This is a genomic window from Enterobacter cloacae complex sp. XAL002 (assembly GCF_049236805.1).
Lineage (GTDB): Bacteria > Pseudomonadota > Gammaproteobacteria > Enterobacterales > Enterobacteriaceae > Enterobacter > Enterobacter intestinihominis.
The window spans coordinates 1-57671 of the sequence record NZ_JBMKJN010000009.1 but is presented as its reverse complement, the minus strand read 5'-3'; the positions used below and the strand labels follow the sequence as shown (position 1 = coordinate 57671).

The window sequence follows — 57671 nt, the reverse complement described above, 5'->3', positions numbered from 1 at the left end:
TTAGCTTTTGGCGTGGGACCAACCGCATAAATGATACCTCCGTCGGCATTGAGCTGGAAAACCGCGGCTGGCGGAAAACCGATGGCGTGAAAACCTTTACCCCCTTCGAACCGGGGCAAATTGCGGCGCTGATCCCGCTTGCCAGAGACATCATCGCCCGCTACGACATTAAACCGCAGAACGTTGTGGCCCATTCGGATATCGCCCCGCAGCGTAAAGACGACCCTGGCCCGCAGTTTCCGTGGCGCGAGCTGGCGCAGCAGGGCATCGGAGCCTGGCCCGAACCGGCACGGGTAAATTTTTATATCAACGGGCGACCGCATTATCAGCAGGTTGATACCGCAGCACTGCTCGATCTGCTGGCGCGCTACGGTTACGAGGTGCCAGAAAACAGCACGCCTGCACAGCAAAAACGCATCATCATGGTGTTCCAGATGCATTTCCGTCCGCAGTTATGGAATGGCGTAGCGGATGTTGAAACCATGGCGATTGCCGAAGCACTTTTAGAGAAATACGGGCAGGGGTAAACCTTTGGCTTACCCCCAAATGAGTATATTTCCGCAAGTTTCTATTAGATTAATCCTAAGTACAATCTCATTTCATTTTTAGTTAATTGACTTAAAATTATTCGGATTTAAGATGGACACATAGCACGCTAAGCAATTTAGCGAATAAAAAACTTTACTCTTTTTTTTATTCTTGAGTTTTTCATCAGGAAAATATTTATGGTTCGGTATGAATGCCGTTGCCATGTTTTTTTAAAATCACATCTTAAAACGGGTATAACAATGTTAAGCATCTATGGAAAAAAATTACGTCCGCAACATGAAATGGAAAAGATTATTTCTGCAACCTCATGCGTTGAAGAAAGAACGTTAAAAAAATGGCAGAAGATTTCCACTGCTGATTCCGGTTTAATTCATATTATTGTCAGCGGCGAAGTCGAATTTCGACGTGACTCTGACGAACTGTGCTTGTTCACCGTTACCGGGCAATGCATTTTCGGCCTGTCGTCGATGTATTACAACGCCACCCATATGTACGGCCTTGTTCGGTCGAATACAGTTGTTCGCTCGATCAAGAAAGAGGTCTTCGCCCAGCTGATGACCGAGAAAAACCTGTGGCCTGAACTGACAAAAGTGCTTTCCTGGTACATATGCCTGATGAGCAAGCGCGATGATATTCTGGTCGCTCGCAGCGCATATTCTGTTGTTCGTGAATTTTTATATGAGATCAACGACCTGATTGTACAGCATCAGCGTGATATTAACGTTTATGATTACATTCAGGAATACACTAACCTGGCACGTAGCACCATTATTAAAATCCTCTCCGATCTGAAAAAAGGTCAATATATTGTGGTGGAAAAAGGTCGACTGCTTAACCTCACCGCACTGCCTGAAAAATATTAATGCCTACTCCCGCCGGTCTCCTTTATCACTGAAAGGGGAACGGCTGTTTTCACTGTTTTTAACACTTGCTTGTGAATTATCCTGCGTTTCGTCAACCGGCGGTGCGGGAATTTTTCCTTGAGAATAATCCTGCTCCTGCTCTTTTAATGCCTGTTTAAATAATTCCGTTAATGATGACTCTTCACTGCTCGTGCTGGCGGGGGCGGTATCGTGCTCATGCGCCTCAGTTCCGGGTAGGGTATCCCGCGAGGGGCCTTGCGGCACCGCGCCGTCGGGCGCCTGCTGCCAGTCGGCATCATCACTGATGATCGGCAGATCCTGCATCGGTGGAACATCAACAGGCACTGGCGCAGCTTTAGGCTGCGGATGCGGGAACGGTTTACTCACATACACGTAGTGCATCTCCGAAAGCTGGGTTTCCGGTTTGGCAACGCTGGCGTTGACCGGTTCAGGCGCCGGGTGGCGCATGTTCCAGTAGACATGCATATACAGGCCGACAACCAGCATGGCGCAAAGGCCGACCATCCATAATGCTGTTTTGCCGAATACGTTTTTCAGGCTGGGGAGGCGGTACGAAAACCAGACCGCTTCCCCGGTTGTATAGCTGCGCTGGGCCGCAAGGCAGATGGTCGACATTAGGCTTTCTTCTCCTGCATTTTTGCGTCCGGGGTAGTGCGGGTGGCCTGAATCAGTACGCTCGGCGTGCTGTTGGTTACGCGCATCAGCTGCATCAGCGTTTCTTCGCCGGGGATGCCATCCACGTGCAGATGCATTTTTTGCTGAAACTCACGGGTGCGTTTCATCATCTCAGCGGTCCAGATCCGGGCATGCGTTTCGGGCTGGTTCAGCGCCAGGCTTAACTGCTGATCGAGCCAGGCCATGTCTTTGCTGTCGCTGGCCGCGCCGATCGCGTCTTTTCCTTCCGGTGTCAGGCGGTGCAACTGGGTGAAGTTGCCGGTCGCATGCCGGTTAAACCAGCTGCGGCTCACCTGCCAGGTCCGGTTATTCATTAACAGGTCAATTGATGTATCTCCGACCCTGGCGACCACCGCATAGTTAAGGTGACCGCTGGTTTTCAGTTCACTGACCCACGGATACCCTTCCTGCGCCAGCGTCTCCGGCGACGCGTTCCCCTGTTTACACATCAGGTTCACTTTAGCGGCGTTCTGGCACAGCGCATCTTCGGCCGAGGCGTCATATCCCCACATCAGATAGAGCTGGTGCATCGCATCCGGCTGATTAACCATTTCATTGTCGATAACCGGCACCACGGGCGCCTCCGTTTTTCGCGTCGGCTGTTTCCAGCTGACGGGGACCGGCAGCTGGATGGGAAGATGCCCGCTGATGGATGAGGTTAAATACCAGCCGCAGGCGGCAAACAGCACCGATGCGAACAGCCCCACGGTTGCCAGACGCTTACCGTGTTTTTTCGCGGGCAGGATCTCTCCCGCCGCCAGGCGTAAATGACGCGGGCTGACCTGCGACGCGCGTTCCGTCCAGGCGGCGAGCATTGACAGGTGCGCCAGTTCGTTAAGTTTGCTGATGTTGCCTTTGGTCAACGTGTGCATTTTGCGCACGCGGGCCGGCGTTAACGGCGAATTTTCACAGCCGTGTTCTTCGCATTGCGCCTGCACATAGCCCAGGAATTCGCGGCAGGTCAGGGGGCGCAGGACATGACGAGTGTGTGTATATTCGCGCAGTTCAGGTTGCTTAAGCAGGATTTCCTGATCCGCAGTGCCCGTCAGCACCACGGAGAGCCGGAAGTTCAGCTCCTGGGCTCGCGTGAGCAGTGTACCCAGGACTTCACGGCAGCTCTCTTTCATGGCTTCGGCGTGTGAAATCACCAGCACTCTGGTTTTCGCTTTTCCCTCGTGCCACTGGCGCAGGATGGCATCCACCGCCTGCAGGCGATTCTTGCTCTCTTTCGTTACCGGATTGAGCTTGTACAGCAGGCTACTGGCACTCAGTTTGGGAAACGCATTGATAACAAGGACGTTACTGTGGCGGGTTTTTAGCGCATCGCTGAAGTGACCCAGAAGCGGGGCGTCGTCGCAAAAGAGCCCGATAATTCCCGCCTGCTGGGTTTTCTCTTTCAACAGGTTGAACACATCCTGATGATAAGGCACCAGAAAATCCCCGGATAAACGGGCGATCGATCTGAATGGCGGATTTTTAAAATTAAAGTGGCTCTGATACATAACGACTTACCGTCTCTGATTAGGAATAGCAACAGCATCAGAAAGTAAGGTAACGCCCCTGAACGGTCAATTTGCAAACAGGGTAAAAATATCCTGCTGGCAGCGTCTAACATTTGGATTTTATACGGTCAATATTTTTCTTTATGAAAGTTAGCGGCGAAGTCAGTGGTCGCATTTGCACCAGCTTATTACTATTTTCATCCATATTGGCGCAGTATGACGCTGCTTATTTTTGCTTTGCTATAGGCCGGATAAAAAATGAGGTTCTCATTTCTTTCACGGTGGATAACGCCTTGTATTATGTTTGTGCTGCTGATCTTTTGCGGCCAGCAAGGGTATCTCACCTTTAAAGATTATAAAAAAGTTATGAATAAGTTGGCTAATGCCGATCAACAGCCGCTGAAAAAAACGCGCGAAGAGAAATCCTTTTCGCTTTTTACGGCAGCCGTGCGTCAGGAAATCTTACCGGGTGCGGTGAAAGCCCCGCTGGCAGCTGAAATCGAAGGTATTGTGAACAGCGATGACGCCTGGCTCTCCTTTGCTGTCATCAAAACGCCAGGCGGTCAGAGAAGCTACCGTGAGGGTGAACCTCTCTCTGGATTTAACGACGCATTTATTCAGGAAATAAACAAAGATAATGTGGTGGTTAATTATGAAGGTACTACGCAGGTTCTGGCATTAAATAAACCGGACTATTTTAAGGGTGGCGTGGATAGCGGCCCGGTAACGAAATCGACAAAAGATGTTGGCGCAGAGAGTGTGCATCTTGATGATTATCTGGTGTTAAAACCCATAATTGAAAAGGGCCGACTGGAAGGCTACAGGATAAACCCAAGGAATGCCTCCGCCTTTTACAGCCAGTCAGGTCTGGTAAAAGGCGATGTGGCGGTTCAGGTTAACTCTGTCGATATGACCGATGAAGCAAAAGCGAAAAGCATTATTGCCAACTGGTCAAAAATGAAAGAAGCGGAGGTCATCGTACGACGTCACGCTCACCTTGAAAATATTCGGATTAATGTTCTAAACAATTAAAAAGTGTGCAGACATGAAAAAAATTCCCTGGGCGTGCGTGGCGCTGACCGCATTGTCGTTATATTCCAGTTCGCTGCTTGCAGCTAACTTTAGCGCGAGTTTTAAAAATACTGATATTCGCGAGTTTATCGATACGGTAGGCCGCAATCTCAATAAAACCATTCTGGTCGATCCGTCCGTCCAGGGAACCGTCTCGGTCCGAACCTACAACGTGCTGACGGAAGATGAGTACTATCAATTCTTTCTGAGCGTGCTGGATCTCTACGGCCTGTCGGTGATCCCGATGGACAACGGCATGGTCAAAGTGGTGCGCTCAAGCGTAGCGCGTACCGCCGGTGCGCCGCTGGCAGACAGCAAAAATCCGGGCAAAGGTGACGAGATCATCACCCGCGTGGTGCGCATGGAAAACGTGCCTGTTCGTGAGCTGGCCCCGCTGCTGCGTCAGCTCAACGATGCCACCGGTATCGGGAACGTGGTCCACTTTGAGCCGTCCAACGTCCTGCTGTTAACCGGTAAAGCCTCGGTGGTGAACCGGCTGGTGGATCTGGTGCAGCGCGTCGATAAAGACGGCATCCAGCGTCGCGAAATCATCCCGCTGCGCTTTGCGTCCGCCAAAGAACTCTCGGAGATGTTGAATAACCTCAACAATGAAGAACAGAAAGGGCAGAACGCGCCGCAGCTGGCGACTAAAGTCGTCGCGGATGACGAAACCAACAGCCTGGTGATCAGCGGCGCGGAAGATGCGCGGGCGCGCACCCGTTCCCTTATTCATCAGCTGGATCGTGAGCAGAATAACGAGGGCAATACCCGCGTCTTCTACCTCAAGTATGCCAGCGCCACCAAAGTGGTGCCGGTTCTCACCGGGATTGGTGAGCAGCTGAAAGACAAGCCGGGTGCGGCCAAAGCGAAATCCGCGAGCGCCTCAACCGATCTGAATATTACCGCCGACGAGTCAACCAACTCCCTGGTGATCACCGCACAGCCTAACGTGATGAACTCCCTCGAGAAAGTGATCGACAAGCTGGATATTCGCCGTCCGCAGGTGCTGGTGGAAGCGATCATTGCCGAAGTGCAGGACGGTAACGGCCTGGATCTTGGCGTGCAGTGGACCAGCAAGCACGGCGGGGTGCAGTTTGGCTCCACCGGCCTGCCAATCAGCCAGATTAAAAATGGCACCATGAAAGGGGCAAGTTTCACTGGCCTTGCGACCGGCTTCTTTAACGGTGACTTCGGTGCGCTGGTGACCGCGCTTTCCACTGACGGCAAAAATGACATCCTCTCCACGCCAAGCGTGGTCACGCTGGATAACAAAGAAGCGTCGTTCAACGTCGGTCAGGATGTGCCGGTGCTTTCCGGTTCGCAAACCACCAGCGGCGACAACGTCTTTAACTCGGTTGAGCGTAAAACCGTAGGGACCAAGCTGAAGATTGTGCCGCAGATAAACGATGGCGACATGATCCATCTGAAGATTGAGCAGGAAGTGTCGAGTGTCGACAACAGCGCGACGGAAGACTCCAGCCTCGGCCCAACCTTCAACACGCGCACGATTAATAACGAAGTGATGGTCCACAGTGGTCAGACGGTGGTGCTCGGCGGTCTGATGGAAAATGTGACCAAACAGTCCGTGTCCAAAGTGCCCCTGCTCGGCGATATCCCGCTGGTCGGTCAGCTGTTCCGCTACACCTCGCAGGATACTTCCAAACGCAACCTGATGGTGTTTATTCATACCACCGTCCTGCGTGACGACGACAACTACAGCGCGGCCTCGAAAGAGAAATATGACCAGATCCGGGTGCGCCAGATGCAGCGAGTGGAGGAGAAAAAGCTCGGTATTGTTGAGCCGACTGACAACGCCGTCCTGCCCGCGTTTCCCTCTGCAAGCACTGGCGCCGCACCGGTGAAAACCAGCGCCACGCGCAATCCGTTTAAAGAATAGCGCGGAGGGGTAACGTGGACGAACTGAGTAAAACACTGTGTAGCAGCAACTACGCAAAAGATAACGGCGTTCTGTTTTACAACAATGATGTCTATATCCGGGACGACACTCCTGCGCATGCTCTGCTGGAGGTGCGCCGGGTGCTGGGCCGTGCTTTCATCCCCGTCACTGTGACGCCGGAAGCGTTTGACGAGATGCTGGCCAAAATCTGGCAGCAGAGCAGCGGCGTGTCGCAGCAACTGGTGGACGACATGGACGCGGATATCGATCTGATGGCCTTAACCGAGGAGATCCCGGATAACGAAGATCTGCTCGATAACGACGAAAACTCACCGGTGATCCGCCTGATCAACGCCATTCTCGGCGAGGCGGTGAAGGACGGCGCGTCGGATATTCATATCGAAACCTTCGAGCGCACGCTGAGCATCCGCTTCCGCGTTGACGGCGTGCTGCGCCCGGTGTTGCAACCGGCGCGTAAGCTCGCGCCGCTGCTGGTGTCGCGTATTAAGGTGATGTCGAAACTCGACATCGCCGAGAAACGTCTCCCCCAGGATGGACGTATCTCCCTGCGCATCGGCCGCAAGGCCATCGATGTGCGTGTGTCGACCATTCCGTCCCAGTACGGCGAGCGCGTGGTCATGCGCCTGCTCGATAAAAGCAATCTCAAGCCCGACATCAACAAGCTTGGGCTGATTGATGAAGAGCTGGAGAAGCTGAAAGGGCTGATTGACCGCCCGCACGGGATCATCCTCGTTACCGGCCCGACGGGTTCCGGTAAAAGTACCACGCTGTACGCCATTCTTTCGGCGCTGAACGGTCACGAGCGCAACATTCTGACCGTGGAAGACCCGATCGAATACGAGCTGGAAGGCGTGGGGCAGACGCAGGTTAACCCGCGCGTGGACATGACCTTTGCCCGCGGGCTGCGCGCGATTCTGCGTCAGGACCCGGACGTGGTGATGATCGGGGAAATTCGCGACGGTGAGACCGCCCAGATCGCGGTGCAGGCGTCGCTGACCGGTCACCTGGTGATGTCGACGCTGCACACCAACAGTGCCGCAGGGGCGATAACCCGTCTGCGGGATATGGGGCTGGAGTCGTTTTTAATCGGTTCATCGCTGCTCGGTGTCATTGCCCAGCGTCTGGTGCGTCGGCTGTGTACGCACTGCCGGACCACCAGTCCGCTGGATGCCAATGAAAAAGCGTTGTTCAGCTTTATGGACGCGCCGCCAAAAGCGATTTATCGCGCGGTGGGGTGTGAACACTGCCGTCAGAGCGGCTATCAGGGCCGCGCCGGTATTCATGAGTTTCTGGTGGTGGACAGTACCATGCGCCGCGCCATCCATGAAGATAAGGACGAAATGTCCATAGAAACGCAGCTCTTTAAGCAGGCCTACAGCCTGCGTGAAAACGGGCTGCTGAAGGTGATTAGCGGCGTGACGTCTCTGGAAGAAGTCATGCGCGTCACCGCCGAGCGTGGGGGGGATGCGTAATGGCTTTCTACGCCTGGACGGCGACGAGTGCCGCGGGAAAAACCCAGCGCGGGACGTTACAGGCCGAGGGACAGAAGCAGGTTCGCCAGTGGCTTCGCGAGCAAAAGCTGATGCCCGTGAGTATCACCGAAACCCGCGAAACGGCGACAGGCGGGAAAGCGAAAACCGGGGCGAAGCTCTCTACCCCGGTGCTGTCGATGTTTACCCGTCAGCTTTCGACGCTGGTGAACGCCGCGCTGCCGCTGGAAAGTGCGCTGAAGGCGATCTCTAAGCAGACGGAAGATAAAAAGCTGGCGGCGATGGTGATGGAGATCCGCGAGAAGGTGGTCGAGGGGCATACGCTGTTCGACGCCTTTAGCCAGTTTCCACGCACCTTCGACAAACTCTACTGCACGCTGGTGATGGCCGGTGAGAAGACCGGCCATCTGGGCGACGTGCTGGAGAAGCTGGCGGAGTACAACGAACAGCGCCAGAAGATGAAAAGCAAGCTGACGCAGGCGATGGTCTACCCGATTACCCTCACCGTGGTCGCTATCGCGGTGATCGGCATTCTGCTGGTGGCGGTGGTGCCGCAGGTGATTGAGCAGTTTACCCACATGAAACAGCAACTGCCGATCACCACCCGGACGCTGATTGCGGTAAGTGATTTCCTGCAAGCCTGGGGTATCTATATTGTCGGCAGCCTGGCGGGGGCGTTCGTCGGCTTCAAAACCTGGGTGCGAAACGTGAAAAACCGTTTTCGCTGGCACAGCTGGCTGGTGAACGGCTCGCCGATTAAAAAGCTGGTGTGCGCCATCAACAGCGCCCGCTATATCCGTACCCTGAGCATTTTGCAGGCCAGCAGCGTGCCGCTGCTGGAGGGAATGTATATCGCGATGGACGGTATTGAAAATCTCTATGCCCGTCAGGTGCTTGAGCAGGCCGCCGATACCGTACGTCAGGGGGCGTCGCTGTATGCGGCGCTGGAACAGGCGAAATTATTCCCGCCAACCATGCTGTATATGATTGCCTCCGGTGAAGAGAGCGGAGAATTAGGTAATTTAATGGATCGCGCTGCAGAAAATCAGGAATCGGCATTACAGCATCGAATTACATTAACGCTGTCGGTATTTGAACCGGCGCTGGTGGTATCCATGGCGACGATTGTTTTATTCATCGTTCTTTCAATATTACAACCGCTTCTGCAACTTAATAATATGGTAGGTTAAATCATGGCTCTAAAACGTAAAAACCTGGCTCGCCAGGCGGGCTTCACATTGCTCGAATTAATGGTGGTGATTGTTATTCTCGGCGTTCTGGCGAGTATGGTAGTGCCAAACTTAATGGGTAATAAAGAAAAAGCGGATACGCAAAAGGCGACCAGCGATATTGTCGCGCTCGAAGGCTCGCTGGATATGTATAAGCTGGACAACCACCGCTACCCGACCACAGAGCAGGGTTTGCAGGCGCTTGTGACGAAGCCGGAAATCGCACCAATCCCGAACGGCTATCGCGCGGATGGCTATATTCGCCGCCTGCCGCAGGATCCATGGGGCAGCGATTATATTCTGGTCAGCCCAGGTGAACACGGTGCGGTGGACATTTTCTCTGCGGGTCCGGACGGCGAAGCGAATACTGCCGATGACATTACCAACTGGTCTCTGGATAAGAACGAGAAGTAATGAAAAATCAACGCGGCTTTACGTTGCTGGAAATTATTCTGGCGCTGGTGATATTTGCCAGCTGCGCCATGATGGTGGTGTCCACCATTCCTTCGCGCAGCGGCGCGGATATATTTGGCCAGCAATTAAAAGCGCTCGTTGATTATGGTTCAGACCGTGCGGTGATGGACGGAAATATTGTCGGGCTGGTGATCGCCACCGATAAATATCAGCTGGTGACGATCGCGGATAAAAATGGCGAGCGTCACTGGGTGCCATTATCTGCCGGACGTATTACCACCAAAGGTGATTTTCCGGAAGAGATGCACGTGTCGCTCTCGCCGCAGCGCCTGGCCGCGACGGTGGCGTCCGAGCCACAGGTGATCTTTTTACCGGACGGTGAAATCAGCCGCTTTACGCTGACGCTGCAAAGTTACGACAAACAGCACCATTTCCGCGTGGTGTCGCAGGGTGCGGCGCCGGTATCGGTAGAAAACGATGGCTAACGACAACACAAAGCAAAAGGGGATGACGCTGCTGGAGGTGATGGTCGCGCTGGTGATTTTCTCCACCGCCGCGCTGGCGCTAATGAACTCGGTCTCCCTGAACGTGCGTTTTACCCATGGCTTGGCCGATACCTTGCAGGCCAGTTGGGTGGCGGAAAATCAGCTGGCGGAAGCGCAACTCACCAAAACCGACTTCCCGGATGCTGAGCAGCAGGGGACGGAAATCATGGGCGGGCGCAGCTGGAACTGGCGTAAGCAGCGGGTGAAAACCGCCGACAACGGCTGGGCGAACTCCATTCGCGTCTATGCGGAAGGCGATGAGAGCCAGCCGGTTATTTCCCTGCACATCATTCCGCCGGGAGAGAGCAAGTGAAGAAAACGCGACGCCAGCGCGGATTTACCCTGCTGGAGATCATGATTGCGCTGACTATTTTCGCGGTAATCAGCACCCTGGCCTGGCAAATTCTGGACGGCGCGATGCGTACCAGCTCGGCCACCGATGCCAGCGCCGCTAAGCTCAACCAGCTTCAGCGCGGCTGGAGTCTGATGGAGCGCGACTTTTTCCAGCTACAGGCGCGAGCGCCGCGTAATGAGCCAGATCTGTTCCGTCAGGAGGGCGATGCCCTTGAACTGACCACCCTGAATGGCGTGAGCGGAACGGTCCAGCTGGAGCGCGTGCGCTGGCGGCTGGAAGAGGGGCGTTTGTACCGCGACGTCTGGCCGGTCATTGACGGCCCGGTGGACGTTAAGCCTGACGAAGTGCCGATTGTCAGCGGCGTAAAAACATTGCAGTGGCGGTTTTATCGTCAGGGCTGGCAGACAGCCTGGCACGACGCCGCCCATCTGCCGGACGGCGTGGAGGTCACGTTGACGATGGAAAACGGGGATACCTGGCGCTGGGTGTTCACCACGCCGGGGGATATGCCGGAGGTGGCCGCTGCCGCTGCCCCAGAGAAAGCCGCCGACGCGCCTGCGACGACTCCGGACGCAGCCCCTGCGCCTTCGCCGGAGACCAGACCATGAACCGAATCCGTCAACAAAAGGGCGTCGCCCTGCTGGTGGTGCTGATTTTGCTGGTGATGATGTCGGCGCTGGCCGCCAAAATCAGCCAGCAGTTCTGCCGTAATTTGCAGAAAACGCATTATCAGATAAGCCAGCAGCAGCTGCGCTGGGCGATGCAGGCCCAGGAAAAAGTGGTGAAGGACAGGTTACAGACCGATGCCAGCGGCGAGAGCAAGCCGCTGGCGCTGGACGGCGACTGGCATCAGCCGCTGGAGACGCAGGGAGAAGACTACACGGTCGTGAGCCAGGTGGAAGACGCTCAGGACTGCTTTAACGTCAATAACCTGTTGACCGCCGACGTCGCGCCCCAGGGGCAAAGCGCTCCCGCGGTGGCGGAAAAACCGCGTAAAGAGCGGATTGTTGAACAACTCCTGACGGAAAGCGGGCTCAGTCCGGGCACGGCGGAGGCGGTCTATTTCCAGCTGGTGGATTATCTCGATGGTGACAGCACCACGGCGAAAGAGGGTGCCGAAAGCGATGCGTGGGCTGGCGTCGTGCCCGCCCGGCAACCGGCAAACCAGATGATGCGCAGCATCGCGGAGATCAAACTGCTGCCAGCGTTCCCGGTTACGGCATATCCGAAGGTGAGCAAGCTGTTATGCGCGCTGCCGGACGCCGCCAGCAAGGTGGACGTTAACACCCTGCAACCGGAACAGGCCGTGGTGCTGGCGGCCATGTTTCCGGGAAAAATCACGCAGGATGACGCCGTTCGTCTGCTGGATACACGTCCGGAATCGGGCTGGGAAAATATGGGCGCGTTCAGCAAAGCGCTGGAGCAGACCTTCCCGCAGTTAAAAGACGATCTCCCGCAGGTGGCAGATCAATTTTCTATAAACAGCCGGTACTTCCGCGTGAATTACAGCGGCAATACCGATGAATTAACGCTTCGCGTGGTCAGCCAGCTTCAGATGAATAACGAAGCCGGTGAGATCGTGACGTGGCAGCGTCGTTACCGAATGATTGAATAAGAAAAGTAAAACGTTATGAAACAGGTACTTTTTGTTCGCCCCGACAGCCGCGAGGTCGGGAAAATAATGTGCTGTGAGTCCGGCAGCGAGCGCGTCGAGGTGCTCGACAGCCTGGAGATGCTGGCCGAACACCCGCTGGCTACACGCGTTTGTCTCCTGCTGCCCGCCAGCGACATGATTTTCCGCCATTTCACGCTGCCGAAAAAGGTGGCTTCTCAGGCGATGGCCTTCTCGTGGATGGCGGAAGAGACGCTGATTGGCGACGTGGACAACCTCCACTGGACAGTGCTCTACAAAAAAGGCGCTGACGTCGACGCCGTTGCCATTGACGCCGACCGCCTGCGTGCGGCATTGACCCGCTGTCACGAGGCCGGATTAAACGTGATTCAGGCCCTGCCTGATGCCTGGCTGCTGCCCGTGGCGGCAGGGGGCAGCACGCTGGTCGCACAGGATAAAGGCTACTTGCTGCGTTTATCTCCCCACGTGGCGGGTGAAATGGAGGGAACCCTGCTGCCGCTGTTGATGCAGAAAGCCGGAGACCGGGAAGTGTGTTGCTACGGCGACGCGCCCGCGGACGTTCACGTTGACGTACAGCATGCCTGGCAGCACCCGCTGGTGCTGATCCAGCCGCAGTGGAAAACCTGTCGTGTGAATCTGCTTCACGGTGAATTCAGCCTTAAGGCCGGTCATGGCCAGGCCGCAAAAAGCATGAAAGCAGCGATGATAGCGGCGGGCCTGCTGTCCGTTGGTCTGCTGCTGGGGCCGCGCATTGCGATGGCCTGGATGCTGGTGCAGCAGGAAAATCGGGTTCAGCAGGAGATCGTTCAGGTTTATCAGCACCATTTCCCCAGCATGCGCCAGCAGACCAATATCAAATATCACTTTGGCCAAAGCCTGAAAAAACAGAGCAAGGGGTTCTTTCTTCAGCTTGAGGAGCTGGAGAAAGCCCGGCAGTCAGTCCCTGCGATGGAGATCGATCTGCTGGAATACGATGCGCAGCAAAACACCCTGACGCTGAGCGTTAGCGCGCAAAGCCAGCCCGCGTTGCAGGCGTTTGTGAACCAGACCAGTGAGAATTTTGATTTTACCTTACAACCTGTTTCAACAACCGAACCGTATACCGCCATGATCGCAGGGAAACATAAATGAAAGAGCGAATCGCGCAGCTGAAATCACGCTATCAGAATTACAGCGCCCGGGAAAAAATCATTTTAAAAATATGTGCTGTTGCCATTGTGGGGGCTGCGGTGTATTACACAGGAGTATTTCCCCTGGATAATATGATCCAAAATAGTAAATCGACGCTTAAAAGACAAAAAGAGACGCTTAACTGGATGCGCAGTGAAATTGATAAAAATCATCTTCAGGTCCAGTTAGTTAAAACGAATAATCCGCGTACGGTGGTCGAGAACAGCGCTCATGAAATTAATCTTTCACTGACGGATGTGCGCCAGGAGGGGCAAACTTTATCGTTCGTGGTGAATCGGGTAAATGTATATGAATTAAAAAGCTGGCTGCGTGAAATTAATCAGACCTCCGGCGTGACATTGCAAAAAATAAACCTCACGCCGGTTGACCACCTCAGCGATGTGAAAGCACAGGTGCAGCTTACCTGGTCAAAAAGCGCATGAATACCTTCACGCTGATGCGGGAGACCTATCCGCTCGGTTTCCCGATGATGAGTGCTATCCTGGGCGGGATTATGGGCAGTTTTCTCGGCGTTGTTGCCGAGCGCGTACCGGGAATGGTGATGGATGAGGAGGGGAGCGGCAATCTGCTCTTTCCTGCCTCGCACTGCCCGGTGTGTCAGCACACGCTTGCTGCATGGGAAAATATCCCGCTGCTCAGTTGGCTGTTATTACGGGGGCGCTGCCACCAGTGCGGCAGCGCGATCCCGCTGCGACTCTTTATGGTGGAACTGTTCTCCGCGCTGTTTTTTGGCATCACGGCCTGGTGCATGCCGGACGTTCAGGCGCTGTTCTCTTTGTGGTTACTGGCGGCTTTTTTGCTGCCGCTGGCCATGATCGACTGGCAGCATCAGTTGTTGCCGGACTGCCTGACCCAGCCGCTGCTGTGGGCGGGGTTAGTGCTCCATGCTATTGACCACACATTGCCGCTACGCGATGCGCTGTTTGGCGCGGTGGCGGGCTATCTGTCGCTCTGGCTGCTCTACTGGGCTTTTCGTCTGATCGCCGGACGAGAAGGGCTGGGTTACGGGGATTTTAAGCTACTGGCGGCGCTGGGCGCCTGGTGCGGCTGGCAGGCATTACCCTCCATTGAACTGGCGGCAGCGTTAAGCGGTATTGTCGGTTATTTCGCCGTCAATAATTTAAATAAAAATAACCTCACTATTTCTTTTGGTCCTTACCTCGCCTTTTCTGGAATCGTGGTGTTTATTAGTCAGCAGTTTGCTTTCACATTTTAAATATACTGGTCAAGGTTTTTTATAAATCTTTTTGATGCTGCGAGAGAAGGACGACTCTTTACGCTCGGTGTATCGTAGGAGATATAAGCTACACGGGATTTGGCTTGTATCTTTTTATGGAGGAATACAGCGCAGCAACAATTTTTTGTTCACGGCACTCACGTTGGTTAAATACGCATTACGCGAAACGCATCCATGATCTCACGGAAGGCATGGGTTATTACGTTATAAATAAATTTATCAGGAAATAAAAATGAAATTTATGAAACCAAAATATCTGGCGCTCTTTATTGCGGCGGCCACCAGCTCCGCATTTGCAGCTGCGCCGGGTACGCCTTCTATTACATCGGGCAATGATAAATTTGCGCTGGTAGAAGTGGATCAGGCGGCACAGGATTACAACAACCTCATCAAAGTGCATAAAGAGGGTGTTGATGTAAAAGTGGAATGGAACGTCTGGAGCGGTGACGCCCCAACGTCTGCAAAAGTGCTGCTGGACGGCAAGACCGTCTGGACCGGCGCGGGCAGCGCGGCGGGTTCTGCGACCTTCAAAGTCAAAAAAGGGGGCCGCTATCAGGAACAGGTCGAACTGTGTAACGACAGCGGCTGTACCAAAAGCGCAAGCAAACTGATTATCGTGGCGGATACCGACGGAAGCCATTTGCTGCCGCTGAATACGCCGCTGCTGGAAAATAACAAAGCTTTCGCTCAGCATACCGATAAAGTCGTCGGTGCCTATTTCCCTGAGTGGGGCGTTTACGATCGAAACTTCTCTGCGGATAAGATCCCGGTCGCGAACATTAACCACCTGCTGTACGGCTTTATTCCAATTTGCGGCGGCGACGGTATTAACGACAGCGCCAAATCTTCAGGTGCACTGGAATCCCTGAAACGCGCCTGTGCTGGCCGTCAGGACTACACCGTGGCCATTCACGATCCATGGGCTGCATTGCAGAAACCGCAGAAAGGCGTAAGCAACTGGGACGATCCCTACAAAGGTAACTATGGGCAGCTGATGGCGATGAAAAAAGCCCATCCTGACCTGAAAATTCTGCCATCCATTGGTGGCTGGACCCTGTCCGATCCGTTCTATCAGATGGATAACAAAGTACTGCGTGACCGTTTCGTGGCGTCGGTAAAAGACTTCCTGACCACCTGGAAAGTGTTTGACGGCGTGGATATTGACTGGGAATTCCCGGGCGGCGGCGGTGAAAACGCCAAACTCGGCAATCCTCAGACCGATAAAGCCACCTACACCGCGCTGATGCACGACCTGCGTCAGATGCTGAATGAACTGTCTGCGGAAACCGGTCGTACCTACGAGCTGACTACTGCAATCGGTGCCGGTAAAGATAAGATCGAAGATGTGGACTATAACACCACGCAGCAGTACCTCGACCATATCTTCCTGATGAGCTACGACTTCTACGGTGCCTGGAGCAATACCGATCTGGGCCACCAGACCGCCCTGTACGGTGCTTCCTGGAAACCAGACACTAACTACACCACCGATAACGCGGTAAAAGCGATGCTGGAGCAGGGCGTTAAGCCAGGCAAGATCGTGGTAGGCGCAGGTATGTATGGCCGCGGCTGGACCGGCGTTCATGGTTATACCGGCGATAATCCATTTACCGGCACCGCAACCGGACCAATTAAAGGGACATGGGAAAACGGTATCGTTGACTATCGTCAAATCGTCAACCAGATGCTGGGCAAACCGGGCTGGGAATACAAATATGACGAAGCGGCTGAAGCGCCGTACGTGTTCAACAAGTCCACCGGTGAGCTGGTGACGTACGATAACGCCCGTTCCGTTATGGCGAAAGGCAAATACGTACTGAACAAAAACCTGGGCGGACTGTTCGCATGGTCTATCGAGTCTGATAACGGCGATATCCTGAACGCCATGAACGAAAGCCTGCTGGGCGGAAGTTCCATCCCGGATCTGCCTGTTGAGACTAACCATGCGCCAGTGGCTTCAGCTGCCGATCAAAATGTCACCGGTCCTGCAACCGTGACCCTGGATGGCTCTGCTTCCAGCGACCAGGACGACGATGCGCTGACCTATAAATGGACGCAGGTTTCAGGCCCTTCTGTGACCATCGCCAATAGCACCAAAGCGAAAGCCAGCTTTAGCGTTCCGGCTGTGACAAGCGACCAGAACCTGGTCTTCCGTTTGACCGTAACCGACGCTAAAGGGCTGAGCAATGCTGTTGACGTCCAGGTTGTGAATAAAGCGCCTAAAGCCAACCAGGCGCCGGTAATCAATGCTATGGAAGCCGTTACCGTTCAGTCCGGTGAAGCAATTTCTCTGCACGCACAGGCATCCGATCCTGATGGTGACGCGCTGACCTACAGCTGGAGCGTACCGGCTGATATGAACGCGACCGGCACTGATTCGGCCAACGTTCGCATCACTGCGCCAGAAGTGCACAATACTTCTTCCTACACCCTGAGCGTTATTGTGACGGACGGTAAAACCAGCGTGCAGTCTGACGTGCAGGTGACGGTGGAGCCTAAGCCAGCTGACGAGGTAACGCCTCCTGCCGATGACGTCACACCACCGGCTGACGACGTAACCCCTCCAGCTGACGACGTAACCCCGCCAGCTGATGATACCACCGGCAGCTGCGACGCACCTGTCGATGCCAACGCCAGCAAATACGCTGCGTGGGACGCGAGCAAAATCTATAACAACGGCGATACCGTAAGCTTCGACCACCTCGTGTGGAAAGCGAAATACTGGACTCAGGGCAATCAGCCTGGCTTCGGTATGGACGCGTGGGAGCTGGTAAGCAACGTGAAGATGAACTGGCGTTCTGACCTGGTCTACAACGGCGGCGACACCACCACCTATGAAGGTAACGTTTACCGTGCGAAATGGTGGACCCGTGGTGATAACCCAGCAAATAGCGACGTATGGGTGAAAGAAGGCGCATCAACAGATTGCAAATAATCTAACCCATTAATTACTCCCCCCTTCTGAGGGGGAGTAATTAGAAATTCATTTACAGGATGTTTCTAAGGAGAAATAACCAATAAAGTCAGCAGGTAAAAATGAAAAAACTCATTTTGTTGTTATTAATAATAAGCCAGGGCGCTCTGGCAAACTGTTGGGATAAAGCGGCGCGTTATTATCATGTCGACCCTTATTTACTCTACGCGATAGCGAATGTGGAATCCGGTATGAATCCGTACGCGGTTGGGAAAAACCGCGATGGCACGCGGGATGTCGGGCTGATGCAAATCAACAGCTCGCATTTTACCGCGCTGGAAAGCAGAGGCATCGATGAGTATCGCTTAATGACCGAGCCGTGTACCTCCATCATGGTGGGTGCCTCCATTCTCTCCGGAATGATAAGAGTATATGGCTATAACTGGGAAGCGGTAGGCGCTTATAACGCCGGGTTGAAGAAAGAGAATTATCCGCAGCGGATGAAATATGCCCATAAGGTCTGGGCTAAATATCAGCAATTAAAATTAGCAGCACGTGATTAACGTTTTTTATTTTTGAAGAATTCCTGAAGGTGTTCTTCGAAAAGTGAAAACAGCTGAATGTGGTTTATGTATTAACGGAATAATACCTAAGCCGGGATATTAACATTTAATTTGAAACGAACAGGAAAACTGAAATGAACAAAAGGACGTTACTGAGTGTACTTGTTGCTGGTGCTTGCGTTGCACCTTTTATGGCGCAGGCCGCCTCTTTGCAGGCGACCACCGGCGAGCCGTACACCATGAAAGCCAGCGATCTGGCGAAGAAAGAGCATGAGCTCACTAACTTCCCGCTGATGGCCTCCGTTAAAGAGACTATTCAGACCCTGGACAACGCGCAGGTCGAACTGATTGAGCCAGGCCGCGCGGCGAACCCAGACAACGTCAAACGCGTTGAAGGGATTGTGAAAGCCAGCGACTGGGAATATCTCTTCCCGCTGCGTGCACAGGCTTATACCTACAGCAACTTCCTGAAAGCCGTGGGTAAATTCCCGGCGCTGTGTAAGACCTACAACGACGGTCGTGACAGCGACGCTATCTGCCGCAAAGAGCTGGCGACCATGTTTGCCCACTTTGCCCAGGAAACCGGCGGCCACGAAAGCTGGCGTCCGGAAGCCGAATGGCGTCAGGCGCTGGTCCACGTGCGTGAAATGGGCTGGAGCGAAGGGCAGAAGGGCGGCTATAACGGCGAATGTAACCCGGACGTCTGGCAGGGACAGACCTGGCCTTGCGGCAAAGACAAAGACGGCGATTTCCTGAGCTATTTCGGACGCGGTGCGAAACAGTTGTCCTACAACTACAACTACGGTCCATTCTCTGAAGCGATGTACGGCGACGTGCGTACCCTGCTCGATAAACCTGAGCTGGTGGCGGACACCTGGCTGAACCTGGCCAGTGCTATCTTCTTCTTCGCCTATCCACAGCCGCCAAAACCAAGCATGTTGCAGGTGATCGACGGTACATGGCAGCCGAACGATCACGATAAAGCCAACGGCCTGGTCCCGGGCTTCGGTGTAACAACCCAGATCATCAACGGCGGCGTTGAGTGCGGCGGCCCGACTGAAATTGCGCAGTCTCAGAACCGTATCAAGTATTACAAAGAATTTGCGAACTACCTGAAAGTCCCTGTTCCGGCGAACGAAGTGTTGGGTTGCGCCAACATGAAGCAGTTTGACGAAGGTGGCGCAGGCGCCCTGAAGATTTACTGGGAACAGGACTGGGGATGGAGCGCGGATACCCCTGACGGCAAGACTTACTCTTGCCAGCTGGTGGGCTATCAGACTCCGTTCAGCGCGTTCAAAGAGGGCGACTACAGCAAGTGCGTGCAGAAGTTCTATAACGTGAATATCGTGAATGACGACGGTTCCTCGGTGACGCCGGACCAAACCCCGGTCACGCCAACGCCAACACCTTCTGAAGATGTTACGCCGGCCCCAACGCCAGCGCCAGTTCCGGATGAAACTCCGGTTGAACCTGTCGCGGTGAACCACGCGCCGGTTGCGCAGATTGCGGGCCCAATCGGTGCCGTTGAAGCGGGCGCGCAGGTTTCTCTGAGCGCGGAAGGCTCTACCGACGCAGACGGCAACAAGCTGACCTACACCTGGCGTTCTCAGGATGGCCAGACCGTCACCGGCGAAGATAAAGCGGTGGTGACCTTTAAGGCGCCTGAGTCTGCAACGGCGCAGCAGTATGAAGTGAGCCTGACCGTCAGCGATGGCGAGCTGAGCAGCACCACGTCTTACCTGCTGAACGTGAAAGCGAAAGCGGCAACGCCATCCGGAGAAGATACGTCTTACCCGGCATGGAGCGCGAACAGCAAGTACAACGCCGGTGATATCGTGAATAACCACGGTAAATTGTTCCAGTGCAAACCGTTCCCGTACAGCGGCTGGTGTAACAGTGCGCCGACGTACTATGAGCCGGGTGCAGGCCTGGCATGGGCTGAAGCCTGGACGGCTCTGTAAAAGCAAACGGCAACCCTCGGGTTGCCGTTTCAATGTTTGCACCCTCTACCTGTGGGAGAGGGCCGGGGTGAGGGCATCAGTCCGCACTCTCTGTTTTTTGCCGGGCGGCGCTGCGCTTACCCGGCCTACATGAGGCTGGAACGCTTACCGGTGTAACTTCCCGTGATCCCGCAACCACGCCGCCGTACGCACTATCCCTTCATCGAGCGAGATAATCGGTTTATACCCCAGCTCGTTCTCCGCCCGAGAAATATCCAGCGTAAAATCAAAATTGAGCTTCGACACACCGTAATGCGTCAGCGCAGGCTCTTTCGCCGATTTACTGCCAAAGCGCTCCATGCTGCGGGCAATCATGTCCAGCATCGGGTAGGGAACAGAACGGATCCGGCAGTCGATTTTTAACTCATCAATCAGCCTTTGCACAATGCTGCGCAGGGTACAGGGTTCGCCGTTGGTAATGTTATAGGCGCGGCCCGACACCAGCTTATCGCACTCCGGCTGGCTCGCCAGCCACATGGCGTGAACGGCATTTTCGTAATAGGTCATGTCTACCAGCGCATCGCCGCCGCGCGGTAACAGCACGCTGCCGTAATGGTGCATCATCTGGGCCAGTCGCGGGATAAAGACTTTGTCGTGCGGCCCAAACAGGCTCTGTGGTCGCAGCACGGTAAAGCGGGTGTGCGGATTTGACTGGGCCAGCAGGTCGATCACCTCTTCGCCAGCCGCTTTACTGCGGGCAAATTCACAGGCAAAGCGCGCAGGGCGGAAATCTTCCTGAATATCACGATGATGGTGATAATCAAAATAGAGCGACGGGGAAGAGATATGAATAAAGTTACGCACGCCCCAGGCGACGGCCCATTCGCCCAGACGGCGCGTGGCGCGCACGTTGGCGAGATCGAAGGCTTCCTGGGTACCCCACGGGGAGGTAAAACTGGAGCAGTGCCACAGCGTATCGATACCGGCAAGCATCACCTTGGCCTGAGAGGAGACCAGCTCCGTCAGGTCGGCATGGACAAACTCAGCGCCCATTTTTTGCAAGAGCTTGCCCATCGCCTCGTTGCGACCGGTGGCCCTCACGCTGATGCCTTTGTTGCGCAGAAATTCGACCGCATTTCGGCCTAAGCCGCTGGTCGCCCCGGTAACCAGTACCTTCATAACAATCCACTGTGTTGAAAAGAATTTCGTGCGCATTCTTTCGTGAATTACGATGTGTTGCAATGGGAAAGGTGAAAGAAAAAGGGTTTTATTTAATTACTTTCCCGCTTTTCTTCTGCCAGTTGCGCAATCCTTTTCGCCATTCCGCGGAAGATAAACAGGTGTGCCGGGATCATCAGCAGCCAGTAGAACAGCCCGGGCATTCCGTGCGGGTGCCACCACGCCCGAACGTCCAGCTCGCGGTGATCGCCTTTGTCTTTAAGGGTGAAGCAGAGCCGCCCCAGCCCCGGTGCCTTCATGCCAAACAGCAGCGCCAGCTGTTTTTCCGGCTCAACGATGATCACCTTCCAGCTGTCGACCGTATCGCCCACGTTCAGATACGGGGCGGCAGGACGGCCTTTTGCCAGCCGGTGACCCACCAGCAGATCCAGCGCGCCGCGCGTTTTCCAGAGGATATTGCCGAAGAAATAGCGCTCTTTGCCGCCGATCTGGTTCACAACGTCCCACAGCGCTGAGAGGCTGGCAGTGGTTTTTACCGTACAGCCCGCCTGTTTTGGGTAATAGCCGTACTCGGGCCGCCAGCGGGCAAACGCCTGCGCATCGTAGCCCCAGTCGCTGGAGTTCACCAGCTTCTCTTCTTCTTTCAGCGTATTGCGTACGGCATCGTCGAAGGGGATCAATTCCTGAGGGATCAAGGCACGCAGTTCACGATCGTCCGCCAGCAGATCGTGCTTCAGTCCCTGTATAAGCGCTTTGGCAGTCGTCGGCGGCACGGAGGTGATCACATTCAAAAACCACACCGAAATCCAGCGGGTCGGGAAGGGGACGGGCACCAGCCAGCGGCGGCGGCCACTCACCCGCATAAAATGTTCGAACTGCGCCTGATAACTCAACACTTCCGGGCCAGCCGCCTCCAGCACACGATGCGCCGCCGCCGGATGATCCAGCAATGCCACCAGATAGTGGAGTAAATTCTCCAGCGCAATGGGCGTGGTGCGCGAGCGTACCCAGCGCGGCGGTGTCAGCACAGGCAGGTTGTAGACCATATCGCGCATCACTTCGAACGCGGCGGAACCCGCGCCGACGATGATCCCTGCCCGCAGTTCGGTGACGGGGATACGGGCGCTTCGCAATGTCTCTGCCGTCAGTTGCCGGGCGCGCAGATGGTCTGACTGCTCGTTCTCAGGCGCCTGAAGCGAGCTTAGAAAGATCACCTGCTTTACCGGCGTTTGCAGCAGCGTATCACGTACGTTCATCGCCACCTGACGCTCGTGGGCGATAAAATCGCCGCCTTCGCCCATGCTGTGAACAAGGTAGTACAGCGTATCGACCCCTTCCAGCAGCGCAGGAAGCGCTTTCGGCCAGTTAAGGTCAACGTTGTGACACGTCACGCCAGGCAAATGTAGCTTTTGCAGGCGTTCCGTGTTGCGTGCCACTGCCAGCACCTGGTGCCCCTGCTGGCTTAACGCAGTGGTCAGATGCTGACCGATATACCCGCTGGCACCGAGCACCAGAATACGTTGCGGCACGGTATGCTCCTTAACGCTGTAAAAACGCCTGCCAGTGTTTCACCACCTCGGTCAACTGCTCGCGGTTAACGTCAAGATGCATCACCAGTCGCACGATCGGGGAGGCGTTGATCAGCACGCCTCGGGCTTTCATAAATTCGCCCAGCGCGGCAGCATGCTCATTGCCGACGCGGACAAACAGCATGTTGGTGTCATGACGCATGACATCAGCGCCGATTTCACGCAGCTGCGCTGCCATCCACGCCGCATTGTCGTGATCGTCTTTCAGGCGTGACACGTTATTTTTCAGAGCGTACAGTCCGGCAGCCGCCAGAATACCCGCCTGACGCATCCCGCCGCCGGTCATTTTGCGCCAGCGGTTGGCGCGTCTGATGTAGTCTGCATTGCCAACCAGCAGGGAACCTACCGGCGTGCCCAGCCCTTTTGAGAGGCAAATGGTGAACGAGTCGCAATATTGGGTGATCTCTTTCAGCTCGCAGCCGTACTCCACCACGGCGTTGAAGATACGTGCGCCGTCAACGTGCAGGCCGAGCTTGCGCTCGCGGGTAAAATCCCATGCTGCTTTCAGGTATTCGCGCGGCAGAACTTTACCGTTATGGGTGTTTTCAAGGCTCAGCAGTTTAGTGCGGGCGAAGTGAATATCGTCGGCTTTGATTTTTGCCGCGACTTTGTCCAGCGGCAGCGTACCGTCCGGCGCAGCATCGATCGGCTGCGGCTGAATGCTGCCAAGCACCGCCGCGCCGCCAGCTTCGTACAGGTAGTTATGCGCCCCCTGGCCGACGATATACTCTTCGCCGCGCTCGCAGTGGCTCAGCAGCGCCACCAGGTTAGCCTGCGTGCCGGTGGGCAGGAACAGGGCAGCCTCTTTACCGCTCAGCTCGGCCGCATAGCGCTGGAGTTCGTTGACCGTCGGGTCATCGCCGTAGACGTCGTCCCCGACCGGGGCGGCCATCATCTCTTCGAGCATGGCGCGGCCCGGACGGGTAACGGTATCACTACGTAAATCAATCATTTCACATCCCTTTCATTTAAGAGGTCTTGTGAAATGTTTTACCTGAGCCAGTTGGTTTTTGCCAGTTCGATCACTTCGTCACCGCGCCCGCTGATGATGGCGCGCAGCATGTAGAGGCTAAAACCTTTAGCCTGTTCCAGCTTGATTTGAGGCGGGATTGCCAGCTCTTCTTTGGCGACCACCACATCCACCAGCACCGGGCCGTCGATGGCGAAGGCACGTTGCAGGGCTTCGTCCACCTCTGAGGCTTTCTCCACCCGAATACCGGTGATACCGCAGGCTTCGGCGATGCGGGCGAAGTTGGTGTCGTGCAGCTCGGTGCCGTCCGTGAGGTAGCCTCCGGCCTTCATCTCCATCGCCACAAAGCCCAGCACGCTGTTGTTAAAGACCACGATTTTCAGCGGAAGCTTCATCTGCGCCACCGACAGGAAATCCCCCATCAGCATACTGAACCCGCCGTCGCCGCACATCGCCACCACCTGCCGTTCCGGTGCCGTCGCTTTTGCGCCCAGCGCCTGCGGCATGGCGTTGGCCATTGAGCCATGGTTGAACGAGCCAAGCAGGCGTCGTTTGCCGTTCATTTTCAGATAGCGCGCGGCCCAGACGGTGGGCGTACCCACGTCGCAGGTGAAGATGGCATCGTCGTCGGCGAAGTGGCTGATCTGCTGCGCCAGATACTGCGGGTGGATCGCTTTTTCGCTCGGTTTGGCGAGATCGTCCAGCCCCTTACGCGCATCGCGATAGTCGCTCAGGGCTTTATCGAGGAATTTGCGGTCCGTTTTTTCTTCCAGCAGCGGCAGGAGGGCGGCGAGGGTGGATTTAATATCGCCGATAAGCGCCATATCCACCTTGCTGTGCGCGCCGATGCTACCGGGATTAATGTCGATCTGGATAATTTTCGCATCCGTCGGGTAGAACGCGCGGTACGGGAACTGGGTGCCGAGCAGGATCAGCGTATCGGCGTTCATCATGGTATGGAAGCCGCTGGAAAAACCGATCAGCCCGGTCATGCCCACATCGTACGGGTTATCGTATTCAACGTGCTCTTTCCCGCGCAGGGCGTGCACAACTGGCGCCTTCAGCTTAGCGGCAAATTCCACCAGCTCTTTATGCGCGCCAGCACAGCCGCTGCCGCACATCAGGGCGATATTGCTGGAGTATCGCAGCAGTTGCGCCAGCTTTTTAAGCTCTTCATCCGCAGGGGTAATGGTTGGCTGTGGCGCAGAGTACCAGTGGGTGGTGGCGGTTTCAGGTGCAGCCTTCAGCGCCACGTCCCCCGGCAGCACAACCACCGAAACCCCGCGATTCAGGATCGCCTTACGCATGGCTATCGCCAGCACCTGTGGGATCTGCTCCGGCGACGAGACCAGCTCGCAGTAGTGGCTGCATTCGCGGAACAGCTCCTGAGGATGCGTCTCCTGAAAATAGCCGCTGCCGATTTCGGATGACGGAATATGTGCGGCAATCGCCAGCACCGGAACATGGTTGCGGTGACAGTCGAAAAGACCGTTGATAAGGTGCAGGTTTCCCGGTCCGCAGGAACCTGCACAGACGGCGAGTTCGCCCGTGAGCTGCGCTTCGGCACCCGCGGCAAAGGCGGCGACCTCTTCATGGCGGGTGGGCATCCATTCAATGGTCTTCATCTTGTTAAGGCTGTCGCTGAGTCCGTTCAGCGAATCGCCGGTGACGCCCCAGATACGCTTTACGCCAGCCTGCTCCAGGGTTTTCGCTATGTATGCAGCCACGGTTTGTTTCATGGTGGTCCTTCTCCTTTATGTGATATCGCTTACAAGCTTAGAAGAAAGTCACTGTATTGGCTGCCTGGTATTCCATACGCACAGGCAGTAGGCACAACGTAAGCCGGGTAAACGCAGTGTCACCCGGCAAAAAGCCCGGTGGCGCTAACGCTTACCGGGCCTACGAAGAGCCAACATGTACAAAGTAGGCCGGGTAAACGCAGTGCCACCCGGCAACAAATGGGGGCACTGCGCCAGATTATGCCAGCACCAGGTCCCCCTGCGGATGGCATGAACACGCCAACACGTAACCCTCTGCAATTTCCGCATCGGTCAGCGTCATGGTGCTGGTGACGGTGTATTCACCGGAAACCACCTTCGTCTTACAGCAGCCGCACACACCCGCGCGACAGGCTGCCGCTACCGGCACGTTATTGCTTTCGAGCGCTTCAAGCAGCGTGGTGCCCACGCGACCAAAGAAGGTCTGCGCCGGTTGCAGCTTCGTGAACTTCATCCCGCTGGTCGCCGCTGCCGCTACAGGCGTGAAGAACTGCTCTTTAAAGAAGCGGGTCACGCCGAGCGCTTTCACTTCTTTCTCCACGATCTCCATGTACGGCGCCGGGCCGCAGGTCATCACGGTACGATCCGCAATGTCCGGCACGCTTTGCAACATTTCGCGGCTCAGACGCCCCGCGACAAAACCGTGTGTCGCGTTGTGCTCAGCCACCAGGGTCACCGGATAATTTCGCCATTCCTCGGCAAAAATCACATCTTCCGGGGAACGCACGCTAAAGATCACCTGCACGTCGGCCTGAGGACGGTATTTCGCCAGCCAGCGGCGCATCGACATAATCGGCGTTACGCCACAGCCTGCCGCCAGAAGCAGGAATTTGTCTTCCTTCTTGTCGTCACAGGTGAACTCGCCCTGCGCGTCAGACAGCCAGATGTAATCCCCGCGCTTCACGTCACGGGTCAGCCACCGGGAGCCTGCGCCGTCATCAATACGACGGACGGTGAGCGTTATGTATTCGCTCACGCCCGGCGTGGAGGAGATCGTGTAGGCGCGCAGGGTATCCGCCGAATTACGCACACTCACTAGCGCATACTGACCTGCGCGGTACGGGTAGTAGTCATGGCACAGCAGCGACAGTGTCCACACATCCGGCGTCTCCTGTTGGATGTGATGAACCTGCATCCGCCACGGACATTGTGAGGTTGGCATGGTCATGAGTTACTCCTTACGCGCTCAGCAGTTGCTTCATATCATCTTCAACGTTGGTCACGGAACGCAGACCAAATTTCTCGTTCAGGATGGCCAGCAGGTCCGGCGTCAGGAAGCCTGGCGCGGTCGGCCCGGTGACGATGTTGGTCACGCCGAGAGAGAGCAGGGTCAACAGAATAACGATCGCTTTCTGCTCGAACCAGGAGAGCACCAGCGACAGCGGCAGATCGTTCACGCCGCAGCCCAGTTTCTCTGCCAGCGTGACCGCCAGAATGATGGCTGAATACGCATCGTTACACTGACCAGCATCCACCAGGCGTGGCAGACCTTCGATGTTGCCGAAGTCCAGCTTGTTGAAACGGTATTTACCGCAGGCCAGGGTCAGGATCAGACAGTCTTCCGGAACGCGGGTGGCGAAATCGGTGAAATAGTTACGTTCCCCGCGCGCGCCGTCACAGCCGCCGATCAGGAAGATGTGACGCAGTTTTTCACGGCTGACGAGGTCAATCAGGGAATCCGCCGCACCCAGCAGGGTTTCACGGCCAAAACCGACGGTGATGAGGTGCGGAATTTCGCTGTACGGGAAGCCTGCCATCTGCTGCGCCTGTGCGATAACCGGACCGAAATCATCGCCTTCAAGGTGGCTCACGCCCGGCCAGCCGACGATGCTGCGGGTCCAGATTCGGTCCTCATACGCGCCCACGGTAGGGTCGATGATGCAGTTAGAGGTCATGACGATTGGGCCAGGGAAGCGGGCGAACTCCACCTGCTGGTTCTGCCAGCCGCTGCCGTAGTTACCGATCAGATGCTTAAATTTACGCAGTTCCGGGTAGCCGTGCGCGGGCAACATTTCGCCGTGGGTATAGACGTTAACGCCGGTGCCTTCGGTCTGCTTCAGCAGGTTGTAGAGATCTTTCAGGTCGTGGCCGGAGATCAGGATGCATTTACCTTCGGTCGCTTTGACGTTGACCTGCGTCGGCGTTGGGTGACCGTAGGTGCTGGTTTCACCGGCATCCAGAATGCTCATCACTTTGAAGTTCATCTGGCCGATTTCCATCGAGCATTCCAGCAGGGCGTTCATGTCGGAAGGCCAGGTGCCCAGCCATGCCATGATTTTGTGGTACTGGGCATAAATGTCGTTGTCGTACTGGCCGAGTACGTGCGCGTGCTCCATATACGCCGCAGCACCTTTCAGACCGTACAGGCACAGCAGGCGCAGGCCGAGGATGTTCTCGCCAATCGCCGCTTTGTCTTTATTGGGAGTAAATTCGGCGGCCTGACGCTGTAGCTCGCCCAGGTCGTCGCTCACCAGCTGTAGTTCCGCCATCGGGTTGTCCACGCGGGCGCTGGCGTCGGCATTCAGGCATTGCGCTTTCAGGGCTTCACGCAGGGCAATCGCTTCGCGGGCATAGCCCACAATGCGTGGTGAATCGAAGTTAACGTTAGTCAGCGTGGAGAAAAATGCGCGCGGCGCAAAGCTGTCGACATAGTGATCGATAAGGCCATATTCACGGGCCTTGAAGGCCCAGGCGGATAAGCCTTGCAGCGCCGCAATCAGCAGGTCCTGGAGATCGGACGTTTCTGCGGTTTTGCCGCACATACCCTGCGCGTAAGAGCAGCCGTTGCCTGCCGGGGTACGGATGGTTTGTTCACATTGCACACAAAACATAATCACACCTGTTAAAGTTATATTTGAGATACATGTTTAAGGTTATGCCTGTGCCACAACGGAGAAAAGTGCTTTCTTATACTAAGTGGAGGGTTATTGATTTAGCGCAATTTTGGCGGCAGGTTCACTACCGCCAAAGCAGTATCAGGCTGAGAAGAACGCCATCAGAATGGGGACCAGCAGGCTCAGAATAAAGCCGTGTACAATAGCGGCAGGAACCATCTCCAGACCTCCCGAGCGCTGTAACACCGGCAGGGTAAAGTCCATTGAGGTGGCCCCGCACAGGCCCAGCGCGGTAGAGCGGCTGCGGCGTACCAGGCCGGGGATCAGCATGATGGCTATCAGCTCGCGCGCCAGATCGTTAAAGAAGGCGGCGCTGCCGATCACCGGACCAAACGATTCGGTCAGCAGAATACCGGAGAGCGAATACCAGCCAAAACCGGATGCCATCGCCAGGCTGGTTTTCAGCGGCAGATCGAGAATAAAGGCGTTAATCACTCCCCCCGCCATTGAGCTGGCCACAACGATAACGGCAACCATCATGCCCCGGCGGTTCAGGACAATCTGTTTCAGCGTCATGCCATTATTTCGCAACTGAATACCGATCAGGAAGAGCAGGAAAATCAGCGTATATTCGCTGGCTTCCGTAGCGTGCTGTAAAAAAGCCCATCCGGTTAGCCCCAGTAAAAAACCGAGCACCACCACGCCGCACAGCTTTAATGATTCCAGCGCCATCGCAATTCGGGAGGGAAGCTTTTCCTGATGGTGGTGATTTTTCCAGGGAATAGTGCGTTCCAGCCAGAACAGCGCGGCAATATTGCACAGCAGAATAACCACTACCGTAACCGCAGAATAATGCAGGATGGAAAGCAAGTTCGTCGCCAGATTATCCAGGAAGGCCAGGCTGATCCCCATAAAGAACAGAATGACGTAAACAATCCAGCTGAGAAAACGATTAATAAGCTTTAAGGCCGATTCATGACGCAGCGGAATAAGATAGCCCACAATCAGGGGCAGAAGAATGATGAGGAGTCCTGAGAACATGAACAGCCGGTCCTTTTGAGTATCATTTAAGCGCCAGAGACACTACCCAATAAAGGCTGTGAGGTAAAGCTACAAAAAAAGCCGGGTGGCGGCTACGCCTTACCCGGCCTACAAAGTGCACACTCACGTAGGTCGGGTAAGCTTTAGCGCCACCCGACATTACAGGCCGCACTTAATTAATCGCGTTTTTCCAGCAGGGTGCGATACAGCACGCCGCCCAGAATACCGCCAATAATTGGCATCACCCAGAACAGCCACAACTGTTCAAGCGCCCAGCCGCCCTGGAAAATAGCCACCGCGGTGCTACGTGCCGGGTTAACGGAGGTATTGGTCACCGGGATGGAGATCAGGTGGATAAGCGTCAGCGCCAGACCAATAGCAATGGGGGCAAAGCCCGCAGGCGCGTATTTGTCCGTTGCGCCGTGGATCACCAACAGGAAACCTGCGGTGAGCACAATTTCAATCACGATAGCAGACAGCATTGAGTAGCCGCCTGGAGAGTGTTCGCCGAAGCCGTTTGACGCAAATCCGCTGGCCGCGGCGTCAAACCCGGCTTTTCCGCTGGCAATGACGTACAACACCGCCGCGGCAATAATACCGCCAATAACCTGGGCAATAATATAGCCAATAATATCTTTCGCCGGGAAACGTCCGCCCGCCCATAAACCTAACGTGACGGCCGGGTTGAAATGACCGCCGGAAATATGCCCCACGGCGAATGCCATGGTTAATACGGTTAAACCGAATGCCAGCGCGACGCCGACAAATCCAATACCTAATTCCGGAAATGCGGCTGCCAGTACTGCGCTACCGCAGCCACCAAACACCAGCCAGAATGTACCAAAGCATTCTGCCGCTAATTTTCTGAACATAACCACCTCAATAATAAACGTCCGCGCCCATTCCTGCGCGCGGGTTATATCGCCATAAAGGGATGACGACTCAAAGAGCCAGTATTTTGAAACCATCAACATCCCTTCGCCACTCAAATAAATTCACTAAATTTGATTTAAGGCAATGTGATGTCAATCCTTGTTCAGAACGGAGGTAATTAGAGCATAGCCCAATAATTAAGGGGGCGTATATTCTGCTGTCGTGACCTACAGCCTGCCGCTATACTGCTGATAACTTGAAGGAAAAAGTGGCCGAAATGCGGGGGATGTATGCTACTCGAACGTGTGGAGATTGTCGGGTTTCGCGGGATTAACCGCCTGTCGCTGCAACTGGAACAGAACAACGTCCTGATAGGCGAAAACGCCTGGGGTAAATCCAGCCTGCTGGATGCCCTGACGCTGCTGCTTTCGCCCGAAGAGAACTTGTACCACTTCGTCCATGATGACTTCTGGTTTCCGCCGGGGGATGTCAACGGGCGCGAGAAACACCTGCATATCATTCTGACCTTCCGCGAATCCGAGCCCGGTCGCCATCGCGTGCGTCGTTTTCGCCCTATGTCGCCCTGCTGGGTGCCCTGTGAAGATGGGTTCCAGCGTATTTTCTATCGCCTTGAGGGCGAAATGGCGCAAAACGACGGGGTATTAACCCTGCGTGAATTTCTTGATGAGAAGGGGAATCCGATCCCGCTCGATAATATTGACGAGCTTGCCCGCCATCTGATCCGCCTCTCCCCCGTGTTGCGCTTACGAGACGCGCGCTTTATGCGGCGGATCCGTAACGGCACCGTGCCGAATATGCCTGAGGTGGAGGTGACCGCCCGCGAGCTGGATTTCCTCGCCCGTGAACTGGTCTCACGGCCGCAGAACCTCACCGACGGCCAGATCCGTCAGGGACTGTCTGCCATGGTCCAACTGCTGGAGCACTACTTCTCCGAGCAGGGAACGGGGCAGGCGCGCCACCGCCTGATGCGCCGCCGCTCGCACGACGAGCAACGAAGCTGGCGCTATCTCGATATTATCAACCGCATGATCGACCGCCCCAACGGGCGCACGCATCGGGTGATCCTGCTGGGATTATTCTCCACGCTTTTACAGGCGAAAGGGACGGTGCGCCTGGATCGGGACGCGCGCCCTCTGCTGCTGGTGGAAGATCCGGAAACGCGGCTGCACCCGATTATGCTTTCCGTGGCGTGGCATCTTCTTAATCTGCTGCCGTTGCAGCGTGTCACCACCACGAATTCCGGCGAGCTGCTCTCCCTGACGCCGGTGGAGTATGTCTGCCGCCTGGTGCGTGAATCCTCGCGGGTCACCGCCTACCGGCTCGGGCCTGGCGGGTTAAATGCCGAAGATGGCCGACGCATTGCGTTTCATATCCGTTTTAACCGTGCCTCTTCCCTGTTTGCCCGCTGCTGGTTGCTGGTGGAAGGGGAAACCGAAACCTGGGTGATAAACGAGCTGGCGCGCCAGTGCGGACACCACTTTGATGCCGAAGGCATCAAAGTGATCGAATTTGCTCAGTCTGGCTTAAAGCCGCTGATCAAATTTGCGCGCCGGATGGGGATAGAGTGGCACGTGCTGGTGGATGGCGATGAGGCGGGTAAAAAATATGCGGCGACCGTGCGTAGCCTGCTCAATAACGATCGGGAAGAGGAGCGGGAACATCTGACCACGCTGCCCGCGATGGACATGGAGCACTTTATGTACCGCCAGGGATTTGACGACGTCTTTCACCGCGTGGCGATGATCCCGGTGGATGTGCCCATGAATATGCGTCGGGTGATTGCCAAAGCTATCCATCGGTCGTCAAAACCGGATTTGGCCATTGAAGTCGCGACGGAAGCGGGCAGGCGGGGCGTGGAGTCGGTGCCCACGCTGCTGCGTAAAATGTTCTCCCGCGTCCTCTGGCTGGCACGCGGGAGAGCCGATTAACGGGCAGTCGCCTGCGATACCTGTTGGAGCAGGCTATCAAGCAGGATATAGCGGCGGCGGTACTCGGATCGTTTTTTACTCGCAATCTCTTCCATCGGTTTGCGTGGCATGGTCAGTGGCAGGGCAAAGTTGCCGTTCTCCTGCTGCTGTCCGCCAAGGGAGCGCCAGAAGCTGTCATAGTCAGCCAGCAATTTTCCCTCTTTTTTCTTGCGATAGCGCCAGCTGCGGTAGATGTGGGTGGCGTTACTCACCGCGAGGATCTGCTCGACGGGGAAGGCGCCTGCCAGCGTCATGACCGCTTCAACCAGCAGACGTTTTGGGAACAGTCCGTGACAGGCTTTGGTCGCCAGCTGAATGTGCTCGTGCGGGACATGCGCTTTCGCCCCCTGCATTCCGCCGATGAAGAGCGTTGACTTGCCCTGGTATTTGCACAGCGTAAAGGTCAGCTCGGCCAGCACCGTGTTCTGGTGGTCGCAAAAAGTGAGGGTCGCTTCCCCTTCTTTGTCCAGAAACGCATCCGCGCTCAGGCGAACGCTAAACTGCTGCTCCTCTTTGCCCGTTAACGTCACCAGCGTGATGCCCTGGCTGGAAAGGTAGCCGTTCAGCAGTGACGCCGGAAGATGGCGGCTCATCATCTGATAGTGATTGTCCAATGCGTCCAGCGTATTCTGACGGCCCATATTGACGGTCAGCCACGGTCGGTGCAGGCGGCACGGCAGGCCGGGCTGCACGCGCAGGATCTGCATCAGACGGGGCTGTTTTGCAAGGTTTCCGAGCAGGCGCGCAGTGGTGAACGGCGTTGCCAGCGAGCGCAGCATAAACTTACGTCGATAGGCCGGATTTTGCCACGCCAGCCCCGGCGTGAGGGAACCCGATGCCAGGCTTTTAAACAGTTGCCAGCCCGATTTAGGCTGGGACAGCGTTGAATAAGGTGTATCGACGATGGAAGACATGTTAGATCCTGCTTCTGGTGGAATTTCGCTATTTCAGCAGGCGCTTTATCAACATCGGGTAAACAATTCCCGACGATTACGGGGATCGGGGGTTTCGTTGAGGAGTGGTTTAGATAAAATCAACGGTGATGATAGCCAGAACAATTATTTGGAATATTTATGAACCTGAAGGGAAAACGCAGAAAGCTGTTTCTGCTGCTGGCGGTAGTGGTGTTAGCAGGCGGATTCTGGTTATGGAAGGTACTGAACGCGCCGGTACCACAGTATCAAACGCTGATTGTTCGTCCGGGCGAGCTGCAACAAAACGTGCTGGCGACGGGGAAGCTGGATGCCCTGCGTAAGGTTGACGTGGGCGCGCAGGTCAGCGGTCAGCTTAAAACCCTGTCGGTTGAGATTGGCGATAAGGTTAAAAAAGGCCAGTTGCTGGGCGTGATCGATCCTGAGCAGGCGCAAAACCAGATCCGCGAGGTGGAAGCGACGCTGATGGAGTTGCGCGCGCAGCGCGCTCAGGCTCAGGCGGAGCGTAATCTCGCTCAGGTCACCCTGTCGCGCCAGCAGGCGCTGGCGAAAACGCAGGCCATCTCGAAACAGGATCTGGACACAGCCGCCACGGAGCTGGCGGTGAAGCAGGCGCAGATTGGCACCATCGATGCGCAAATCAAGCGGAATCAGGCCTCGCTGGATACGGCGAAAACCAACCTCGATTACACGCAAATCGTTGCGCCAATGGCCGGGGAAGTGACGCAGATAACCACCCTGCAAGGCCAGACGGTCATCGCCGCGCAGCAGGCGCCGAACATCCTGACCCTGGCGGATATGAGCACCATGCTGGTGAAAGCCCAGGTATCTGAAGCGGACGTCATTCACCTTAAGCCGGGGCAGAAAGCCTGGTTTACGGTGCTGGGCGATCCGCAAACCCGCTATGAAGGGGTGCTGAAAGATATCCTGCCGACGCCGGAGAAGGTCAACGACGCCATCTTCTACTATGCGCGTTTTGAGGTGCCTAACCCGCAGGGCGTGCTGCGTCTGGACATGACCGCTCAGGTGCATATCCAGCTGACCGGCGTGAAAAACGTGCTGACGGTTCCGCTCTCCGCGCTGGGCGAATCCGCCGGGGACAATCGCTACAAGGTGAAAGTGCTGCGCAACGGTGAAACCCGCGAGCGGGAAGTGGTGATTGGCGCACGTAACGACACCGACGTGGTGGTGGTAAAAGGGCTGGAAGAGGGTGAGGAAGTGGTCACCAGCGAAAGCCTGCCTGGAGCCGCGCAATGACGGCGCTGCTTGAGCTGAATGACATTCGTCGCAGCTATCCGTCCGGCGACGGGCCGGTGGAGGTGCTGAAAGGCATCTCCCTGCGCGTTGAAGCCGGTGAAATGGTGGCGATTGTCGGGGCATCAGGCTCGGGTAAATCAACGCTGATGAACATTCTCGGCTGTCTGGATAAGCCTACCAGCGGCACCTATCGCGTGGCCGGGACGGATGTTTCCACCCTGGACGGCGACGCGCTGGCGAAGCTGCGTCGCGAGCATTTTGGCTTTATCTTCCAGCGTTACCATCTGCTTTCACACCTGAGCGCGGCGCAGAATGTGGAAGTGCCAGCGGTGTATGCGGGCGTCGAGCGCAAAAAACGCCTCGAACGCGCGAAGGCGCTGTTAACGCGTCTTGGGCTGGCGGAGCGTGTTGATTATCAGCCTTCGCAGCTTTCCGGCGGTCAGCAGCAACGCGTGAGTATTGCCCGCGCGCTGATGAACGGTGGGCAGGTGATCCTCGCCGATGAGCCAACCGGTGCGCTCGACAGCCATTCCGGTGAAGAGGTGATGGCGATCCTGCATCAGCTTCGCGATCAGGGGCATACGGTGATTATCGTCACCCACGATCCGCAGGTGGCAGCGCAGGCGGAACGCATTATCGAGATCCACGACGGCGAGCTGGTCAGCAACCCGCCGCCACGTCAGTCCAGAGCGGCGGCGCCGAAAGAGCCGCTGCCGGCCGCAACCGGCTGGGGCCAGTTTTCCAGCGGTTTCCGCGAGGCGCTGACCATGGCCTGGCTGGCGATGGCGGCCAACAAAATGCGCACTCTGCTGACCATGCTTGGCATCATTATTGGTATTGCCTCAGTGGTGTCGATTGTGGTGGTGGGCGATGCGGCGAAACAGCTGGTGCTGGCAGATATTCGCGCCATCGGGACTAACACCATCGACGTTTACCCCGGCAAAGATTTTGGCGACGACGAGCCGCAGTATCAGCAGGCGCTGAAGTATGACGATCTGGCGGCTATTCAGAAGCAGCCGTGGGTGAACTCCGCCACGCCTGCCGTCTCGCAAAACCTGCGTCTGCGCTACGGCAACATCGACGTGGCGGCCAGCGCTAACGGCGTCAGCGGAGATTACTTCAACGTCTACGGCATGACCTTCAGCGAAGGGGCGACCTTCAACGCTGAACAGCTGGCGGGCAGGGCGCAGGTGGTGGTGTTAGACGCTAACTCCCGCAGGCAGCTGTTCCCGAATAAGACCAATGTGGTGGGGGAAGTGATCCTCGTAGGCAACATGCCAGCGACAGTGATCGGCGTGGCGGAAGAGAAGCAGTCGATGTTCGGCAGCAGCAAAATCCTGCGCGTCTGGCTGCCGTACACCACCATTTCCGGGCGCATCATGGGGCAGTCCTGGCTTAACTCTATTACCGTTCGAGTGAAGGAGGGCTACGACAGCGGGCTGGCGGAACAGCAGCTGGAGCGGCTGTTAACCCTGCGCCACGGGAAAAAGGATTTCTTCACCTGGAATATGGATGGCCTCTTGAAAACGGCGGAAAAGACCACACGTACTCTTCAGCTGTTCCTGACGCTGGTGGCGGTGATTTCGCTGGTCGTCGGCGGGATAGGGGTGATGAACATTATGCTGGTGTCGGTGACCGAACGTACGCGGGAGATCGGCATCCGCATGGCGGTCGGAGCCAGAGCCAGCGACGTGCTGCAGCAATTTTTGATTGAAGCGGTGCTGGTGTGTCTGGTGGGCGGTGCGATGGGGATTGCGCTCTCGATGATGATCGCCTTTGCGCTCCAGCTCTTCTTACCGGGCTGGGAGATTGGCTTCTCGCCGATGGCGATCCTGACGGCGTTTTTATGTTCCACCTTCACCGGTATTCTGTTCGGCTGGCTACCGGCGCGAAACGCGGCGCGGCTGGATCCGGTGGATGCGCTGGCGCGCGAATAACCCGAAAATAAAAATGCCAGCCGATCGGGCTGGCATTTTGCCTGCAGGGTGTACACAATGAATCAGAGAGCTATGCAACCGCTTCTGCTTCAACGGGGACGATCAGACTGGCATGATTGCCTTTTGGCCCCTGGTGTACATCGAACCGGACGGACTGCCCGGCTTTGAGCGTCCTGTAACCATCCATCTGAATGGTGGAATAGTGAGCGAAGATATCCTCGCCGCCGCCTTCGGGGCAAATGAAGCCAAACCCCTTGGCGTTGTTGAACCACTTAACAGTACCCATTTCCATGCTTCGACATCCTTCGTAAATCTTATAAATTAAGATGGAATGAACCGGTGGTGGAGTGGGGGCTGTTCAAAACCTCGCCAACTCACGCTTGTACAATTTAGAGAAACGGAAGAAGCCGTCAAGCGTTTGGCGCTGGAGTTGGGACAATAATCAACCAAAATTTGAGGCAGTTAACGCTATTGCAACAGTTTGTGACAGACATCGCGGATGACAGTAATAGATGATTGTTATCTAACATCTGAGGTAGATTCAAAGTGGTTATGCATAATGGGTAAGACCAACGATTGGCTGGATTTTGACCAGCTGGCGGAAGATAAAGTGCGCGACGCGCTAAAACCGCCATCTATGTATAAAGTTATGTTAATGAACGATGATTACACGCCGATGGAATTTGTTATTGACGTGCTACAAAAGTTCTTTTCTTATGATGTTGAACGTGCAACGCAACTGATGCTTACCGTTCATTATCGTGGCAAAGCGATCTGCGGCATCTTTACTGCCGAAGTAGCGGAAACCAAAGTAGCGATGGTGAACGACTATGCAAGGGAGAACGAGCATCCGTTGCTGTGTACGCTGGAAAAGGCCTGATAAGGCATAAAATTGGGGGAGGTGCCTATGCTCAATCAAGAACTGGAACTCAGTTTAAACATGGCTTTCGCCAGAGCGCGTGAGCACCGACATGAGTTTATGACCGTCGAGCATTTGCTGCTCGCACTGCTTAGCAACCCATCTGCCCGCGAAGCGCTGGAAGCCTGCTCCGTGGATCTGGTGGCGCTACGTCAGGAACTCGAAGCCTTCATCGAACAAACCACACCGGTGCTGCCAGCCAGTGAAGAAGAGCGCGACACACAGCCGACGCTCAGCTTCCAGCGCGTGCTGCAGCGCGCGGTTTTCCACGTCCAGTCTTCCGGACGTAGCGAAGTGACGGGCGCCAATGTGCTGGTCGCCATCTTCAGTGAGCAGGAGTCCCAGGCGGCCTACCTGCTGCGTAAACACGAAGTCAGCCGGCTCGACGTGGTCAACTTCATCTCTCACGGAACGCGAAAAGACGAGCCTAACCAGGCATCGGATCCCAGCGGACAGATCAACAGCAATGAAGAGCAAGCAGGCGGGGAGGATCGTATGGAAAACTTCACCACCAACCTTAACCAGCTTGCTCGCGTTGGCGGTATCGACCCGCTGATTGGCCGCGACAAAGAGCTGGAGCGTGCCATCCAGGTGCTGTGCCGTCGCCGCAAGAATAACCCGCTGCTGGTGGGGGAATCTGGCGTGGGTAAAACCGCGATTGCCGAAGGTCTGGCCTGGCGCATTGTGCAGGGCGACGTGCCGGAAGTGATTGCCGACTGCACCATCTACTCGCTGGATATCGGCTCGCTGCTGGCGGGCACCAAATACCGCGGTGATTTTGAAAAACGTTTCAAAGCGCTGTTAAAACAGCTGGAGCAGGACACCAACAGCATCCTGTTTATCGATGAGATCCACACCATCATCGGCGCAGGCGCGGCTTCCGGTGGTCAGGTAGATGCCGCCAACCTGATCAAACCGCTGCTCTCCAGCGGCAAGATCCGCGTGATGGGCTCTACGACGTACCAGGAGTTCAGCAACATCTTTGAGAAGGATCGTGCGCTGGCGCGTCGTTTCCAGAAAATCGACGTAACCGAGCCGTCGGTTGACGAAACGGTGCAGATCATCAACGGCCTGAAAACCAAGTACGAAGCGCACCATGACGTGCGTTACACCGCGAAAGCGGTGCGTGCGGCGGTGGAGCTGGCGGTGAAATACATCAACGATCGTCATCTGCCGGATAAAGCGATCGACGTGATTGATGAAGCGGGTGCGCGTGCGCGCCTGATGCCAGCGAGCAAGCGTAAGAAAACCGTGAACGTAGCGGATATCGAGTCCGTGGTGGCCCGTATCGCACGTATCCCTGAGAAGAGCGTCTCTCAGAGCGACCGTGATACGCTGCGCACCCTCGGCAATCGCCTGAAAATGCTGGTCTTTGGTCAGGATAAAGCCATTGAGGCCTTAACCGAAGCGATCAAGATGGCCCGTGCTGGCCTGGGGCATGACCACAAGCCTGTCGGTTCCTTCCTGTTCGCCGGCCCGACCGGTGTGGGTAAAACAGAGGTAACGGTGCAGCTCTCCAAAGCGCTGGGCATTGAGCTGTTGCGCTTTGATATGTCCGAGTATATGGAGCGTCACACCGTCAGCCGTTTGATTGGTGCGCCTCCGGGCTACGTGGGCTTTGACCAGGGCGGCCTGCTCACCGACGCGGTGATCAAGCATCCGCACGCGGTCCTGCTGCTCGATGAAATCGAGAAAGCGCACCCGGACGTGTTCAACATCCTGTTGCAGGTGATGGACAACGGGACGCTGACCGATAACAACGGGCGCAAGGCCGATTTCCGCAACGTGGTGCTGGTGATGACCACCAACGCCGGGGTACGTGAAACCGAGCGCAAATCCATCGGCCTGATCCATCAGGATAACAGCACCGATGCGATGGAGGAGATCAAGAAGATCTTCACGCCGGAGTTCCGTAACCGTCTGGACAACATTATCTGGTTCGATCACCTGTCTACCGAGGTGATCCATCAGGTGGTGGATAAGTTCATCGTCGAGCTGCAGGTTCAGCTGGATCAGAAAGGCGTGTCGCTGGAAGTGAGCCAGGAGGCCCGCAACTGGCTGGCTGAGAAAGGCTACGACCGTGCGATGGGTGCCCGTCCGATGGCGCGCGTGATTCAGGACAACCTGAAGAAACCGCTGGCGAACGAGCTGCTGTTTGGATCGCTGGTTGACGGCGGCCAGGTGACCGTGGCGCTGGATCAGGCGAAGAACGAACTGACGTACGATTTCCAGAGTGCGGCGAAGCACAAGCCGGAAGCGGCTCACTGAGTTGAAAGGTAAAAGCAAAACGGCAACTTCGGTTGCCGTTTTTTTTGTTTGCTCCCTCTCCCAGTGGGAGAGGGCTGGGGTGAGGGCATCAGGCCGCAGAGGAATTTTGCGAGGCGCTTTCCAGTTTCTTTCGAAGTCAGTTGCTGGATAAATCTACAGTAATAAAATGGCGTCGCACCTGCAAAATCGGGTGCCGGGATTGGCGTCCTGAAAGTGTGTGCACAGACAATCTTGCGTGCATAAAGGATTACATATGACTAATATTAATAGCTTCGCCCAGCTCTACACCGAACTCTCCCTCAACCCCGATCTCCCAACCCTGGCCGAGCGCTGCAAGCTGCTCACCGAAATCCTTCTCGACTGCAAATCTCTCCCACAAACGCAGCCCGTTTGCCGCTGTCTCGGAGCTTATCTGGAAGAGGTAAAATCCGGCCTCACAGAATCCATGCGTGATTTTCAGGTGGTGGAATTTGAGGACGAAGCGGAACAGCCGCGACAAACGGAGTGGTTGCTGGAAGATACAGAAACGAAATGTGACTACTGCCGGGCGTTAAACCACGTGCTGCTGGTTTCGCATTTTGACCGCGATATGTTGCCGCACCTGACGGGACTGTTGCATGACATTACCCACGCGATAGCTGAAGATTTAATCGTACCCATGAACCCGTGCATGACAATACATCTGCCGACACAGCCACACTAAGGCCATAAATAAAAAAGGCCGGGATTGTCCCGACCTTTTAAATATTCATCTGCCATTACAGGCGAAAACAATTAGCGACTACGGAAGACAATGCGGCCTTTGCTCAGGTCGTACGGGGTCAGTTCAACAGTCACTTTGTCGCCCGTCAAAATGCGGATATAGTTTTTGCGCATTTTACCGGAGATGTGCGCAGTTACCACGTGACCGTTTTCCAGTTCTACGCGAAACATGGTATTAGGCAACGTATCAAGTACGGTACCCTGCATTTCAATATTGTCTTCTTTGGCCATCTAATCCTCTGGGGTATCACTACCAAGTTTTGAACCGGCAAGATAATGCCGAAATTCATCAATTAAGTAAAGAATTGCGCGTTTAAAACGCAGCAAAACAATTTCAGCGTATTGCCCAAGCGTCACGGTACAACCGAACGGAAAGCGCATTCGTAAAGGGGATACGACAGGATAAACGTCAGGACGTTATCTGAAGCGAGGGTCCCAAACGGCGGCGGGGCAACAGGCAGAAGCTACTCTGCGGCGTAATTATAACACCCTCATAAAAAATATGCGGAAAACATTTAGGCATTGGGCATAAAGAGCATTCTGGGAACCCAAAAATCGCGCGGAAGAGTCTCCAGTCGGCACTGTTCAAGGTGTTCGATATAGCGTCGGCGGGAAATTTCAACCGCGCCGAGCGAGGCGGTGTGCTCATTCAGCACCTGACAATCCATCAGTTGTCCGCCGCGTTGGGCAAATTCCTGGCTAAAAACCAGCAGCGCGGTTTTCGACGCATTCGTGGCGCGGGAGAACATCGACTCGCCGCAGAACAGCGTGCCCTGCGCCACCCCGTACATCCCCCCAACGAGGTCATCATCTTTCCATACTTCGATGGAGTGCGCGTAGCCCAGCTCATGAAGCTGGTGGTAGGCGATAATGATATCGCGGGTTATCCAGGTGCCTTCATGACGATCTTCAGCGCAGCCTTCGATTACCTGCCCGAAGGCGTGATTGAGCGTGACGCGATAGGGCGAATTTGCGTGAAAACGTTTCATGCTGCGGCTCAGGTGAAACTGCCCGGGCCACAGCACGGCTCGCGGGTCCGGAGACCACCATAAAATCGGGTCGCCGGGAGAAAACCACGGGAAGATGCCGCGCTGGTAAGCCATTAAGAGACGCGCCGGGCTGAGATCGCCGCCCAAAGCCAGCAATCCGTTAGGTTCACGCAGCGCCCCCTCCGGAGAAGGGAACGCAATATTATGGCGAGAAAGCTGCACCAGGCGCATGACAACAGAACTCCAGTACGCGAGAGAGGACGCTACAAATATAGTCTACAGGCGCTGTTTAAACTGGTAGTAGCGACCCTGTTTTGCCAGCAGCTCTGCGTGATTACCTTGCTCAATTATGTGTCCGTTGTCCATCACAATTATTCGATCGAAACTCACCAGCCCGCGCAGGCGGTGAGTGACCATCAGCACGGTTTTGCCTTTCATCACCTTTGTCAGTAAATCAAGAATTTGACTCTCGGTTGTCGCATCCAGACCTTCTGTCGGTTCATCCAGCAACATCAGCGGCGCATCGTGCAGCAAGGCGCGCGCGATGGCCAGACGACGCAGTTCGCCGCCGGAAAGCTGTCGGCCCCCTTCACCCAGCCAGCTGTTCAACCCGTCGTCCTCAAGCAGCTTGTACAGCCCAACCTGTTCCAGCATCGCCCGCAGCGTATCGTCAGAGGCGTCCGGTGCCGCCAGAAGAAGATTATCGCGCAGCGTAGCGCTGAACAGGTGCACACGCTGGGGCACGACGCTGACCGTTTTACGCAAGGCCGCTTCGCTAAAATCAGACAGCGGAAGGTCGTTAAACCGAATCTCGCCCTGCTGCGGGTCCCAGGCGCGCGTGAGGAGTTGCAGAAGCGTCGATTTGCCACATCCCGTACGGCCAAGGATCGCAATGCGCTGCCCGGCATCAACAGAAAGGCTGATATCTTCCAGCGCGTTTTGCGCCTGCTTGTCGTAGGCGAAGGTGACGTTGCTGAGCGTCAGCGCGACCTGCTCCGGCACAGCGGTTTGACCCGCGCTGAACTTCACTTCCGGCTCCTGCTCTGCAATATCCGTAATACGCAGCGCAGAGGCAATCACCTGGCCGAGATGCTGAAAGGCGCCGGTGACCGGGGCTAAGGCTTCGAAGGCTGCCAGGGCACAGAAAACAAACAGCGCAATCAGCGGGCCAGGCTGCGGGTTACCGCCCACGCCACCGGAGGCCATCCAGAGCATGGCGATAACGGCAAACCCACCGATTAACATCATCAGCGCCTGAGAAAACGCGGTCAGTTCAGACTGGCGACGCTGGGCTTCATGCCAGTTCAGTTCCGTATTTTCCATACGGGTGCGGTAGCGCTTGCTGGCACCAAAAATGGTGAGCTCGGCCTGACCCTGCAACCAGGAGGTGAGCTGCTGGCGGTATTCCCCGCGCAAACGCGTCAGGTTTTCCCCGGTGGTTTTACCTGCACGATAAAACAGGGGCGGCAGAATAATCAGCGTCATCAGCATGATGCCGCCGAGCGTCAGTGCGATGGGAACATCCAGGAAACTCAACCCCAGCGTGACCACGACAATCACCACAAACGCGCCCACCATGGGCGAGATGACGCGCAGATAGAGGTGATCCAGCGTATCCACATCCGCAACTACGCGGTTAAGTAATTCGCCCTGCCGAAAACGTGCCAGCCCGGCAGGGGAGAGGGGCAGCAATTTGCTGAACGTATAAATACGCAGGTGTTGCAGCACGCGGAAGGTCGCGTCGTGGCTGACCAGGCGTTCGAAGTAGCGCCCGGCAGTTCGCGTAATCGCCGTGCCGCGCACCCCGGCGGCAGGCAGCATGTAGTTAAAGCTGTATAGCCCGGCAAAGCCTGCGGCCGCAGACGCGGAGAGGAACCAGCCAGAAAGCGTAAGCAGGCCGATGCTGGCGAGCAGAGTGATAATCGCCAGTACGATCCCGAGCGTCAGCATCCATTTGTGGCGTTTATACAAAGCAAGATAGGGAAGCAGGGCGCGCATCAGATATCCTCCTGACGGTTCGCCAGCAGGGTCGCAAAGGGCCCCTGCGCGGCAACAAGCGCGGCGTAATCGCCTTGCTCAACAATGTGTCCGTTTTCCATCACCCAGATCTGATCCCAGTCGGCAATACCTTCCAGCTGGTGGGTCACCATCAGGGTAGTTTGCTGGCGTGAGGCTGCGTTAAGCGCATCCATCACGCGCTGCTCGCTGTGTGCATCCAGGCTGGCCGCGGGTTCGTCCAGCAGCATTAGCGAACAGGGGTTCAGCAGCGCACGGGCAACCGCGACGCGCTGTGCCTGGCCCACCGACAGCCCGGCAGACTGATCGCCAATGACCGTATCGACGCCCTGCGCAAGCAGCGGCAGAAACTCGCTGACCCAGGCGCGGTCGAGGACCGATTGCAGCTCATCGTCACGCGCATCCGGACGTGCCAGCAGCACATTCTCGCGCAGCGTCGGGGCAGGCAGCTGCGGGTTTTGACCCACCCAGCTCAACTGCTTACGCCAGGCATCAGGATCAAGCTCGCGCAGCTCCGTTTTGTTGATACGCAGCGATCCGGTGTAGGCCATAAAGCCTGATAGCGCATTCAGCAATGAGCTTTTACCTGAACCGCTGGTGCCCACCAGCACCACACGTTGCCCGGCGGGCAGGGTAAAGTTCAGCGGACCTGCCAGCACTTTGCCTTCAGGCGACAGAACAGAAAAATCCTGTGCTTCAATGGTCACCGGATCGTTCGTATTCAGCGTCACTTCACCACGCTCAGGATGCGCCAGCGGCGTTTCCATGAAGGTTTTCAGGCTGTCGGCAGCGCCAACCGCCTGCGCTTTAGCATGGTAAAAGGTGCCGAGATCGCGAAGCGGCTGGAAAAATTCCGGGGCCAGGATCAGCGCCAGGAACCCGGCGGAAAGCGTGACCGCCGTACCGTAGTGGCCAAAGTCCAGCGCGCCGAGGTAGGAGAAGCCAAAGTAAACCGCCACCAGCGCGATCGACAGGGAGGTAAAGAACTCGAGCACGCCGGAAGAAAGGAAGGCCATGCGCAACACTTCCATGGTGCGCTGACGAAAATCCTGCGACGCCAGGCGAATATTTTCGGTTTCCGCTTCACCACGACCAAAGATCCGCAGGGTTTCCATTCCGCGCAGACGGTCCAGGAAATGACCGCTCAACCGACCCAGCGCAAGGAAGTTGCGACGGTTGGCATCTGCCGCGCCCATGCCGACCATCGCCATAAACAGCGGGATGAGCGGGGCGGTTCCCATCAGGATCAGAGCCGCTACCCAGTTAACAGGGAAGATGGCGATAACAATCATCAGAGGCACAAACACTGCCAGCGCCATCTGTGGAAGATAACGCGCATAGTAATCGTGCATATCGTCGATTTGCTCAAGGATCAGCGTCGCCCAGCTACCGGCCGGTTTGCCCTGGATCCACGCAGGCCCGGCTTCCGAAAGCCGGTCGAGCACTTTGCGGCGGATCTCATAGCGGATGTGCTGGCCGGCATGGAACCCAACCCGTTCGCGCAGCCAGACCACCCACGCACGCAGGACGAAAACCAGCACCAGAACGATAAACGGCAGCAGCAGCGCTTCGCGCGGGATGCTCTCCATGATCATATGATTGAGAATGCGGGCCAGCAGCCATGCCTGGGCAACAATCAACAGACCGCTGATAAATCCCAGAACGCGGGAAATCATAAGCCAGCGGCGGGACAGAACGCTTTGCTGTTTCAGCCAGCGCGTTAACTCTTGTTGACGGGTTTTTTCCATTGCGTACTTTGCAGGTGACGTTATAAGAAATTAGACATCTGCATGTTACACGTGAGCAAAAATAAAGGCGACCAGTGGCCGCCTTTATTTACGTTTGTTACTGACTTGTAAAGATTATTTACCTTGTTCTGCCAGTCCGTCCAGATAGCGTTCTGCGTCCAGCGCGGCCATACAGCCGGTGCCCGCAGAGGTGATCGCCTGACGATAAATATGGTCCATCACGTCGCCAGCCGCGAAGACGCCTGGGATGCTGGTCTGCGTGGCATTGCCGTGAATGCCAGACTGCACTTTGATGTAGCCGTTCTCCAGCTCAAGTTGGCCTTCGAAAATGGCCGTGTTCGGGCTGTGACCGATTGCCACAAACAGGCCTGCCACCTCCAGCGTTTCGACGGTGTCGGTGTTCTGCGTATCACGAATTCGCAGACCCGCCACACCCATCTGATCGCCGGTCACTTCTTCCAGCGTACGGTTGGTATGCAGCACAATGTTGCCGCTCGCCACTTTATCCATCAGGCGTTTGATCAGGATCTTCTCGGCGCGGAAGGTGTCGCGACGGTGGATCAGGTGTACTTCTGAGGCGATGTTCGCCAGATACAACGCTTCTTCCACAGCGGTGTTGCCGCCGCCGATCACCGCAACTTTCTGGTTGCGATAGAAGAAACCGTCGCAGGTCGCGCAGGCTGATACGCCGCGCCCTTTGAATGCTTCTTCAGACGGCAGACCGAGATAACGGGCAGAGGCACCGGTAGCGATGATCAGCGCATCGCAGGTGTATTCACCGCTGTCGCCGGTCAGACGGAACGGACGGTTCTGCAAATCCACTTTATTAATGTGGTCGAACAGGATTTCGGTTTCGAATTTAGCAGCATGCTCGTGCATGCGCTCCATCAGCAGCGGCCCGGTCAGGTCGTTCGGGTCGCCCGGCCAGTTTTCCACTTCCGTGGTGGTGGTCAGCTGACCGCCTTTTTCCATCCCGGTAATCAGTACCGGTTGCAGGTTAGCGCGTGCAGCATAGACCGCTGCGGTATATCCCGCAGGTCCAGAACCAAGGATTAGCAGCTTACTGTGTTTGGTCGTGCCCATGAGATCCCCATTGTTGTTGGCAGGCAATGGGCTGGATTGTAGGGAATTTGTTGCCGTAAAAAAAGAGCACGACAGTTTTGCTTCCGATATATGCAATAGTCACGCCCTATGGATCAGACACGGTCATATCACGTCTGCTACTGAAAATCGCGCGTTTATAAGGCAATAAAATGATGATTAATACCCCCCCGTAATGAATATCCGGCATCTTGTACTAAAAATCGATGTTTTGCTTTGACAATCCCCTGCGCTTTTGCGAAAACATTCAAGGAAGAAAAAAAGACGCATGAACTGCATGCCGAATAGACATGCACGTAAATGCCATTTTTACCGGGTCAGTGAAATCTACGCATGGTGTGGACAGACGCCATACGTGATGTCTGTGACTGCTTTCGGGCAACGGTCTTCTTACCGCAGACCCCGAATCCACATCGCGTCTAATACATAACCAGGCGATGTGATGAATAACGGGTGCAGGCTCTGAACAGTGATGTGCACAGGGTCCAGGCAGGAGTAGGGAAGGAATACAGAGAGACAATAATAATGGTAGATAGCAAGAAGCGCCCTGGCAAAGATCTCGACCGTATCGATCGTAACATTCTTAATGAATTGCAAAAGGATGGGCGTATTTCCAACGTCGAGCTTTCAAAACGTGTGGGACTTTCCCCGACGCCGTGCCTTGAGCGTGTGCGTCGACTGGAAAGACAGGGTTTTATCCAGGGCTATACGGCTCTGCTAAACCCGCATTATCTGGATGCCTCACTTCTGGTATTTGTTGAGATTACTCTGAATCGTGGTGCGCCGGATGTGTTTGAGCAATTTAACGCCGCTGTACAAAAACTTGAAGAAATTCAAGAGTGTCATCTGGTTTCCGGTGATTTTGACTACCTGTTAAAAACCCGTGTGCCTGATATGTCCGCCTACCGTAAGCTGCTGGGTGAAACCCTGCTGCGTCTGCCAGGCGTGAACGACACCCGTACTTATGTGGTGATGGAAGAGGTCAAACAGAGCAATCGTCTGGTTATTAAGACGCGCTAACACGGAACAGGTGCAAAATCAGTGTAGTTTGATTACACTCCTGTTAATCCATACAGCAACAGTGCCGGGGATACCCGGCGCTGTTGTCCGTTTTAGCACACAGGCAGGACATGCCTGATACCTGGAGAGCCTTTCTTGAGCCAGGAATACACTGAAGACAAAGAAGTCACATTATCTAAGCTAAGCAGCGGACGTCGTCTCCTCGAGGCGTTACTGATTGTTATTGCCCTTTTTGCCGTCTGGCTGATGGCCGCCTTACTCAGTTTCAACCCCTCAGATCCCAGCTGGTCGCAAACCGCATGGCATGAGCCTATTCATAACTTAGGTGGCGTTCCCGGTGCCTGGCTTGCGGACACGCTCTTTTTCATTTTCGGAGTGATGGCTTATACCCTTCCCGTCATCATTATTGGCGGATGCTGGTTTGCCTGGCGTCATCGACAGAACGACGACTACATCGATTATTTTGCCGTTTCGCTGCGCCTGATTGGCGCCCTGGCGCTGATCCTCACCTCCTGTGGGCTGGCGGCGATCAACGCTGATGATATCTGGTACTTCGCCTCCGGCGGGGTGATCGGCAGTCTGTTGAGCTCCGCGCTGCAACCGATGCTTCATAGCAGCGGCGGCACGCTGGCGCTGCTCTGTATCTGGGCGGCGGGCCTGACGCTGTTTACCGGCTGGTCCTGGGTGAGCATTGCTGAGAAGATCGGCAGCTTTATTCTGACGCTGCTGACGTTCGCCAGCAACCGTACCCGTCGTGACGATACGTGGGTCGATGAAGACGAGTATGAAGATGAGTATGAAGAGGAAGACGAGGCGCCTGTACAGCGGCGTGAATCTCGCCGCGCGCGTATTCTGCGCGGTGCTCTGGCGCGCCGCCAGCGCGTCGCTGAAAAATTTGCTAACCCGTTAGGCCGTAAAACGGATGCCGCGCTGTTCTCCGGCAAACGTATGGATGAAGACGAGCAGATTGAGTATCGCGGTGCGGCCGTCGACCCTGATGACGTACTGTTCTCTGGCCATCGAGCCACGCCGGGAGAGTATGACGAATACGATCCGCTGCTGAATGGCCACTCCGTGACTGAACCGGTAGCCGCTGCTGCTGCCGCAACGACGGCTGCGCAGGCCCATGTTGCGCCTGTTGAAGCCGTGATGCCGTCCTCGCCTGTTCCGGCACCGGAGTCCGCGATCCAGCAACCGCAGGTAGACTGGCAGACTGCGCCAGGCGTCCATACGCCTGAACCGACCATTGCGCCTGAGCCTGAAAGTTATATTCCTGTGCAGCAGGAACAGTGGCAGCAACCGTATCAGCCGCCTGAGCCTGCCAGCGTGCCGCAACAACCGTATCAGGCTTATACGCCCGAACCCGCTGTACCTGAACAGCCATACGTTGCATCGGTGTCTGAACCCGAAGTGGTGGAGGAAGCGAAGCCATCCCGTCCGCCATTATACTATTTTGAAGAAGTGGAAGAGCGCCGCGCCCGTGAGCGCGAGCAGCTTGCCGCCTGGTATCAGCCCGTGCCCGAGCCGGTGCAGGAGCCTGTTGCAAAAGCGCCTTCGGTCAGCGTTCCACCTGTAGAACCTACGCCAGCCGTTGCGTCGGGTGCTGAAGCCGTGAAGCAGGCAACGGCAGCCGCTGCCGCGTCCGCTCCGCTATTCAGCCCGGCAGCCGACAGTGCCCCGCGTCCTCAGGTGAAAGAGGGCATTGGTCCACAGCTGCCGCGCCCTAACCGCGTGCGCGTACCGACTCGCCGGGAGCTGGCCTCTTATGGCATTAAACTGCCTTCCCAGCGTATGGCGGAAGAAAAAGCCCGTGAGTCCGACTACGAAGATGATGCCGACGAACTGCATCAGGATGAGCTGGCGCGTCAGTTTGCTGCCCAGCAGAATCAGCGTTACGGCGAAGAGTATCAGCATGACGTGCCTTCACAGCATCACGTGCCTTCACAGCAGGACGACGATGATGCGGCCGAAGCGGAGCTGGCGCGCCAGTTTGCAGCAACGCAGCAGCAGCGTTATTCCGGTGAGCAACCTTCGGGGGCAAACCCGTTCTCGCTGTCGGATTTCGAATTCTCACCAATGAAAGATCTGGTGGATGATGGCCCAAGCGAACCGCTGTTCACGCCGAGCGTAATGCCGGAAGCGGAGCCGGTGCGTCAGCCGCCTGCACCACAGGCTTATGTGCAGCCGCAACAGCCGGCGCCGCAGGCGTATGCGCAGCCGCAGACACCTTCTCAACCGCCTCAGCCACAGTTCCAGCAGCCAGCACCACAGCCGCAGGAGAGCCTGATTCACCCGCTGCTGATGCGTAACGGAGACAGCCGACCGCTGCAACGACCAAGTACGCCGCTGCCGTCGCTGGATCTGTTAACGCCACCGCCAGCGGAAGTCGAGCCGGTGGATACCTTTGCCCTTGAGCAGATGGCCCGTCTGGTGGAAGCGCGTCTGGCTGACTTCCGCATTAAAGCGGACGTGGTGAACTACTCACCGGGCCCGGTGATCACCCGTTTCGAACTGAACCTGGCACCGGGCGTAAAAGCGGCGCGTATTTCTAACCTCTCCCGCGACCTGGCGCGTTCTCTGTCCACCGTGGCGGTACGCGTGGTGGAAGTGATCCCAGGCAAGCCTTACGTTGGCCTTGAGCTGCCAAACAAGAAACGCCAGACCGTTTATCTGCGTGAAGTTCTGGATAACACCAAATTCCGCGACAACCCGTCCCCGCTGACCGTGGTGCTGGGTAAAGATATCGCCGGCGATCCGGTGGTTGTCGATCTCGCGAAGATGCCGCACCTGCTGGTTGCGGGTACTACCGGCTCCGGTAAATCGGTCGGGGTGAACGCCATGATCCTCAGTATGCTCTACAAAGCGCAGCCTGAAGACGTGCGTTTCATCATGATCGACCCAAAAATGCTCGAACTGTCCGTCTACGAAGGCATTCCGCATCTGTTAACGGAAGTGGTTACCGATATGAAGGACGCTGCCAACGCATTACGCTGGAGCGTCAATGAAATGGAGCGTCGCTACAAGCTGATGTCGGCGCTGGGCGTGCGTAACCTGGCCGGTTATAACGAGAAAATCGCCGAGGCGGCGCGTATGGGCCGTCCGATTCCGGACCCATACTGGAAGCCGGGTGACAGCATGGATGCCCAGCATCCGGTGCTGGAAAAACTGCCTTACATCGTGGTGCTGGTGGATGAATTTGCCGACCTGATGATGACCGTTGGCAAGAAAGTGGAAGAGCTGATTGCGCGTCTGGCACAGAAAGCGCGTGCGGCGGGCATCCACCTGGTACTGGCAACGCAGCGTCCGTCCGTGGATGTAATCACCGGTCTTATTAAGGCAAACATCCCGACCCGTATCGCGTTTACCGTGTCGAGTAAAATTGACTCCCGTACTATCCTTGACCAGGGCGGAGCAGAGTCGCTGCTGGGGATGGGTGATATGCTCTATTCCGGGCCGAACTCCACCTCGCCGGTGCGTGTTCACGGTGCGTTTGTTCGCGACCAGGAAGTGCACGCGGTTGTGCAGGACTGGAAAGCGCGCGGGCGACCGCAATATGTTGACGGCATCACCTCTGACAGCGAAAACGAAGGTGGCGGCGGTGGTTTTGACGGCGGCGAAGAGCTGGATCCGTTATTCGACCAGGCGGTTAATTTCGTCACCGAAAAACGCAAAGCGTCCATCTCCGGCGTGCAGCGCCAGTTCCGTATCGGTTACAACCGCGCGGCGCGTATCATTGAGCAGATGGAAGCCCAGGGCATCGTGAGCGAACAGGGGCACAACGGTAACCGTGAGGTGCTGGCGCCACCGCCTTTTGAGTAATCTTCAGCGATTGCAAAGAAGGGTAAATCAGCAAAAATTAAGCATATTCTTCTGTCGCCTGCCTTCGGGCAGGTACAGAATAGAAACGGAACCCCCATATCGGGAAGACGTATTTTAAGGAATAACAATGAAAAAAATCGCCATCGCCTGTGCATTACTCTCCAGTTTTGTTGCCAGCAGCGTCTGGGCTGATGCAGCCAGCGACCTTAAAAGCCGACTGGATAAAGTGAGCAGTTTCCACGCCAGCTTCACGCAAAAAGTGACTGACGGCAGCGGCAACGCGGTGCAGGAAGGCCAGGGAGATTTGTGGGTGAAACGCCCAAATCTGTTCAACTGGCACATGACCCAGCCGGATGAAAGCGTTCTGGTGTCTGACGGTAAAACCCTGTGGTTCTACAATCCGTTTGTTGAGCAGGCGACCGCCACCTGGCTCAAAGACGCGACCAGCAATACGCCGTTTATGCTCATTGCCCGTAACCAGTCCAGCGACTGGCAGCAGTACAACATCAAACAAAACGGTGATGAGTTCGTCCTTACGCCAAAAGGCAGCAACGGTAATCTGAAGCAGTTCACCATTAACGTGAGCAGCAACGGTACCATCAATCAGTTCGGCGCGGTTGAGCAGGACGATCAGCGCAGCAGCTATCAGTTGAAGTCTCAGCAAAACGGCGCCATTGATGCATCGAAATTCACCTTTACCCCGCCGCAGGGCGTAACGGTGGACGACCAACGCAATAAGTAAGAGGCATGAGTGAGCAACCTGTCGCTCGATTTTTCAGATAATGCGTTTCAACCTCTGGCCGCCCGTATGCGGCCAGAAAATTTAGCGCAGTACATCGGTCAGCAACATCTGCTGGCTGCGGGGAAACCCTTGCCGCGCGCTATTGAAGCGGGGCATCTGCACTCCATGATCCTCTGGGGGCCACCCGGCACCGGAAAAACCACGCTCGCTGAAGTGATCGCCCGCTATGCCAACGCGGACGTTGAGCGCATCTCGGCGGTCACGTCGGGGGTGAAAGAGATCCGCGAGGCGATCGAGCGGGCGCGACAAAACCGCAATGCCGGACGTCGCACCATTCTGTTTGTCGACGAAGTTCACCGCTTCAACAAGAGCCAGCAGGACGCCTTTCTGCCGCACATTGAAGACGGTACGATTTTCTTTATCGGCGCCACCACGGAAAACCCGTCGTTTGAACTGAACTCTGCGCTGCTCTCCCGGGCGCGCGTGTATCTGCTTAAATCGCTGACCACGGAAGATATCGAAAAAGTTCTGACGCAGGCGATGGAGGACAACGCGCGTGGTTACGGCGGACAGGATATCGTTCTGCCGGACGAGACGCGTCTTGCTATCGCCGAACTGGTTAACGGTGATGCCCGTCGTGCGTTGAACACGCTCGAAATGATGGCCGATATGGCCGAAGTGGACGATGCGGGCAAGCGCGTATTAAAGCCTGAACTGCTCACCGAAATTGCCGGTGAGCGCAGCGCGCGCTTCGATAATAAAGGCGATCGTTTTTACGACCTCATCTCTGCATTACACAAGTCCGTGCGCGGCAGCGCTCCGGATGCGGCGCTCTACTGGTATGCGCGTATCATCACCGCCGGTGGCGATCCGTTATATGTCGCGCGTCGCTGCCTGGCGATTGCGTCAGAAGATGTCGGTAATGCCGATCCACGCGCCATGCAGGTCGCTATTTCCGCCTGGGACTGCTTTACCCGCATCGGGCCTGCGGAGGGCGAGCGTGCCATTGCGCAGGCGATTGTGTATCTGGCTTGCGCACCGAAAAGTAACGCGGTGTATACCGCCTTCAAAGCGGCGATGTCGGATGCACGTGAACGTCCGGACTACGATGTGCCGGTTCATCTGCGCAATGCGCCTACCAAATTGATGAAAGAGATGGGTTACGGGCAGGAGTATCGCTACGCCCATGACGAACCCAACGCCTACGCCGCCGGCGAGGAGTATTTCCCGCAGGAGATGGCACTAACCCGCTATTATCACCCCACAAACAGAGGTCTTGAGGGTAAGATTGGCGAAAAGCTCGCCTGGCTTGCCGGACAGGATCAAAATAGCCCTATAAAACGCTACCGTTAGTTCAATCGTTGCGGTAATGTTGGCAATATATCTCTGTGGCCGCAGGCTGTGGTCACTTTTTCCTCTTTTAATTCGATAAGCACAGGATAAGCATGCTCGATCCCAATCTGCTGCGTAATGAGCCAGACGCAGTCGCTGAAAAACTGGCACGCCGGGGCTTTAAGCTGGATGTAGATAAGCTGCGCGCTCTTGAAGAGCGTCGTAAAGTTTTGCAGGTACAAACAGAAAATCTGCAGGCAGAGCGTAATTCTCGATCGAAATCCATTGGCCAGGCGAAAGCGCGCGGGGAAGATATTGAGCCATTACGCCTGGAAGTGAACAAACTGGGTGAAGAGCTGGATCAGGCGAAAGCTGAACTGGACGTTCTTCAGGCTGAAATTCGTGATATCGCTCTGGCGATCCCGAACATTCCTGACGACAGCGTCCCTGTCGGCAAAGACGAAAACGACAACGTTGAAGTGAAACGCTGGGGTACGCCTCGCGAGTTTGACTTCGAGGTGCGCGATCACGTGACGCTGGGCGAAATGCACGCGGGCCTGGACTTTGCGGCTGCGGTTAAGCTGACCGGTTCTCGCTTCGTGGTAATGAAAGGTCAGATTGCTCACCTGCACCGCGCGCTGGCGCAGTTTATGCTGGATCTGCACACCGAGCAGCATGGCTACAGCGAAACCTACGTTCCGTATCTGGTTAACCACGATACGCTGTACGGTACAGGCCAGCTGCCGAAATTTGCCGGCGATCTGTTCCATACCCGTCCGCTGGACGAAGAAGCTGACAGCAGCAACTACGCGCTGATCCCAACCGCGGAAGTGCCGCTGACCAACCTCGTGCGTGATGAGATCATCGACGAAGACGATCTGCCAATCAAACTGACTGCGCACTCTCCATGTTTCCGTTCTGAAGCCGGTTCTTACGGTCGTGATACGCGCGGTCTGATCCGTATGCACCAGTTCGATAAAGTTGAGATGGTGCAGATCGTTCGTCCGGAAGAGTCTATGGACGCGCTGGAAGAGATGACAGGTCACGCAGAGAAAGTGCTGGAGCTGCTGGGGCTGCCATACCGCCGTATGGCGCTGTGCACCGGTGACATGGGCTTCGGCGCCTGCAAAACCTTCGACCTCGAAGTCTGGGTGCCTGCGCAAAACACCTACCGTGAAATCTCCTCTTGCTCTAACGTCTGGGATTTCCAGGCGCGTCGTATGCAGGCGCGTTGCCGCAGCAAGTCCGACAAGAAGACCCGTCTGGTTCATACCCTGAACGGTTCTGGTCTGGCGGTTGGCCGTACGCTGGTTGCCGTGCTGGAGAACTACCAGCAGGCAGATGGTCGTATTGAGATCCCTGAGGTGCTGCGTCCTTACATGAAAGGCCAGCAGTTCATCGGCTAATATTTTGCTGCAAAACAAAAAAGCGCCTCAGGGCGCTTTTTTTATATCTTTGATTTGATACGACGCAATATTCCCTCCCTCTAAAGTAGTAATACTCCTCCGAACGAAAGTTAGCATAAAACACCTGTAACGAAGGAATTCGTTATATATAAAACTACATAGCGGTATGCGCCGCCTCTCTTTTCTTTGTGAGCAACCAAAGTGAGTCTTTATGAAAATCAAAGCGCCTGAAGCGTTAATGGCTGCCGAGGTCACTCGCCGTGGGTTGATGAAAACCACGGCAATAGGTGGTCTGGCGGTTGCCAGCAGCGCCTTTACGCTTCCTTTTACCCGTCTGGCGTCGGCGGCGGAGGCTCTGTCTCCCGCTTCAGCCCCGGAAAAAGTGGTGTGGAGTGCCTGTACCGTTAACTGTGGTAGCCGTTGTCCCCTGCGTATGCATGTTGTGGACGGTGAAATCAAATACGTTGAAACCGACAATACCGGCGATGATAACTACGAAGGGTTACACCAGGTTCGTGCCTGTCTGCGTGGCCGCTCAATGCGCCGTCGCGTTTATAACCCGGATCGTCTGAAATATCCGATGAAGCGTGTCGGTAAGCGTGGGGAAGGGAAGTTCGAGCGCATTAGCTGGGACGAAGCCTACGATATTATCGCGACCAACATGCAGCGCCTGATCAAAGAATACGGCAACGAATCCATCTACCTGAACTATGGCACCGGGACGCTGGGCGGCACCATGACCCGCTCCTGGCCGCCGGGTAAAACGCTGGTAGCGCGCCTGATGAACTGCTGCGGCGGCTATCTCAACCATTATGGCGACTACTCTTCCGCACAGATTGCCGCGGGCCTGAACTATACCTATGGCGGCTGGGCAGACGGTAACAGCCCGTCGGATATAGAAAACAGCAAGCTGGTGGTGTTGTTCGGCAACAACCCGGGCGAAACGCGTATGAGCGGCGGTGGGGTAACCTATTATCTTGAGCAGGCGCGCGCCAAATCCAACGCACGAATGATCATCGTCGATCCGCGCTACACCGATACCGGCGCGGGGCGAGAAGACGAGTGGATCCCTATCCGCCCTGGTACCGATGCGGCGCTGGTCAATGCGCTGGCGTATGTGATGATCACTGAAAACCTCGTCGATCAGCCGTTCCTTGATAAATACTGCGTCGGCTATGACGAGAAGACGCTGCCAGCCAGCGCACCGGCTAACGGGCATTACAAAGCGTATATACTTGGTCAGGGCAGCGACGGGGTAGCGAAAACCCCTGAGTGGGCATCCACCATCACCGGCATTCCAGTCGAACGTATTGTTCAGCTGGCCCGTGAAATTGGTTCAGCAAAGCCAGCCTATATCAGCCAGGGCTGGGGACCGCAGCGTCACGCGAACGGCGAAATTGCCACCCGCGCTATTTCTATGCTCTCGATTCTGACTGGCAACGTCGGCATTCACGGCGGTAATAGCGGGGCGCGTGAAGGCTCGTATGAAGTACCGTTTGAACGTATGCCAACGCTGGATAACCCGGTTCAGACCAGCATCTCCATGTTTATGTGGACGGACGCGATTGAGCGCGGCCCGGAAATGACCGCGCTACGCGACGGTGTTCGGGGCAAAGATAAGCTGGATGTGCCAATCAAAATGATCTGGAACTATGCCGGTAACTGCCTGATCAACCAGCACTCTGAAATCAACCGCACCCATGAAATTTTGCAGGACGACAAGAAGTGCGAAATGATTGTGGTGATCGACTGCCACATGACCTCATCGGCGAAGTATGCCGATATTCTGCTCCCAGACTGCACCGCCTCTGAGCAGATGGATTTCGCGCTGGACGCCTCCTGCGGCAACATGTCCTATGTGATCTTCACAGACCAGGCCATCAAACCGCGCTTCGAGTGCAAAACTATCTATGAGATGACGTCCGAGCTGGCGAAACGTCTTGGCGTTGAGCAGCAGTTCACAGAGGGGCGTACTCAGGAAGAGTGGATGCGCCATCTGCACGAGCTCTCACGCAAAGCCATTCCAGACCTGCCGGACTTCGATACCTTCCGCAAGCAGGGCATGTACAAGCAGCGCGATCCGGAAGGGCATCACGTGGCGTATAAAGCCTTCCGCGACGATCCGCAGGCCAATCCGCTGACCACGCCGTCGGGCAAAATCGAGATCTACTCCGAAGAGCTGGCAAAAATTGCCGCAACGTGGGAATTGCCGGAAGGGGACGTTATCGATCCGCTGCCGATCTATACGCCTGGCTTCGAAAACTACAACGATCCGCTGACGGAGAAATTCCCACTTCAGTTAACCGGTTTCCACTACAAAGCGCGTGTTCACTCCACCTACGGCAACGTTGACGTTCTGAAAGCGGCCTGCCGACAGGAGATGTGGATCAACCCGATGGATGCGAAAGCGCGCGGCATCAGTAATGGCGATCGCGTACGTATCTTCAACGGACGTGGCGAAGTGCATATCGAAGCTAAAGTGACTCCGCGCATGATGCCTGGCGTTGTCGCGCTGGGGGAAGGGGCCTGGTATAACCCGGATGCGAACCGTATCGATCAGGCGGGCTGCATCAACGTTCTCACTACGCAGCGTCCATCGCCGCTGGCGAAGGGCAACCCATCCCACACAAACCTCGTTCAGGTTGAAAAGGCGTAAGGAGTAACCGATGACAACCCAGTATGGATTTTTTATTGATTCCAGCCGCTGCACCGGGTGCAAAACCTGCGAGCTGGCCTGCAAGGATTATAAAGACCTGACCCCGGACGTCAGCTTCCGTCGTATTTATGAATACGCGGGCGGCGACTGGCAGGAGGATAACGGCGTCTGGCATCAGAACGTCTTCGCCTATTACCTGTCGATTGCCTGCAACCACTGCGAAGATCCGGCCTGCACCAAGGTCTGCCCGAGCGGGGCAATGCACAAGCGCGACGACGGTTTTGTGGTGGTGGACGAGGATGTCTGCATTGGCTGTCGCTACTGCCACATGGCCTGCCCGTACGGTGCGCCGCAGTATAACGCGGCTAAAGGCCACATGACCAAGTGCGACGGCTGCCACAGCCG

General features: G+C 55.9%; 47 protein-coding genes (1 of these 47 running past the window's edge). 30 read left to right on the top strand and 17 right to left on the bottom strand.

Features of this window, described 5'->3' with window-relative positions; translation table 11 throughout:
* Together ACOT0L_RS10685 and ACOT0L_RS10680 are read left to right on the top strand one after the other, a co-directional pair.
* Window positions 1-527 carry the 3' portion of an N-acetylmuramoyl-L-alanine amidase gene (locus tag ACOT0L_RS10685; protein ID WP_046618480.1) on the top strand. Its footprint begins 304 nt before the window's first position, so 527 of the gene's 831 nt are visible here — the last part of the coding sequence; its start codon lies beyond the left edge, outside the window; it ends in the stop codon at window positions 525-527.
* Window positions 528-788: 261 nt separating this feature from the next.
* Window positions 789-1412: a helix-turn-helix domain-containing protein gene (locus tag ACOT0L_RS10680; protein ID WP_022647582.1), complete on the top strand. Its 624-nt coding sequence runs from the start codon at window positions 789-791 to the stop codon at window positions 1410-1412.
* A gap of 3 nt (window positions 1413-1415) precedes the next feature.
* Here the strand turns inward: ACOT0L_RS10680 and ACOT0L_RS10675 are convergent, their stop codons facing one another.
* A complete protein-coding gene (locus tag ACOT0L_RS10675; RefSeq protein WP_046618474.1) occupies window positions 1416-2048 on the bottom strand; it encodes a hypothetical protein in 633 nt (210 codons plus the stop codon).
* Window positions 2048-3610 (bottom strand): ExeA family protein, encoded by a 1563-nt coding sequence (locus ACOT0L_RS10670; protein ID WP_045623350.1) that lies wholly within the window; start codon window positions 3608-3610, stop codon window positions 2048-2050. Before ACOT0L_RS10670 ends, ACOT0L_RS10675 begins: the two co-directional genes overlap by 1 nt.
* Window positions 3611-3910: 300 nt before the next feature.
* On the opposite strand from ACOT0L_RS10670, the gene gspC reads away from it, so the two are divergent.
* The 15 genes from gspC to ACOT0L_RS10595 all read left to right on the top strand — a co-directional run bounded on the left by gspC (window position 3911) and on the right by ACOT0L_RS10595 (window position 20131).
* Window positions 3911-4642, top strand: coding sequence for a type II secretion system protein GspC (gspC, locus tag ACOT0L_RS10665; protein ID WP_032671003.1), 732 nt, complete (start codon window positions 3911-3913; stop codon window positions 4640-4642).
* 13 nt (window positions 4643-4655) lie between these two features.
* Window positions 4656-6578: a type II secretion system secretin GspD gene (gspD, locus tag ACOT0L_RS10660; RefSeq protein ID WP_023299693.1), complete on the top strand. Its 1923-nt coding sequence runs from the start codon at window positions 4656-4658 to the stop codon at window positions 6576-6578.
* A 14-nt stretch (window positions 6579-6592) separates the two neighbouring features.
* Window positions 6593-8071, top strand: a complete 1479-nt coding sequence (gspE, locus tag ACOT0L_RS10655) for a type II secretion system ATPase GspE (protein WP_063152061.1) — start codon at window positions 6593-6595, stop codon at window positions 8069-8071.
* Window positions 8071-9279, top strand: coding sequence for a type II secretion system inner membrane protein GspF (gene gspF, locus ACOT0L_RS10650; RefSeq protein ID WP_032624561.1), 1209 nt, complete (start codon window positions 8071-8073; stop codon window positions 9277-9279). The genes gspE and gspF overlap by 1 nt, the downstream gene beginning before the upstream one ends.
* Window positions 9280-9282: 3 nt before the next feature.
* Complete coding sequence (gene gspG, locus ACOT0L_RS10645) at window positions 9283-9732, top strand: type II secretion system major pseudopilin GspG (protein ID WP_023299696.1); 450 nt, start codon at window positions 9283-9285, stop codon at window positions 9730-9732.
* Window positions 9732-10217 carry a type II secretion system minor pseudopilin GspH gene (gene gspH, locus ACOT0L_RS10640; protein WP_023299697.1) on the top strand — a complete coding sequence of 162 codons (486 nt, stop codon included), beginning with the start codon at window positions 9732-9734 and terminating at the stop codon, window positions 10215-10217. The genes gspG and gspH overlap by 1 nt, the downstream gene beginning before the upstream one ends.
* Window positions 10210-10590, top strand: a complete 381-nt coding sequence (gspI, locus tag ACOT0L_RS10635) for a type II secretion system minor pseudopilin GspI (RefSeq protein ID WP_022647591.1) — start codon at window positions 10210-10212, stop codon at window positions 10588-10590. Before gspH ends, gspI begins: the two co-directional genes overlap by 8 nt.
* Window positions 10587-11240 carry a type II secretion system minor pseudopilin GspJ gene (gspJ, locus tag ACOT0L_RS10630; RefSeq protein WP_126503647.1) on the top strand — a complete coding sequence of 218 codons (654 nt, stop codon included), beginning with the start codon at window positions 10587-10589 and terminating at the stop codon, window positions 11238-11240. Before gspI ends, gspJ begins: the two co-directional genes overlap by 4 nt.
* Window positions 11237-12247, top strand: a complete 1011-nt coding sequence (gspK, locus tag ACOT0L_RS10625; protein WP_126503649.1) for a type II secretion system minor pseudopilin GspK — start codon at window positions 11237-11239, stop codon at window positions 12245-12247. Before gspJ ends, gspK begins: the two co-directional genes overlap by 4 nt.
* Window positions 12248-12262: 15 nt before the next feature.
* Window positions 12263-13396, top strand: a complete 1134-nt coding sequence (gspL, locus tag ACOT0L_RS10620) for a type II secretion system protein GspL (RefSeq protein WP_126503651.1) — start codon at window positions 12263-12265, stop codon at window positions 13394-13396.
* Window positions 13393-13878 (top strand): type II secretion system protein GspM, encoded by a 486-nt coding sequence (gene gspM / locus ACOT0L_RS10615; RefSeq protein WP_126503653.1) that lies wholly within the window; start codon window positions 13393-13395, stop codon window positions 13876-13878. Before gspL ends, gspM begins: the two co-directional genes overlap by 4 nt.
* On the top strand, window positions 13875-14672 hold the full coding sequence (locus ACOT0L_RS10610) for a prepilin peptidase (protein ID WP_126503655.1): 798 nt from the start codon (window positions 13875-13877) through the stop codon (window positions 14670-14672). The genes gspM and ACOT0L_RS10610 overlap by 4 nt, the downstream gene beginning before the upstream one ends.
* 253 nt (window positions 14673-14925) lie before the next feature.
* Window positions 14926-17628 (top strand): glycosyl hydrolase family 18 protein, encoded by a 2703-nt coding sequence (locus ACOT0L_RS10605; protein ID WP_058676874.1) that lies wholly within the window; start codon window positions 14926-14928, stop codon window positions 17626-17628.
* A gap of 101 nt (window positions 17629-17729) precedes the next feature.
* A complete protein-coding gene (iagB, locus tag ACOT0L_RS10600) occupies window positions 17730-18170 on the top strand; it encodes a type III secretion system invasion protein IagB (protein ID WP_023299704.1) in 441 nt (146 codons plus the stop codon).
* Between the two features lie 134 nt (window positions 18171-18304).
* A complete protein-coding gene (locus ACOT0L_RS10595) occupies window positions 18305-20131 on the top strand; it encodes a chitinase (RefSeq protein WP_126503657.1) in 1827 nt (608 codons plus the stop codon).
* A gap of 144 nt (window positions 20132-20275) precedes the next feature.
* Here the strand turns inward: ACOT0L_RS10595 and ACOT0L_RS10590 are convergent, their stop codons facing one another.
* The 8 genes from ACOT0L_RS10590 to aqpZ form a co-directional block, all read right to left on the bottom strand.
* Complete coding sequence (locus ACOT0L_RS10590; protein ID WP_022647600.1) at window positions 20276-21289, bottom strand: NAD-dependent epimerase/dehydratase family protein; 1014 nt, start codon at window positions 21287-21289, stop codon at window positions 20276-20278.
* A 92-nt stretch (window positions 21290-21381) separates the two neighbouring features.
* A complete protein-coding gene (locus tag ACOT0L_RS10585; protein ID WP_126503659.1) occupies window positions 21382-22818 on the bottom strand; it encodes an SDR family oxidoreductase in 1437 nt (478 codons plus the stop codon).
* Window positions 22819-22828: 10 nt separating this feature from the next.
* Window positions 22829-23830, bottom strand: coding sequence for a low-specificity L-threonine aldolase (gene ltaE, locus ACOT0L_RS10580; protein ID WP_063853947.1), 1002 nt, complete (start codon window positions 23828-23830; stop codon window positions 22829-22831).
* 38 nt (window positions 23831-23868) lie between these two features.
* Complete coding sequence (poxB, locus tag ACOT0L_RS10575) at window positions 23869-25587, bottom strand: ubiquinone-dependent pyruvate dehydrogenase (protein ID WP_023305792.1); 1719 nt, start codon at window positions 25585-25587, stop codon at window positions 23869-23871.
* Between the two features lie 238 nt (window positions 25588-25825).
* Window positions 25826-26794, bottom strand: a complete 969-nt coding sequence (gene hcr, locus ACOT0L_RS10570) for an NADH oxidoreductase (protein WP_023299707.1) — start codon at window positions 26792-26794, stop codon at window positions 25826-25828.
* Between the two features lie 10 nt (window positions 26795-26804).
* On the bottom strand, window positions 26805-28457 hold the full coding sequence (gene hcp, locus ACOT0L_RS10565; RefSeq protein ID WP_126503661.1) for a hydroxylamine reductase: 1653 nt from the start codon (window positions 28455-28457) through the stop codon (window positions 26805-26807).
* A gap of 144 nt (window positions 28458-28601) precedes the next feature.
* The gene (locus tag ACOT0L_RS10560; protein ID WP_022647606.1) at window positions 28602-29501 is read right to left on the bottom strand and encodes a lysine exporter LysO family protein; all 900 of its coding nucleotides are present in this window, start codon (window positions 29499-29501) and stop codon (window positions 28602-28604) included.
* A 176-nt stretch (window positions 29502-29677) separates the two neighbouring features.
* Complete coding sequence (aqpZ, locus tag ACOT0L_RS10555) at window positions 29678-30373, bottom strand: aquaporin Z (RefSeq protein WP_026080729.1); 696 nt, start codon at window positions 30371-30373, stop codon at window positions 29678-29680.
* Window positions 30374-30664: 291 nt separating this feature from the next.
* On the opposite strand from aqpZ, the gene ACOT0L_RS10550 reads away from it, so the two are divergent.
* Window positions 30665-32323 (top strand): ATP-dependent endonuclease, encoded by a 1659-nt coding sequence (locus ACOT0L_RS10550; protein WP_038415767.1) that lies wholly within the window; start codon window positions 30665-30667, stop codon window positions 32321-32323.
* Here the strand turns inward: ACOT0L_RS10550 and ACOT0L_RS10545 are convergent.
* A complete protein-coding gene (locus ACOT0L_RS10545; protein ID WP_063138164.1) occupies window positions 32320-33276 on the bottom strand; it encodes a VirK/YbjX family protein in 957 nt (318 codons plus the stop codon). The two genes, ACOT0L_RS10550 and ACOT0L_RS10545, sit on opposite strands and share 4 nt — an antisense overlap.
* A 159-nt stretch (window positions 33277-33435) precedes the next feature.
* Here ACOT0L_RS10545 and macA point away from each other — a divergent pair, with 159 nt between their 5' ends.
* Complete coding sequence (macA, locus tag ACOT0L_RS10540) at window positions 33436-34551, top strand: macrolide transporter subunit MacA (RefSeq protein WP_022647609.1); 1116 nt, start codon at window positions 33436-33438, stop codon at window positions 34549-34551.
* The gene (gene macB / locus ACOT0L_RS10535; RefSeq protein ID WP_058676869.1) at window positions 34548-36488 is read left to right on the top strand and encodes a macrolide ABC transporter ATP-binding protein/permease MacB; all 1941 of its coding nucleotides are present in this window, start codon (window positions 34548-34550) and stop codon (window positions 36486-36488) included. Before macA ends, macB begins: the two co-directional genes overlap by 4 nt.
* Before the next feature lie 70 nt (window positions 36489-36558).
* On the opposite strand, the gene cspD is transcribed toward macB, so the two are convergent.
* Window positions 36559-36780, bottom strand: coding sequence for a cold shock-like protein CspD (gene cspD / locus ACOT0L_RS10530; RefSeq protein ID WP_006174390.1), 222 nt, complete (start codon window positions 36778-36780; stop codon window positions 36559-36561).
* Between the two features lie 267 nt (window positions 36781-37047).
* Between cspD and clpS the strand changes: the two genes are divergently transcribed.
* The 3 genes from clpS (at window position 37048) to ACOT0L_RS10515 (ending at window position 40378) form a co-directional block, all read left to right on the top strand.
* Window positions 37048-37368 carry an ATP-dependent Clp protease adapter ClpS gene (clpS, locus tag ACOT0L_RS10525; protein ID WP_006174393.1) on the top strand — a complete coding sequence of 107 codons (321 nt, stop codon included), beginning with the start codon at window positions 37048-37050 and terminating at the stop codon, window positions 37366-37368.
* Window positions 37369-37395: 27 nt separating this feature from the next.
* On the top strand, window positions 37396-39675 hold the full coding sequence (clpA, locus tag ACOT0L_RS10520) for an ATP-dependent Clp protease ATP-binding subunit ClpA (RefSeq protein WP_022647611.1): 2280 nt from the start codon (window positions 37396-37398) through the stop codon (window positions 39673-39675).
* Window positions 39676-39928: 253 nt separating this feature from the next.
* Entirely contained in the window at window positions 39929-40378 is a 450-nt protein-coding gene (locus ACOT0L_RS10515) for a hypothetical protein (RefSeq protein WP_126503662.1), read from the top strand.
* 71 nt (window positions 40379-40449) lie between these two features.
* Here ACOT0L_RS10515 and infA read toward each other — a convergent pair whose 3' ends face one another.
* The 5 genes from infA to trxB form a co-directional block, all read right to left on the bottom strand.
* Entirely contained in the window at window positions 40450-40668 is a 219-nt protein-coding gene (gene infA, locus ACOT0L_RS10510) for a translation initiation factor IF-1 (protein WP_002211347.1), read from the bottom strand.
* Between the two features lie 284 nt (window positions 40669-40952).
* Window positions 40953-41657, bottom strand: coding sequence for a leucyl/phenylalanyl-tRNA--protein transferase (gene aat, locus ACOT0L_RS10505; protein ID WP_022647613.1), 705 nt, complete (start codon window positions 41655-41657; stop codon window positions 40953-40955).
* Between the two features lie 45 nt (window positions 41658-41702).
* Window positions 41703-43424, bottom strand: coding sequence for a heme ABC transporter ATP-binding protein/permease CydC (gene cydC / locus ACOT0L_RS10500; RefSeq protein WP_022647614.1), 1722 nt, complete (start codon window positions 43422-43424; stop codon window positions 41703-41705).
* Complete coding sequence (cydD, locus tag ACOT0L_RS10495) at window positions 43424-45190, bottom strand: heme ABC transporter permease/ATP-binding protein CydD (RefSeq protein ID WP_032624541.1); 1767 nt, start codon at window positions 45188-45190, stop codon at window positions 43424-43426. Before cydD ends, cydC begins: the two co-directional genes overlap by 1 nt.
* A 114-nt stretch (window positions 45191-45304) precedes the next feature.
* Window positions 45305-46273, bottom strand: coding sequence for a thioredoxin-disulfide reductase (gene trxB, locus ACOT0L_RS10490; RefSeq protein WP_022647616.1), 969 nt, complete (start codon window positions 46271-46273; stop codon window positions 45305-45307).
* A 543-nt stretch (window positions 46274-46816) separates the two neighbouring features.
* Between trxB and lrp the strand changes: the two genes are divergently transcribed.
* The 7 genes from lrp to ACOT0L_RS10455 form a co-directional block, all read left to right on the top strand.
* Window positions 46817-47311, top strand: coding sequence for a leucine-responsive transcriptional regulator Lrp (lrp, locus tag ACOT0L_RS10485; RefSeq protein ID WP_000228469.1), 495 nt, complete (start codon window positions 46817-46819; stop codon window positions 47309-47311).
* Window positions 47312-47446: 135 nt separating this feature from the next.
* Complete coding sequence (locus tag ACOT0L_RS10480; protein ID WP_421637258.1) at window positions 47447-51130, top strand: DNA translocase FtsK 4TM domain-containing protein; 3684 nt, start codon at window positions 47447-47449, stop codon at window positions 51128-51130.
* 127 nt (window positions 51131-51257) lie between these two features.
* Entirely contained in the window at window positions 51258-51872 is a 615-nt protein-coding gene (lolA, locus tag ACOT0L_RS10475; RefSeq protein ID WP_022647618.1) for an outer membrane lipoprotein chaperone LolA, read from the top strand.
* A gap of 9 nt (window positions 51873-51881) precedes the next feature.
* Window positions 51882-53225: a replication-associated recombination protein RarA gene (gene rarA, locus ACOT0L_RS10470; RefSeq protein WP_126503666.1), complete on the top strand. Its 1344-nt coding sequence runs from the start codon at window positions 51882-51884 to the stop codon at window positions 53223-53225.
* A gap of 92 nt (window positions 53226-53317) precedes the next feature.
* On the top strand, window positions 53318-54610 hold the full coding sequence (gene serS / locus ACOT0L_RS10465; protein ID WP_003858266.1) for a serine--tRNA ligase: 1293 nt from the start codon (window positions 53318-53320) through the stop codon (window positions 54608-54610).
* 211 nt (window positions 54611-54821) lie between these two features.
* Window positions 54822-57266 (top strand): dimethylsulfoxide reductase subunit A, encoded by a 2445-nt coding sequence (gene dmsA, locus ACOT0L_RS10460; protein ID WP_023299718.1) that lies wholly within the window; start codon window positions 54822-54824, stop codon window positions 57264-57266.
* Window positions 57267-57276: 10 nt separating this feature from the next.
* Window positions 57277-57671 (top strand): 4Fe-4S dicluster domain-containing protein (locus ACOT0L_RS10455; protein ID WP_174951946.1); only part of this gene is annotated, 395 nt, incomplete at its 3' end.

Coding starts and splice junctions, on each gene's coding strand:
- gspH (WP_023299697.1), top strand. CDS start 9,732: ATGAAAAATCAACGCGGCTTTACGTTGCTGGAAATTATTCTGGCGCTG.
- gspK (WP_126503649.1), top strand. CDS start 11,237: ATGAACCGAATCCGTCAACAAAAGGGCGTCGCCCTGCTGGTGGTGCTG.
- cydC (WP_022647614.1), bottom strand. CDS start 43,424: ATGCGCGCCCTGCTTCCCTATCTTGCTTTGTATAAACGCCACAAATGG.
- gspG (WP_023299696.1), top strand. CDS start 9,283: ATGGCTCTAAAACGTAAAAACCTGGCTCGCCAGGCGGGCTTCACATTG.
- macA (WP_022647609.1), top strand. CDS start 33,436: ATGAACCTGAAGGGAAAACGCAGAAAGCTGTTTCTGCTGCTGGCGGTA.
- gspL (WP_126503651.1), top strand. CDS start 12,263: ATGAAACAGGTACTTTTTGTTCGCCCCGACAGCCGCGAGGTCGGGAAA.
- gspF (WP_032624561.1), top strand. CDS start 8,071: ATGGCTTTCTACGCCTGGACGGCGACGAGTGCCGCGGGAAAAACCCAG.
- clpS (WP_006174393.1), top strand. CDS start 37,048: ATGGGTAAGACCAACGATTGGCTGGATTTTGACCAGCTGGCGGAAGAT.
- lrp (WP_000228469.1), top strand. CDS start 46,817: ATGGTAGATAGCAAGAAGCGCCCTGGCAAAGATCTCGACCGTATCGAT.
- ACOT0L_RS10545 (WP_063138164.1), bottom strand. CDS start 33,276: ATGTCTTCCATCGTCGATACACCTTATTCAACGCTGTCCCAGCCTAAA.
- ACOT0L_RS10670 (WP_045623350.1), bottom strand. CDS start 3,610: ATGTATCAGAGCCACTTTAATTTTAAAAATCCGCCATTCAGATCGATC.
- iagB (WP_023299704.1), top strand. CDS start 17,730: ATGAAAAAACTCATTTTGTTGTTATTAATAATAAGCCAGGGCGCTCTG.
- clpA (WP_022647611.1), top strand. CDS start 37,396: ATGCTCAATCAAGAACTGGAACTCAGTTTAAACATGGCTTTCGCCAGA.
- gspC (WP_032671003.1), top strand. CDS start 3,911: ATGTTTGTGCTGCTGATCTTTTGCGGCCAGCAAGGGTATCTCACCTTT.
- hcp (WP_126503661.1), bottom strand. CDS start 28,457: ATGTTTTGTGTGCAATGTGAACAAACCATCCGTACCCCGGCAGGCAAC.
- gspD (WP_023299693.1), top strand. CDS start 4,656: ATGAAAAAAATTCCCTGGGCGTGCGTGGCGCTGACCGCATTGTCGTTA.
- trxB (WP_022647616.1), bottom strand. CDS start 46,273: ATGGGCACGACCAAACACAGTAAGCTGCTAATCCTTGGTTCTGGACCT.
- poxB (WP_023305792.1), bottom strand. CDS start 25,587: ATGAAACAAACCGTGGCTGCATACATAGCGAAAACCCTGGAGCAGGCT.
- hcr (WP_023299707.1), bottom strand. CDS start 26,794: ATGACCATGCCAACCTCACAATGTCCGTGGCGGATGCAGGTTCATCAC.
- aqpZ (WP_026080729.1), bottom strand. CDS start 30,373: ATGTTCAGAAAATTAGCGGCAGAATGCTTTGGTACATTCTGGCTGGTG.
- gspM (WP_126503653.1), top strand. CDS start 13,393: ATGAAAGAGCGAATCGCGCAGCTGAAATCACGCTATCAGAATTACAGC.
- dmsA (WP_023299718.1), top strand. CDS start 54,822: ATGAAAATCAAAGCGCCTGAAGCGTTAATGGCTGCCGAGGTCACTCGC.
- aat (WP_022647613.1), bottom strand. CDS start 41,657: ATGCGCCTGGTGCAGCTTTCTCGCCATAATATTGCGTTCCCTTCTCCG.
- ACOT0L_RS10595 (WP_126503657.1), top strand. CDS start 18,305: ATGAACAAAAGGACGTTACTGAGTGTACTTGTTGCTGGTGCTTGCGTT.
- ACOT0L_RS10680 (WP_022647582.1), top strand. CDS start 789: ATGTTAAGCATCTATGGAAAAAAATTACGTCCGCAACATGAAATGGAA.
- serS (WP_003858266.1), top strand. CDS start 53,318: ATGCTCGATCCCAATCTGCTGCGTAATGAGCCAGACGCAGTCGCTGAA.
- ACOT0L_RS10515 (WP_126503662.1), top strand. CDS start 39,929: ATGACTAATATTAATAGCTTCGCCCAGCTCTACACCGAACTCTCCCTC.
- cspD (WP_006174390.1), bottom strand. CDS start 36,780: ATGGAAATGGGTACTGTTAAGTGGTTCAACAACGCCAAGGGGTTTGGC.
- lolA (WP_022647618.1), top strand. CDS start 51,258: ATGAAAAAAATCGCCATCGCCTGTGCATTACTCTCCAGTTTTGTTGCC.
- ACOT0L_RS10550 (WP_038415767.1), top strand. CDS start 30,665: ATGCTACTCGAACGTGTGGAGATTGTCGGGTTTCGCGGGATTAACCGC.
- ACOT0L_RS10675 (WP_046618474.1), bottom strand. CDS start 2,048: ATGTCGACCATCTGCCTTGCGGCCCAGCGCAGCTATACAACCGGGGAA.
- macB (WP_058676869.1), top strand. CDS start 34,548: ATGACGGCGCTGCTTGAGCTGAATGACATTCGTCGCAGCTATCCGTCC.
- ACOT0L_RS10605 (WP_058676874.1), top strand. CDS start 14,926: ATGAAATTTATGAAACCAAAATATCTGGCGCTCTTTATTGCGGCGGCC.
- ltaE (WP_063853947.1), bottom strand. CDS start 23,830: ATGATTGATTTACGTAGTGATACCGTTACCCGTCCGGGCCGCGCCATG.
- ACOT0L_RS10560 (WP_022647606.1), bottom strand. CDS start 29,501: ATGTTCTCAGGACTCCTCATCATTCTTCTGCCCCTGATTGTGGGCTAT.
- ACOT0L_RS10590 (WP_022647600.1), bottom strand. CDS start 21,289: ATGAAGGTACTGGTTACCGGGGCGACCAGCGGCTTAGGCCGAAATGCG.
- ACOT0L_RS10610 (WP_126503655.1), top strand. CDS start 13,875: ATGAATACCTTCACGCTGATGCGGGAGACCTATCCGCTCGGTTTCCCG.
- gspI (WP_022647591.1), top strand. CDS start 10,210: ATGGCTAACGACAACACAAAGCAAAAGGGGATGACGCTGCTGGAGGTG.
- infA (WP_002211347.1), bottom strand. CDS start 40,668: ATGGCCAAAGAAGACAATATTGAAATGCAGGGTACCGTACTTGATACG.
- cydD (WP_032624541.1), bottom strand. CDS start 45,190: ATGGAAAAAACCCGTCAACAAGAGTTAACGCGCTGGCTGAAACAGCAA.